This is a genomic window from Anaerostipes faecalis, assembly GCF_018982945.1.
In the GTDB taxonomy this organism is placed as follows: Bacteria; Bacillota; Clostridia; order Lachnospirales; family Lachnospiraceae; genus Anaerostipes; species Anaerostipes faecalis.
Map to the genome: position 1 here is coordinate 115,343 of NZ_JABRXE010000002.1, position 57,671 is coordinate 173,013.

51 protein-coding genes, 1 pseudogene and 1 other annotated feature (2 of these 53 running past the window's edge) are annotated in these 57,671 nt (G+C 35.9%); of the genes and pseudogenes, 4 read left to right on the plus strand and 48 right to left on the minus strand.

Annotated features, from left to right (window positions below):
• The 15 genes from KTB61_RS03540 to KTB61_RS03610 form a co-directional block, all read right to left on the minus strand.
• Positions 1-801, minus strand: partial view of a cation diffusion facilitator family transporter gene (locus tag KTB61_RS03540; RefSeq protein WP_216696814.1) — the 5' portion only. It extends 372 nt beyond the left edge of the window; 801 of the gene's 1,173 nt are visible here — the first part of the coding sequence; the start codon lies at positions 799-801; its stop codon lies beyond the left edge, outside the window.
• 88 nt (positions 802-889) lie between these two features.
• Positions 890-2,131 (minus strand): 3-isopropylmalate dehydratase large subunit, encoded by a 1,242-nt coding sequence (locus KTB61_RS03545; RefSeq protein ID WP_075760381.1) that lies wholly within the window; start codon positions 2,129-2,131, stop codon positions 890-892.
• 5 nt (positions 2,132-2,136) lie between these two features.
• Positions 2,137-2,628, minus strand: a complete 492-nt coding sequence (locus KTB61_RS03550; RefSeq protein ID WP_075760380.1) for a LeuD/DmdB family oxidoreductase small subunit — start codon at positions 2,626-2,628, stop codon at positions 2,137-2,139.
• A gap of 30 nt (positions 2,629-2,658) precedes the next feature.
• Positions 2,659-3,900 carry a 3-isopropylmalate dehydratase large subunit gene (locus KTB61_RS03555; RefSeq protein WP_216696815.1) on the minus strand — a complete coding sequence of 414 codons (1,242 nt, stop codon included), beginning with the start codon at positions 3,898-3,900 and terminating at the stop codon, positions 2,659-2,661.
• Between the two features lie 2 nt (positions 3,901-3,902).
• Positions 3,903-4,379 carry a 3-isopropylmalate dehydratase small subunit gene (locus KTB61_RS03560; RefSeq protein ID WP_075760378.1) on the minus strand — a complete coding sequence of 159 codons (477 nt, stop codon included), beginning with the start codon at positions 4,377-4,379 and terminating at the stop codon, positions 3,903-3,905.
• A 25-nt stretch (positions 4,380-4,404) separates the two neighbouring features.
• Positions 4,405-4,884: a S24/S26 family peptidase gene (locus KTB61_RS03565; RefSeq protein WP_230973597.1), complete on the minus strand. Its 480-nt coding sequence runs from the start codon at positions 4,882-4,884 to the stop codon at positions 4,405-4,407.
• 4 nt (positions 4,885-4,888) lie between these two features.
• The gene (locus KTB61_RS03570; protein ID WP_216696816.1) at positions 4,889-5,155 is read right to left on the minus strand and encodes a PqqD family protein; all 267 of its coding nucleotides are present in this window, start codon (positions 5,153-5,155) and stop codon (positions 4,889-4,891) included.
• 219 nt (positions 5,156-5,374) lie between these two features.
• Positions 5,375-5,977: a manganese catalase family protein gene (locus KTB61_RS03575; RefSeq protein WP_075760376.1), complete on the minus strand. Its 603-nt coding sequence runs from the start codon at positions 5,975-5,977 to the stop codon at positions 5,375-5,377.
• Between the two features lies 1 nt (position 5,978).
• Positions 5,979-6,239, minus strand: coding sequence for a spore coat protein CotJB (locus tag KTB61_RS03580; protein WP_216696817.1), 261 nt, complete (start codon positions 6,237-6,239; stop codon positions 5,979-5,981).
• Positions 6,236-6,496 carry a spore coat associated protein CotJA gene (locus KTB61_RS03585; protein ID WP_287725502.1) on the minus strand — a complete coding sequence of 87 codons (261 nt, stop codon included), beginning with the start codon at positions 6,494-6,496 and terminating at the stop codon, positions 6,236-6,238. Before KTB61_RS03585 ends, KTB61_RS03580 begins: the two co-directional genes overlap by 4 nt.
• Positions 6,497-6,634: 138 nt before the next feature.
• Complete coding sequence (putP, locus tag KTB61_RS03590; protein ID WP_075760374.1) at positions 6,635-8,161, minus strand: sodium/proline symporter PutP; 1,527 nt, start codon at positions 8,159-8,161, stop codon at positions 6,635-6,637.
• Positions 8,162-8,308: 147 nt separating this feature from the next.
• On the minus strand, positions 8,309-9,586 hold the full coding sequence (locus tag KTB61_RS03595) for a glycoside hydrolase family 10 protein (RefSeq protein ID WP_216696818.1): 1,278 nt from the start codon (positions 9,584-9,586) through the stop codon (positions 8,309-8,311).
• Positions 9,587-9,628: 42 nt separating this feature from the next.
• Entirely contained in the window at positions 9,629-10,402 is a 774-nt protein-coding gene (locus KTB61_RS03600; protein ID WP_075760372.1) for an HAD family hydrolase, read from the minus strand.
• A 31-nt stretch (positions 10,403-10,433) separates the two neighbouring features.
• A complete protein-coding gene (aroA, locus tag KTB61_RS03605) occupies positions 10,434-11,714 on the minus strand; it encodes a 3-phosphoshikimate 1-carboxyvinyltransferase (RefSeq protein ID WP_075760371.1) in 1,281 nt (426 codons plus the stop codon).
• A gap of 3 nt (positions 11,715-11,717) precedes the next feature.
• Complete coding sequence (locus KTB61_RS03610; RefSeq protein WP_075760370.1) at positions 11,718-12,827, minus strand: prephenate dehydrogenase/arogenate dehydrogenase family protein; 1,110 nt, start codon at positions 12,825-12,827, stop codon at positions 11,718-11,720.
• A 176-nt stretch (positions 12,828-13,003) separates the two neighbouring features.
• On the opposite strand from KTB61_RS03610, the gene KTB61_RS03615 reads away from it, so the two are divergent.
• The gene (locus tag KTB61_RS03615) at positions 13,004-13,555 is read left to right on the plus strand and encodes an HD domain-containing protein (protein ID WP_216696819.1); all 552 of its coding nucleotides are present in this window, start codon (positions 13,004-13,006) and stop codon (positions 13,553-13,555) included.
• 43 nt (positions 13,556-13,598) lie between these two features.
• Here the strand turns inward: KTB61_RS03615 and phnX are convergent, their stop codons facing one another.
• The 21 genes and pseudogenes from phnX to KTB61_RS03720 form a co-directional block, all read right to left on the minus strand.
• On the minus strand, positions 13,599-14,372 hold the full coding sequence (gene phnX / locus KTB61_RS03620; RefSeq protein WP_216696820.1) for a phosphonoacetaldehyde hydrolase: 774 nt from the start codon (positions 14,370-14,372) through the stop codon (positions 13,599-13,601).
• Positions 14,365-15,461, minus strand: a pseudogene (locus KTB61_RS03625) (2-aminoethylphosphonate--pyruvate transaminase). The gene phnX and the pseudogene KTB61_RS03625 overlap by 8 nt, the downstream one beginning before the upstream one ends.
• Before the next feature lie 3 nt (positions 15,462-15,464).
• Positions 15,465-16,475: an extracellular solute-binding protein gene (locus tag KTB61_RS03630; protein WP_216696821.1), complete on the minus strand. Its 1,011-nt coding sequence runs from the start codon at positions 16,473-16,475 to the stop codon at positions 15,465-15,467.
• The gene (locus KTB61_RS03635) at positions 16,472-18,109 is read right to left on the minus strand and encodes an ABC transporter permease subunit (protein ID WP_075760366.1); all 1,638 of its coding nucleotides are present in this window, start codon (positions 18,107-18,109) and stop codon (positions 16,472-16,474) included. Before KTB61_RS03635 ends, KTB61_RS03630 begins: the two co-directional genes overlap by 4 nt.
• A gap of 33 nt (positions 18,110-18,142) precedes the next feature.
• Entirely contained in the window at positions 18,143-18,922 is a 780-nt protein-coding gene (locus tag KTB61_RS03640; RefSeq protein ID WP_216696868.1) for an ABC transporter ATP-binding protein, read from the minus strand.
• Between the two features lie 179 nt (positions 18,923-19,101).
• A complete protein-coding gene (locus KTB61_RS03645; RefSeq protein ID WP_075760364.1) occupies positions 19,102-19,971 on the minus strand; it encodes a MurR/RpiR family transcriptional regulator in 870 nt (289 codons plus the stop codon).
• Positions 19,972-20,090: 119 nt separating this feature from the next.
• Positions 20,091-20,759 (minus strand): YoaK family protein, encoded by a 669-nt coding sequence (locus KTB61_RS03650; protein WP_075760363.1) that lies wholly within the window; start codon positions 20,757-20,759, stop codon positions 20,091-20,093.
• A complete protein-coding gene (locus KTB61_RS03655) occupies positions 20,759-22,042 on the minus strand; it encodes a M18 family aminopeptidase (protein ID WP_216696822.1) in 1,284 nt (427 codons plus the stop codon). Before KTB61_RS03655 ends, KTB61_RS03650 begins: the two co-directional genes overlap by 1 nt.
• Before the next feature lie 117 nt (positions 22,043-22,159).
• Positions 22,160-22,594, minus strand: coding sequence for a PTS sugar transporter subunit IIA (locus tag KTB61_RS03660; RefSeq protein ID WP_216696823.1), 435 nt, complete (start codon positions 22,592-22,594; stop codon positions 22,160-22,162).
• A gap of 12 nt (positions 22,595-22,606) precedes the next feature.
• A complete protein-coding gene (locus tag KTB61_RS03665) occupies positions 22,607-23,365 on the minus strand; it encodes a DeoR/GlpR family DNA-binding transcription regulator (protein ID WP_075760360.1) in 759 nt (252 codons plus the stop codon).
• A gap of 80 nt (positions 23,366-23,445) precedes the next feature.
• Positions 23,446-24,855, minus strand: coding sequence for a PTS mannitol transporter subunit IICB (locus KTB61_RS03670; RefSeq protein WP_075760359.1), 1,410 nt, complete (start codon positions 24,853-24,855; stop codon positions 23,446-23,448).
• A gap of 12 nt (positions 24,856-24,867) precedes the next feature.
• Entirely contained in the window at positions 24,868-25,884 is a 1,017-nt protein-coding gene (locus tag KTB61_RS03675; protein WP_075760358.1) for a Gfo/Idh/MocA family oxidoreductase, read from the minus strand.
• Between the two features lie 21 nt (positions 25,885-25,905).
• A complete protein-coding gene (gene deoC / locus KTB61_RS03680; protein WP_075760357.1) occupies positions 25,906-26,580 on the minus strand; it encodes a deoxyribose-phosphate aldolase in 675 nt (224 codons plus the stop codon).
• 206 nt (positions 26,581-26,786) lie between these two features.
• Entirely contained in the window at positions 26,787-27,983 is a 1,197-nt protein-coding gene (locus KTB61_RS03685; RefSeq protein WP_075760356.1) for a PucR family transcriptional regulator, read from the minus strand.
• A gap of 18 nt (positions 27,984-28,001) precedes the next feature.
• Positions 28,002-29,249 (minus strand): cytosine deaminase, encoded by a 1,248-nt coding sequence (gene codA / locus KTB61_RS03690; protein WP_216696824.1) that lies wholly within the window; start codon positions 29,247-29,249, stop codon positions 28,002-28,004.
• 265 nt (positions 29,250-29,514) lie between these two features.
• Positions 29,515-30,489, minus strand: a complete 975-nt coding sequence (locus KTB61_RS03695) for a carbohydrate kinase family protein (RefSeq protein ID WP_075760354.1) — start codon at positions 30,487-30,489, stop codon at positions 29,515-29,517.
• Entirely contained in the window at positions 30,482-31,945 is a 1,464-nt protein-coding gene (locus KTB61_RS03700) for a glycoside hydrolase family 32 protein (RefSeq protein WP_216696825.1), read from the minus strand. Before KTB61_RS03700 ends, KTB61_RS03695 begins: the two co-directional genes overlap by 8 nt.
• 18 nt (positions 31,946-31,963) lie before the next feature.
• Positions 31,964-33,877, minus strand: a complete 1,914-nt coding sequence (locus KTB61_RS03705; protein WP_216696826.1) for a sucrose-specific PTS transporter subunit IIBC — start codon at positions 33,875-33,877, stop codon at positions 31,964-31,966.
• 135 nt (positions 33,878-34,012) lie between these two features.
• Entirely contained in the window at positions 34,013-35,008 is a 996-nt protein-coding gene (locus tag KTB61_RS03710) for a LacI family DNA-binding transcriptional regulator (protein WP_216696827.1), read from the minus strand.
• Between the two features lie 13 nt (positions 35,009-35,021).
• Positions 35,022-36,356, minus strand: a complete 1,335-nt coding sequence (locus KTB61_RS03715; RefSeq protein ID WP_216696828.1) for an ATP-binding protein — start codon at positions 36,354-36,356, stop codon at positions 35,022-35,024.
• A 1-nt stretch (position 36,357) separates the two neighbouring features.
• Entirely contained in the window at positions 36,358-37,392 is a 1,035-nt protein-coding gene (locus KTB61_RS03720; protein WP_216696829.1) for a metallophosphoesterase family protein, read from the minus strand.
• A 200-nt stretch (positions 37,393-37,592) separates the two neighbouring features.
• Positions 37,593-37,824: a binding site (T-box leader), on the plus strand.
• A gap of 96 nt (positions 37,825-37,920) precedes the next feature.
• Here KTB61_RS03720 and KTB61_RS03725 point away from each other — a divergent pair.
• Positions 37,921-38,934, plus strand: a complete 1,014-nt coding sequence (locus KTB61_RS03725) for a bile acid:sodium symporter family protein (RefSeq protein WP_216696830.1) — start codon at positions 37,921-37,923, stop codon at positions 38,932-38,934.
• A gap of 74 nt (positions 38,935-39,008) precedes the next feature.
• On the plus strand, positions 39,009-40,025 hold the full coding sequence (ilvC, locus tag KTB61_RS03730; RefSeq protein ID WP_075760347.1) for a ketol-acid reductoisomerase: 1,017 nt from the start codon (positions 39,009-39,011) through the stop codon (positions 40,023-40,025).
• 139 nt (positions 40,026-40,164) lie between these two features.
• Here ilvC and KTB61_RS03735 read toward each other — a convergent pair whose 3' ends face one another.
• The 9 genes from KTB61_RS03735 to KTB61_RS03775 all read right to left on the minus strand — a co-directional run bounded on the left by KTB61_RS03735 (position 40,165) and on the right by KTB61_RS03775 (position 53,947).
• Positions 40,165-41,574: a phospholipase D family protein gene (locus tag KTB61_RS03735; RefSeq protein ID WP_075760346.1), complete on the minus strand. Its 1,410-nt coding sequence runs from the start codon at positions 41,572-41,574 to the stop codon at positions 40,165-40,167.
• A 195-nt stretch (positions 41,575-41,769) separates the two neighbouring features.
• On the minus strand, positions 41,770-44,394 hold the full coding sequence (gene ppdK / locus KTB61_RS03740) for a pyruvate, phosphate dikinase (protein WP_075760345.1): 2,625 nt from the start codon (positions 44,392-44,394) through the stop codon (positions 41,770-41,772).
• A gap of 262 nt (positions 44,395-44,656) precedes the next feature.
• Positions 44,657-45,358, minus strand: coding sequence for a C39 family peptidase (locus KTB61_RS03745; protein ID WP_075760344.1), 702 nt, complete (start codon positions 45,356-45,358; stop codon positions 44,657-44,659).
• 108 nt (positions 45,359-45,466) lie between these two features.
• On the minus strand, positions 45,467-46,723 hold the full coding sequence (locus tag KTB61_RS03750) for a DNA polymerase Y family protein (RefSeq protein ID WP_330390950.1): 1,257 nt from the start codon (positions 46,721-46,723) through the stop codon (positions 45,467-45,469).
• Between the two features lie 78 nt (positions 46,724-46,801).
• On the minus strand, positions 46,802-47,665 hold the full coding sequence (locus tag KTB61_RS03755; RefSeq protein WP_075760342.1) for a phosphatidylserine decarboxylase: 864 nt from the start codon (positions 47,663-47,665) through the stop codon (positions 46,802-46,804).
• 11 nt (positions 47,666-47,676) lie between these two features.
• Positions 47,677-48,294, minus strand: coding sequence for a CDP-alcohol phosphatidyltransferase family protein (locus KTB61_RS03760; protein ID WP_075760341.1), 618 nt, complete (start codon positions 48,292-48,294; stop codon positions 47,677-47,679).
• Between the two features lie 12 nt (positions 48,295-48,306).
• Positions 48,307-49,338, minus strand: coding sequence for a lysylphosphatidylglycerol synthase transmembrane domain-containing protein (locus KTB61_RS03765; protein WP_075760340.1), 1,032 nt, complete (start codon positions 49,336-49,338; stop codon positions 48,307-48,309).
• A gap of 5 nt (positions 49,339-49,343) precedes the next feature.
• Positions 49,344-50,069, minus strand: a complete 726-nt coding sequence (locus KTB61_RS03770; protein WP_216696831.1) for a phosphatase PAP2 family protein — start codon at positions 50,067-50,069, stop codon at positions 49,344-49,346.
• 188 nt (positions 50,070-50,257) lie between these two features.
• Positions 50,258-53,947: an efflux RND transporter permease subunit gene (locus KTB61_RS03775; RefSeq protein ID WP_216696832.1), complete on the minus strand. Its 3,690-nt coding sequence runs from the start codon at positions 53,945-53,947 to the stop codon at positions 50,258-50,260.
• Between the two features lie 197 nt (positions 53,948-54,144).
• Here KTB61_RS03775 and KTB61_RS03780 point away from each other — a divergent pair, with 197 nt between their 5' ends.
• Complete coding sequence (locus KTB61_RS03780; protein ID WP_075760337.1) at positions 54,145-54,768, plus strand: superoxide dismutase; 624 nt, start codon at positions 54,145-54,147, stop codon at positions 54,766-54,768.
• A 114-nt stretch (positions 54,769-54,882) separates the two neighbouring features.
• On the opposite strand, the gene guaB is transcribed toward KTB61_RS03780, so the two are convergent.
• The 3 genes from guaB to gltA form a co-directional block, all read right to left on the minus strand.
• Positions 54,883-56,334, minus strand: a complete 1,452-nt coding sequence (gene guaB / locus KTB61_RS03785) for an IMP dehydrogenase (RefSeq protein WP_075760336.1) — start codon at positions 56,332-56,334, stop codon at positions 54,883-54,885.
• Positions 56,335-56,555: 221 nt separating this feature from the next.
• Positions 56,556-56,921 carry a PTS glucitol/sorbitol transporter subunit IIA gene (locus KTB61_RS03790; RefSeq protein ID WP_075760335.1) on the minus strand — a complete coding sequence of 122 codons (366 nt, stop codon included), beginning with the start codon at positions 56,919-56,921 and terminating at the stop codon, positions 56,556-56,558.
• A 21-nt stretch (positions 56,922-56,942) separates the two neighbouring features.
• On the minus strand, positions 56,943-57,671 hold the 3' portion of the coding sequence (gltA, locus tag KTB61_RS03795) for an NADPH-dependent glutamate synthase (RefSeq protein ID WP_216696833.1). Its footprint extends 663 nt past the window's final position; only the last 729 of its 1,392 coding nucleotides appear in the window; its start codon lies off the right edge, out of view; the stop codon is at positions 56,943-56,945.

Here is a 57,671-nt window from a genome sequence, read left to right on the forward strand (position 1 = left end):
TGCATGAAGAGATACAATTCTCCGACCCGGGCCATAATCATGGACTATCATATCATGAATTCCAATAATCATATCATGACGCATAACCATATCTTCAATATTCTCAACCAGCTCTGGATCCGGTGTTTCACCTAAAAGAGGATCTAGCGTGTCTCTGACTGCACCATAGCCACCCCAAAGGACAAAACATGCTACAAAAATTCCTATATATCCATCCAGATTATATCCCATAAAATGGAAGATAAGCATTCCACCAAGAACAGCAGCTGTGGAAATACAGTCATTCAGACTATCCATTGCGGTAGCTTTCATTGTCTCTGACTGAATTTTATCCCCTATTTTATTATTAAATACAGACATCCAGAATTTTACAAGAATTGATAATACTAAAATTATAATTGATACTGCCTGAAAGGTTATTTCTTCTGGATTCACAATCTTAGATACTGCAGTCTTAAATAATTCTACACCCATCATCAAAATTGCCAATGCAACAATAAGTCCTGAAATATACTCCATTCTTCCATGTCCGAATGGATGATCCTCATCTGCAGGCTTCCCCGCCATATGAAAACCAATTAACGTGATAATGGAAGAAGCCGCATCCGCAAGATTATTAAATGCATCTGCCGTAATAGAAATTGCTCCGGTAATAATTCCTGCAAAAAACTTACAGATAAATAACATAATATTACAGCCAATTCCTACGATTCCTCCAAGCACGCCATATGCGTTTCGTACCTTTGCATCCTTTACATTATCCTTATCTTTAATAAAAAAAGAAATTAATAAATTCGTCATCTTATTTTCTGTCCTATTCTTTCATATATATTTGTTATCCCCCGCTTATAGCTTTACGCACATAAAACGGGGAACATCTATTTAAACATTATGCTTCTACAATTTTCCCTGCAACAGCAGAAGCTGCTGCTGTTTTTGGTGATCCAAGATATATTTCAACCTTAGATGTTCCCATTCTTCCAAGGAAATTTCGATTATTTGTTGCCAGAATTTTTTCTCCGTCAGTAAGAATTCCTCCCGCACGTCCGCAGCAAAGTCCACATCCCGGCTGTGTAATAATGGCTCCAGCCTTGGCTAAAATGGTTAAATAACCTGCCTTTGCAGCTTCTTTGTAAATTTTTCTGCTGGCTGGAGTTACAATGAGTTTTACATAATCTGCAACCTTCTTTCCATCTAAAATCTCTGCAGCTGCTTTCAAATCTTCCAGACGTCCATTGGTACAAGATCCAATAAAGACCTGATCAAGTTCTGTACCTTCAACTTCTTTGACATTACGAATCTTATCCACCTGAGATGGACAGGCAACCACTGGTACCAGATCTTCCGCATTATATGTAATCGTCTGACAATACTGGGCATCTTCATCCCCGTAAATCCAATCCACATCAGATAGTTCAACATTAGAATATTCGGCTGTCTTCTCATCTGGTGCAAACAAAGCACATTTTGCACCAGCTTCAATCGCCATATTAGACATACTCATTCTGGATGCAACACTCATTTCATCAATAGTGCTTCCTGAAAATTCTAATGCTTTATACGTTGCTCCGTCAGCTCTCAAATCACCAATCAGTCTTAAAATAATATCTTTTGCACTGACATTTTCCGGTAATTTTCCATTTACCACAACTTTAATGGTTTCAGGAACTCTTACCCACAATTCCCCTGTACCAAGAATAGATGCCATTTCTGTATATCCGATACCTGAAGAGAAACATCCGACACATCCATAAGTTGTTGTGTGTGAATCTGTTCCAAACACAATATTTCCTGGTTTTGCATAACCGCATTCTGTCATTAGCTGATGGCAGATTCCATCACTTCTGTGAACATGGGTCATTCCGTATTTTTCAGCAAATGCATCTCCAATTTTGAAATGACGAATATCATCCACAGTACTTGCCGGTACCATGTGATCATAAATCAAAACAACTTTGTCAGGATCCCATAACTTTGTAAATCCCATTTCTTCAAATTTATCTGCAACAAAAGGGATAAAAATATCATGTATCATAACACGATCCACATTTACCGTAACAATTTGTCCTGGTTTAACTGACTCAGCTCCAATATTTCTGCTGATAATCTTTTCAATCATTGTACTTCCCATGATACTTATTTCACCCCGTTTCTTTTTTTCATTGCTTCCACTAATCCACCGGCATTGATGATTTCCATCAGATTATCCGGAAGAGAATGAATCTCATATGTTTCACCGTTATGTACAATTTTTTCTCCAAGGGTTACATCAATGGTATCTCCCTCTTTTACTGCATCCTGAATCTTGTCATTTTCAATTAAAAGCAACCCGTTATTAATGGAATTGCGGAAAAAGATTCTGGCAAATGACTTTGCAATGACACATTTAATTTTCAGTGCCTTGATGATTTCTGGTGCCTGTTCTCTGGAAGATCCGCATCCAAAGTTTTTCCCTGCAACAATAATGTCTCCTTCACCAATCTGTCCTGCAAGTTCCGGACGAAGTGGTGAAAATCCATACTGTTTCATATCTTCTACTGTCGGAAGTGCCAGATATTCTGTAGGAATAATAATATCCGTATCAATATCATCACCCAGCACCCAGACTTTACCTGTAAACTGTTCCATATTAAACTTCCTTTTCTATATAAAATATTCCTATGCGCCTACAATAGTTCCTGCAATTGCTGACGCTGTTACTGTTGCTGCTGATCCAAGATATACAAAGGAATCCGGATGTCCTGCACGTCCTTTAAAGTTTCTGGTTCCGGTAGATATTAATACTTCTCCTTCTCCAATAACCCCCTGACAGCTTCCCCAGCAGACACTGCAGTTACAGTTCATCACCATAGCTCCTGACTCCATGAAAATATCAATGAGTCCTTCTTCTAATGCCTGTAAATATACTTCATTTGATGCCGGTGCAATAATAAATCTTACATGGTCATTAACTTTTTTACCTTTTAAGATTTCTGCGGCAACACGCAGTTCTTCAATTCGCCCATTGTTACATGAACCTAAAAATGCCTCATCGATTTTGACATCCTGCACTTCACCAACAGGAACTACATCATCAATCTGATGAGGTCTTGCAACTACCGGTTCAATCTCATCAAGATTAATATGATATACTTTTTCAAATTCCGCATCATCATCACTGACAAACAGATTATCTGCTTTTCGTCCGCGACTTTCAATATACTCCACTACTTTTTCATCTGGCTCTACAATACCGGTTTTTGCTCCTGCTTCCACTGCCAGATTACAAAGTACCAGACGTTCATCAATATCAAGATTATGAGCACCTTCACCTGCAAACTCCATAACTTTATAGTTGCAGCCATTTGCTCCAACCATTCCGATAATGGAAAGCATCAGATCGCGGGCATACACTCCCTCTTTTAATTTACCTGTCAATTCAAAACGAATGGTTTCAGGCACCAGTACCCAGGATTGTCCTGTTACCATGGCATACAGGAAATCTGTACATCCAATTCCAGTTCCAAAAGCTCCCAGTGCTCCATATGTACATGTATGGGAATCGGCACCCATAATAAATTCTCCAGGACATACATGGTTTTCCAACATGATCTGATGACAGACACCTTTTCCTTCATACAGCTTAATATCATGTTCTTTGGCAAAATTACGCATTTTACGATGAGCTGCTGCTGTCTTTGGATTCTCAGCCGGTACATTATGGTCCATAATAAACACCAGTTTATCTTTATCCGCAATACGAGGATTTTTCAGCTGATTATGATACATATCAATGGTCAGATGTGTTGTTCCGTCATTACTCATAAGACGATCCACTTCAATGGTATGAATTTCTCCTGCTTTCACCTGATCAACCTTTGCAGCACGTGCAATAATTTTTTCTCCAATGGTCATTCCCATATTTATGCTTCCTCCTTATTCAAAAAACTGATCAATCCACCATTATCTAAAATATTCTGCATATATGGTGGTAATTTTGTACAAGGAAGTGTCTCCTTATCCAGTTCTATTAATCCTTTAGTCAAGTCAATTTCTATCTGGTCCTGATCTTCCACTTTATCATACAGATCTTTGCTTATAATGACCGGCAGCCCGATATTAATTGAATTTCTATAAAAAATTCGTGCAAAAGATTTAGCAACAACTGCTTTCACACCCAGTGCTTTTAATACACTTGGTGCCTGTTCTCTGGAAGAACCACATCCAAAATTCTCTCCTGCAACAACAATATCCCCTTCCTTCACTTTTTTTGCAAAATCTTTGTCAATTGATTCAAAAGTATACACTTTCATTTCTTCAATATTTGGCAAAAGTAAATACTGGGATGCAATAATCTGGTCAGTATCTACATCATTATGAAACTTAAAAACCTGTCCCATAACATTTCCTCCTTTTAAAGTCTTATTATTTTTTATCTTCTACAGATACGGCTGAACGTATTCTGTATATTATTCCATATAGTTTTGTACAAAGATGACGTACTGGTATCATATGAACCCATATATGTTCAAAAAACTCCCACCAGAAATCTCCTGGTTCTATCCATTTTCCTTTTCTCTTTACTTTCGTGACGATTCCAAATACACAGTTCTGATCCACAGGTCCTTCTATCTGTGTTTGTGCATCACCAATTATAAACAGATTACCCTTCTTATCAATATGATGGATTCTATGCATCACATATGCGCCGTTAGGTCTCTGATAAAAAACCATATTACCTCTCTTTAATGGCTTTTCTGGCTTTTCAAATATAATATAATCCCTGTGATGAATCAAAAAGGGACTCATACTGCTGCCACTAATCAGTAGATTTACAGATTTTCCTTGCTGTATCAATTCCCTTAATACCGGAATCAGTTTCTCATTATCAACTATTTTCATCATTCAATTACTCAACTATCATATCATGTTCTTTTAAAGCATTTATAAATCCATCAACATCAGCCTCTGCTGTCTTCTGATCAACTTCAAATTCATCCAGGATCATTTTAACCAGCTGTTCTCTGGTTCCTGCTTCGTCCAGATTTTTCCAGATAAAGGCTGCGACTTCATTTAATGTGATCAGCCCATTAAATTGCTGGGTTGCCTGACCGGTTGGTACCAAAACAACTTCACCTGCAATATTTCTAAGCATAAAATCAGAATTTCGTTTCATTTTTTCCTCCTAAAATACCCTTATTTAAATACACCTCATTCTATTCTACTCTAAAATCAACAGAAAAGGAAGAAGTATTTCTCTTCCTCCTTTTTCTCTATCTCTTATTTCTTTTTCTGAATCATAACTGTGTTGTCCTTATCTTATCATACCTTATGTTAAAACACAAAAAGAGCCACGATAAAATGGCTCTTCTTTGCAAAAAATTTACTCTTCACCTTATGACTTACAGTCAAATGCCGGGTTAAAGGCATAGAAGTTTTTAGAATCCAAATGTTCCTGAACTCTGCGAAGTGCTTCACCAAAACGCTGGAAATGCACAACCTCCCGCTGTCTTAAAAAGGCAATAGGATCTCTCACATCAGGATCTTTAATCAGGCGAAGCAGATTGTCATACGTTGTCCGTGCCTTTTGTTCCGCAGCAAGATCTTCACTTAAGTCTGTAATCGGATCACCAACAGACTGAAACATAGAAGCACTAAACGGCTCTCCACTGGCTGCCTGAGGCCATACTCCTGTAGTATGATCCACATAATACTGGTCAAATCCTCCTGCAACAATTTGCTCTGGTGTTAAATCGCTGGTCAGCTGATGGACGATGGTAGAAACAATTTCCAGATGTGCCAGTTCTTCTGTTCCAATATCAGTAAGGACTCCACAAACCTCTTTATACGGCATAGCAAAACGCTGTGATAAATATCTCATAGAGGCTCCCAGTTCTCCATTAGGGCCTCCATACTGAGTAATGATAACTTTTGCCAGCTGTGGATTGTTCTGTTTAATATTTACCGGATACTCCAGTCTTTTCTCATAATTCCACATCTCAACATCCCTCCTTCATCCATGGCCATTTTGTCGTTGCCCAGGTAAACGTATCCGTAATTTCTGCTGAATCAACGGTTAAAGGTTCAAAATATTGGGAATACTCTTTTAAAGCCTTATTTCTTGCACTTTGATACTTTTGAAACTGAAGGATTGCTTCCTGATCATCCGGATGAGTATCTAAATACATGGTAGTATCAATAAGAGCGAAGCTAACTGCATCAATATAATCCAGTAATTTTTTCTGATCATATTTATTCATCGACGACAGGCTCCTTTCCCATAAAATGGCTTATTCAGTTCAGGAAAAATGGTTCCATATCGTAATCCTTCTTCCGGACAATAAATCTGGTTCCAATGTTGCCACGGAACATACTGCATTGCAACGACCATAGAATCAACACCGGCATGCCGATGACTCCATCTTCCGTGGTTTCTCATAGGTGTATCATATTCACATCTTGGTTCCATAGAACGCTCTCTCTGACAAGAACAGTTCTGCCCCATATATTTTTCCACAAACATTCTCCTTTCTTCTCTGTACTAACAGTTTATGTGAACAATAACAGAATGTGCAGATTCCAATAAGAAGATACTATGGAAAAAAAGACAAGTTTTTCAAAAAAAGAGGACGAATTTTTTCGTCCTCAGTATTATTTATTCATTTTTACTTAATTGTTTTGCTTCCTCAAATTCTTTCTGTATGACTTCATCCGGTTCTTCTGTACAAAGACTTACCACAATAATAAAGATTGATGAAACTATAAACGCAGGAAGCAGACAATAAATTTCAAAAATACCGCCCAGTTTTGCAAAGGTCATTGGCCAGATAAATGCCAGAATACCTCCGCTGAGCATTCCTGCAACAGCACCTTTCAGATTGGTACGTTTCCAGAATAATGAAAATAAAACCAGTGGTCCAAAGGCACCACCAAAACCTGCCCATGCATTTTCCACCAGTCCGAATACAGAACTGTTTTCATCCATAGCAATGATAACACCAACAATAGCAATGACAATTGTCGTGATTCTTGACACAACTAAAATATGTTTTTCTGTAGCATTATTTTTGAAACGTCCCTGGAATAAATCCTTTGATACACAGGAAGATGCAATCAGCAGCTGTGAATCTGATGTACTCATAGTTGCTGCAAGAATTCCTGATAAAATAATACCAGCTAAAAACAATGGAAGCAGTCCTTTAAATAAATGTGTTGTCATATAAATAAAGATTCTCTGATTTCCAGAACCAGCCAGTTCTTCTACATTAGGATATAATGCAGCTCCTGTAAATCCGATGCATACTGCAACTGTCAGAGAAATGACAACCCATGTCATTGCAATATTTCTTGATTTCTTCATCTCTTCAGGATTACGGATTGCCATAAATCTTACAAGAACATGTGGAACTCCAAAATATCCAAGTCCCCATGCCAATCCGGAAAGAATAGGAATAACTCCCTGTGATACTGCATGTCCAGTGGCCGGATCATGATATTTCATCACATCAAAAAATCCTTCCAGCCCTTTTCCATATTCAATAACATGTCCTACACCGCCGACCGCTGAAACACCAACAGCCAAAACAATTACAATTGCAAAAGACATTAATAATCCCTGAATAAAGTCCGTTGTACTGGCTGCTAAAAATCCTCCCAGTGATGTATAAAGGACAATAACAATAGCACAAACAATCATACTTGCCTGATAATTCAATCCAAATACAGAGTTAAATAATGTACCGCATGCTGCAAATCCTGATGCTGTATATACAGTGAAAAATACCAGAATCATAATAGCCGCAATACTGCTTAAGATCTTTTTGTCATCCTTAAAACGATTACTGAAAAAATCCGGTAATGTGATGGAATTCTCAGAAACTTCTGTATAATGGCGAAGACGTTTTGCTACAATCTTCCAGTTTAAATAAGTTCCCAGAATCAGTCCAATAGCAGTCCATCCGGCCTGACTGAATCCTGTTGCATAAGCAAGTCCAGGAAGTCCCATCAAAAGCCAGCTGCTCATATCAGATGCCTCTGCACTCATGGCTGTTACCCACGGTCCCAGACCTCTTCCTCCCAGGAAATAATCCTCTGATGTCTTATTTTTCTTACTAAATACAACACCAATTCCTACAACTAGTGCCATATATAATATCATGGCAATTAAAATAGGTATTTTCATAGTCTCTCTCCTCTTCTGTCTATTATTTTATATGTAAGAAACCAAGTCATCTCTGACTTGGTTAAAATAATGATATCAATTATAGCACAATAAAGTGTAAAAGTGCAAGATTATTCCAATTGTATGGAATACCGAATTTATAAATTATTATAAAACTGTTTTTAATTTTGCTACTGCCTTCCTGCTCCTTTTACTATTTAAATCCCGATAGTCAAAGAATAAAAATCCATCTGCACCTTTTCCGCGTCCGTATAATACCTGCTTCTTCAAAACACTGGTATCATATCTCCATTCTTTTTTTTCTCTTGGATTTTCTCCTGTGTAATACCCCGCTCGATATACGGCAATTCCAATGTAAAGTTTTACCTTTTTACTTTTTGCCGCATTAATCCATTGATCGGTCATTTTATCAAATTTTGCTGTTGGATGTTTAAATCCCCAGTAAATCTGCGGACATATATAGTCTACATACTTTGTAGAATTCAACCAGCGATAGATATCAACATAATAGGAATACTTGCTGGTCAGATTATCGATATTTCCTGCAGGACTGATGCCATAAGTCACATTCGGATTAATTTTTTTGATAGCAGCTTTCATCTGACTGACCAGACTATTTACCTGTGCACGACGATATGCATAGATACTTTTTCCACTCTTCTTATAAGAAGATTCTTCGTATTCTTTTGCATCAAATGCAGTTTTAACGTTTTGTTTGGTAAAAAACGGATAAAAGTAATCATCCATATGAATACCATCAACATCATAGTTCTGTACGATTTCCTTTACTCCGTTAATAATCAGGTCCTTTACTGCTTTTTTGGAAGGATTATAATAAAGACTTCCTCCGTATGAAAGAACATTTCTCTTTGTTGATTTCTCAGCATGCCATATCCTTGCCGGATTATTTTTTGATAATCTTTTGTAATTTGTGGAATCATTTGTCACACGATATGGATTCACCCATGCCTCAATCTTCATATCATTTTGATGAGCCACTGATACCATAATCTTTAGTGGATCAAATCCCGGACTTTTCCCTTGTTTCCCGGATATATATTTTGACCATGGAAAATATTCTGACTTATAGATAGCATCTCCAAAAGGTCTCACCTGAACAATAATATGATTCATTCCAAGATTTTTCCCTTTTTTTACCACTCCAGTAAAATAAGATCGAAAGTTTGATGCTGTGCATTTTTTATATTTTGCACGATAAGCATCGTAATCATAAAAAGAAAACCAAAATCCTTTATATTCTTCATAAGCTACAGTTGTTTCTACAGGCGCAGCTGTTGTAGTTGTTTCTACAGCCGTTGTTTCCTCTGTACCAGCTGCTTCAATTACTGTCTGGCTACAAAGATCTACAAACAGAGCACTGACTAACAGCAATACTGTCAAACGGATTTTCCCTATTCTCATCATATAACCCCTCTATATTTAATTAAATCTTTGAAACTATAATGTCTAAATCCAATGGAAATGCTCACATGCTTTCTTTATTCCATCATTTACATTGGTATCTGTCACATAACTTGCAACATCTTTCAGATCCTGACATCCATTTCCCATAGCAATAGAAAACCATTCCGGACAAAACATATCCATATCATTGTAATCATCGCCAAATACCACAACATCTTTAATATCTGCATTTAGATGTTTCATCATATTGATAATTCCCCCCCTTTTATTATCCGGCTGAAACATCAGATATTCTGGTTCAAATCGAAGATGTCCTACTAACTCTTTTGTTGTAAGTTTTTCTTCTTCCTCTTTTGGAATTGCCACATATACTTTGAAATATTTTTCTACAGCTTCCAGATCAAGCTGATCATCAATAATATATCTAGTTGGTTCTTTTCTTTTCCCAACCTGACGAAGAAACAAATCATCTTTCATATATACATCTCTGGTATCATCTGAAACAATACACCATCCATATCCTAGTTCTTCTGCCTGATTAGCAATCTTTATACACCCTTCCTTATCCAGAGGAATGTTTTCAACAAATTCATTGTCAATTACATAGCCGTTTCCACCATTACAAACCATATTTTTAAATCCATAGGCCTTAGTGAATTTTTCTGCTTTATAATGAGCTCGTCCTGTGGCAATAGCAACAAAATGCCCATTTGCTTCAAGTTTTCTTAAAGTTTCCAGTGCACTTGGTACAACCTCATTGGTTGACCTGTCAGTTAAAGTTCCATCGATGTCAAAAAAGAAATATTTTTTTTCCATAATGTGTCCCTTTCTTGATAATGAATATATTTTATTTGATTTGCAAACTATTTAACTGGTCATAAAATGTAGGATAAGATACATCTACACATTCTGCATCTTCAATAATTGTTTCTCCATCTGCATTTATTCCTGCTATGGAAAATGTCATAGCAATTCTGTGATCATATTTACAATGGATGCTTGCACCATGAAGTTTATTTCCTCCACGAATAATCATTCCGTCATCCGTTGCTGTTGCATCAACACCCATTTTTACAAGATTATCTACAGTTAATGCAATTCTGTCAGACTCTTTTACTTTTAATTCAGCAGCATCCTTAATGACAGTTTCTCCATCCGCAAAAGCTGCCAGCAATGCAATAACCGGAATCTCATCGATTAAAGTAGGGATTACTTCCCCGCCAATAACTGTTCCTTTCAGATGACTGGTTTTTACAATAATATCTGCCGTTGGTTCTCCACCATTGTCCACAATGTTCTCCAATGTGATATCTGCTCCCATATCTCTGCATACACGAAGAATACCATCTCTAGTCGGATTAATTCCAACATTTTTTAAGCATATATGTGAATTTGGAGTAATCAGTCCGGCAACAATAAAAAATGTTGCGGATGAAATATCCCCTGGAACAGTAATATCCGTAGCATACATTTCATCTGGAGGTGTAATGGTTGCCGTTGTACCCTCTGAATCTACCTGAACTCCAAAAGAACGAAGCATTAATTCTGTATGATTTCTTGAAAGTACCGGTTCTGTCACACTTGTCTTTCCATCTGCATAAAGTCCTGCTAATAATGCACAGGACTTTACCTGTGCTGAAGCAACTGGCGATTCATAATGAATTCCTTTTAATTTTCCACCACAGATATGCAATGGAGCACATCCATTTCCATTAACGCTTTCAATATCTGCTCCCATCATTTTCAGCGGATTCATGATTCGCTTCATTGGCCGTTTATTTAATGATGCGTCTCCAGACAGTGTTACCTGGAAATCCTGTCCGGCAAGAATCCCGGAAATCAGGCGAGTGGTTGTTCCACTGTTCCCTACATCTAAAATTTCCTCTGGCTGTTTTAACCCATGAAGCCCATTACCATAAACTGTTACATCAGTTCCATTCTGCTCAATCTCTACTCCCATTTTTCTAAAGCAGTCGATGGTTGCCAGACAATCAGCGCCTGACAAAAAATTACTGATATGGGTTGTTCCTTTTGCAAGGGATCCAAACATAACCGCACGGTGACTAATCGACTTATCTCCTGGAATTGATAATTCTCCCTGAAGTCCGTTTACTCTTGTAAGTTTCATCTGTTATTTCCTCTCATATACTATATAATTTTTGTCTCTTAAAATTTCTTTTGCTCTTTTTGCTGATTTATCATCATACAGCATAATTTTCAGAACACCTTCTTCAAATTCTCTGTTATGGATAATACCAATATTTTTTATACTGATATTATTCAGCGCAAGTAATGTAGTCGTAGTAGATAATGTTCCCGGTTCATCTGGAATATCAACAAAGATTTCATATGATTTTTCCATAAGACCTACTGCACTATCCGGTACAGAATCCCGATATTCCCCTGCCTCTTTAAAATATGTATTTAAATAGTCATGATTTTCTTCATCTAATGCCTCAATTATCTCCTCCAGATGATCTTTGGCCTGAAGAAGTAACATTTTGATATTTTTCTTATTTGAAAGGGAAATCTGTTCCCAAACCACCGGAGAAGAAGATGCTATACGAGTAATATCTTTAAATCCTCCAGCTGCCAGCTGCTTTAATATTCCATTATCTGTATCCATATTCTTTACAAGATGAACCAGTTCAGCTGCAATTATATGAGGTACATGACTGATTGCAGCAGTAAATGCATCATGCTGATTATAATCAAGTAAAATCGTAAGTGCGCCTAACTCCTCAATAAAACTGGTAAATTCTTTAACTTTTTCTTCATTTACTTTTTTTGTTGGAGTTATAAAATAATATGCGTTCTCCACCAAACGGTCTGAGCTGAAAGAAAAGCCTGCTTTTTCTGATCCCACCATAGGATGACCTCCAATAAAGCATTCTTCCATCTGAAGTTCTTCAACCTTTTTATGTATTTCTCCTTTTACACTTCCCACATCTGTAATAATACAATTACTTGAAATGGCATTCTTCAGTCCCTGTAAATACATTATATTATATTGTACCGGAGCGCACAAAAAAACATAATTACAATCCTTAAAATCATTTTCATTTCCATCCGATATCTGATCAACAATACCGTCCTTCAATGCTTCTTTTAAAGTTTCTTTATCTTCATCGAATCCTATAATCTTATAATTAGGAAAGACTCGTTTTATTCCTTTGGCTATTGAGCCTCCAATCAAGCCCAGACCAATAAAACCAATCGTAAAATTATTGTCTGTTTTCATCATTTTTCTCCTTAAACTCTTCTTTTCATTTTACCGTTACATATTTGAAAAGTCAACAATTTCCCACTTTAAAGCAGAAAAGTAAAAAATCAAAAAAAATTGTATTGAATGGAGTCAAAAAATGATTTATGATAAATATGGATTATACTTAATTAGATTATATAAAGGAGCATGTCATGTTTGAGAAAGCCGTTATTTTTGCTACAGATGCCCATACTGGACAAAAAAGAAAAGGAACTCATCTTCCTTTTATCATCCATCCTTTGGAAGTAGCCTCAATCGTTGCCACAATGACAAAGGATGAAGATATGATGTGTGCCGCTGTTCTCCACGATGTTGTAGAAGATTGTGAAGACGTATCAATAGAAGATATCCGAAAAGAATTCGGAGACAAAATTGCTTCTTATGTTGAGCAGGAAAGTGAAGATAAAAGTAAAACATGGGTAGAACGCAAAGGTCGAACCATTGAATTTCTAAAAAATGAAGCTTCTTTAAATTCCAAAATTCTGGCCATGGGGGATAAGCTTGCTAATATCCGTGCAATTTCCCGTGATTACAAATCTATAGGAGAAGAACTTTGGCAACGATTTAATATGAAAGACAAGGACATGCAAGGATGGTACTATAAAAGTTTAATTGACGGCTTTGAGGATTTAAAAGAATTTCATCAATATACTGAATATTGTTACCTTGTAGAACAGGTTTTTGGAAAAAAAAGGACTGATTAAACCATATCAGCCCTTTCTTTTTTCATTTCTTTCATCAATCATTCTATAAAACCAATGATGGCAATTCTGACATATTGTTAATTACATAATCTGCTCCTGCTTTAAGGAAAGAATCTTTTACCTTCTGACAAAGATTATTTTTTTCATCTTCTGACAGATTATTATATTCTTCTTCAGAGAGACCCATTTCTGAACTTCCCTCAATCACACCTACTGATATAACTCCTGCATTAATTCCTTCTTTTATATCTGAAATCGTATCTCCTACTTTAACAACATTTTTTACAGAAGTAACATCTAAAGCTTCCATATTTTTGAAAATCATATATGGATAAGGACGTCCTTTTGAATCTACAGAATCCGGACTGAACCATGCATCCGGCTCATAGCCATTGGCTTTTGCGGTCTTTGTCACAATTTCCATCATCTCGTCTGTATAACCGGTAGTAGACCCGATTTTTATCCCATTGGCACGAAGTTCTCTTACTGCTTCCAGTACATAAGGTTTAACATCTACAAACAGATTCAGTACTCCAAATAACTTTTCCTCATAAACTTTGTACATGGCCTGTACATCATCTTCATTTGACGGTCGACCATATCTCTCCTGCCATAAATTCTGTATACGTTCCATTTTGAGCATTGTTCGAATATGTTCAATTTTTAACATTCCCATAGGTTCTCGGACTTCTTCCATAGTTGGTTTCACTCCGAATTCCTCAAACACTTCTGAAAAAGCCTGTACAGGTGCAAAACATCCATAATCGACAGTTGTTCCTGCCCAGTCAAATATTACTGCTTCTATTTTATTATCCATTCTTCTTATCCTCCAGAAATTCTTTCATAATGTCACAAAGAGCATCCACATCTTCTTTATATATTTCTCCAATATTTCCTATACGAAATGTTGCTGCTTCTGTAACCTTTCCAGGATAAATGGCATATCCTCTTTTCTTGATATAATCATACATTTCTTCAAACGTAAAATCAGCATTTTCAGGAAACAAAAATGTTGTTATGATCGGACCTTGTTGTTCTTCTTTGATATAGGTTTCCAGGCCCATTTCTTTAAATCTACGAATGATTTCCCGGTTATTATCATAATAACGTTTGGAACGTGCTGCGATTCCCCCCTCCTGTTCCAGTTCCTCCATTGCTTTTGCAAATGCAAGCACTGTATGCGTAGGAGATGTAAATCTCCATTTTCCATCCTTATCCATAGTTTCCCACTGGTCATACAAATCTAAAGAAAGACTTCTTGCCTGCCCTTTGGTTTTCATCAAAGCATTTTTCCTGGCGATAATAAATGAAAATCCCGGAACTCCCTGGATACATTTGTTAGCACTGCTGATCAGAAAATCAATTCCAAGATCCTGCACTTTAATGTCAACACCGGCAAAACTACTCATGGCATCAATAATCATGGTACGGTTTTTCTGTTTTACGACTCTTGTTACTTCCCCAATATTATTTAAAATACCAGATGTTGTTTCACTATGTACCATGGATACATGGGTGATGGACATATCCTGATCAAGAATTCTCCCAATTTCTTCAGCATCAGGCACCTTATCATAATCCTGATGATAAATAACATAAGATAATCCTGCATGCTTTGCAATATCCTCCATACGCTCTCCGTATGCTCCATTTGCAACAATCAGAAGTTTATCCTCCAAACCTACTGCACTTGTTAACACAGACTCCACGCCAAAAGTTCCACTTCCCTGCATAAGAATCACGGTATAATCATCTTCATTTGCATGGCAAGCTTTAAAAGTCCGCTCCGGATATTCAAAGTGATTTTTTTATAATCATCATCCCATGTGCAATGATCAAACATCATTTCTTTTTTCACAGTATCCGTTGTGGTTAACGGACCTGGTGTTAATAATTTATAATTCATACTTTATTTCCCCATTGCTTTTTCTGATAACTGCTGATGCTGTTTCAATAAATCTAATGTTAATTTTTCTTTGAATTCTTTTGGATTACCTGATTTCTGTTCTGTATCTTCTTTTTCTCCATTGTATAATGGCACCGGATAGTATTTAATAAGTTCTGATCTGCCGTTTTTAATAATACATTCTGCCATTTCCATTGCAAGTTTACTCTTATTATTATCGTCTTTATCAACGACTGCTACAGATTCTGTTAATGTAAAGTTTCCTTCTGTTGGATCAACATAATCAATTGGAAGTCCATCTTTTTTGTCCGCAACTGCCTGCTGTCTTAATCCAAATTCAATTGCCACTTCTCCGGCTCTTACTTTTTTGATTGGACCGGAACCTGAATCTTCAATATGATCTCCAGCATTCTCATAAATATTCTTTAAAATGTTCTGAGCTTCCTCCTCTCCATATTCAGAAACAAGTCCCTGAATCAGCAGCCATGCTGTAGAAGATGCTTTTACGTCTGTCACAGAAATAAATCCTTTATAGACAGGCTTTGCCAGATCTTTGATAGATTTTGGTGCTGGAAGTTTATTTTCTTTCATAACTTCTGTATTCAGTATTAAAGTTCCTTCCTGTGCAGTAATTGGAGATTCGTACTTTTCAAATTTATTTTCATTCTGAAGATTTCTGTCAAAAGAAAGATCTTTAAACATTTTATTTTTATCCTGTGCACTTTCTACATAAAAAGTACTCATAGTAATCATATCCGCTTCTATCTTTTTCCCCTCTGCAATTAGTTTTCCTCCAAGTTCTGATGTACCAAAGGTCTGGAATACATATTTCCCTTTATATCCGTTTCCATCCAGCGCTTTTTTCATTGATTCCACAGCTTCGTCATCTGCATTTGAGTAAATAACTACTTTTTCATCTGCCTTTTTTGAACTGCATCCGGTCACTGCCAGACCAGTTGTAGCCATCAATCCTGCCATTAGGGCAATAGACACTTTTTTCATAAATTTTCTCATTTTTCTTCTCCTTTATAATTTGTTTTTTTATTTGCCAACCATTGGAATAAATATTTCGCAATGATATTGGTTATCAGAATTAATATAGATAAAACAAAGACTTCATTAAATTTGTTATAATACTGCAGCTCTTTGATTTTTGTTGTAATTACCATAGTATGTGCTCCTGCAAGAAAGATAACTGCACTGATGGTTACCATGGCATTTACAAAGTAATAACTAAACACTTCAAGAATAGTTCCAAAAGCATTTGGCGTTACAATACGAATGACGGTTTTCAGCCATGTATCACCCATAAGCATTGCCGTTGTTTCCCATGATGCATTCATTTTTGATAAAGAATTCTTTACCATCAGATATGGTGTTGAAAAATAATGAACCACATTACACACAATTAAAATAATGAATGTTCCCTGAAGATTTGTTCCGCTAAACGTCAATAAAAATGCAATACCAAGAACCATTCCAGGAATCGTATTAATTACCAGAGCTATTGCTTCTATAACACTCTTTAATTTATCATTTAATGTACTTCTTGCTGTAATCAAAGCAGCTCCATAGCTTAAAAGAACTCCCACAACCGCTGTGGCTGCTGCCACAAATAAAGAATTTGTATATACTCCAATTAAGTTAGGATCCTCAAATACAGCTGTTACATGCTCCATACTGAAACTTAATCGATACGGCCATTCCTCAACAAATGGAATCACAAATATAACTGCAAAAACAGATAATATAGCAAGCATAATACATGCACTGATTACTCCAAATATTCCATCACGCATCAGATTCTTCTTAATCTCTACAGAAGAAATTTTATTGTAACGAATGTTATATTTCTCCAGCCATTTTAAAATAAGAATACTTATCACTGATGGCATCAGCATAACAATTGCCACCACTGCTCCACGATTAAAATCCGGAATACTTCCAAGCATCTCCTGATAAAGAATACCTGCAATAGTATCCACCTTTCCTCCAACAGAAGCCGGAATACCAAAATCTGTAAAACTTAAAAAGAACGACTGTATCATTGAAGTTGCCAAAGTTCCAAGCAACGGCCTTAGTACAGAAATATTGAAATTTGCTATCGCGCTATCTCCCATTAGTCTGGATACCACACTGAACTTTTTATCAATATATCCCATAGTGTTATAAATCAGCATAAATGCTGTCGGAATCGTATAGATTACGTAACCGAGAGTCAATCCCGGAAATCCATACATATAAATTTCATGTCCAAAGATTTTTGTCAGAAGACCTTGTTTTCCAAAAGAATAAATAATGGCAAATCCATAGGTAATCGTTGGAAGCAGCATGGGAAGTAATGCTATCCAGTGAACGATTTTTTTCCAAAATCCCGGCACTCTCGTATAATAAATGGTATATGCCAGTATAAAAGCCAGAATCGTTGTAATAAGAGAGCTTAGTAATGATACCGTCAGACTGTTTCTCAAGGCCCTTATAAAACCTGTTCCGCTAAGAATATCTTTAAAATATTTAAGCGTAAAAGAACCTTCTCCTAAAAAAGCCTGATTTAAAAGTTTAAAGAACGGCACTGCCAGAAACATAAGGAAAACCAGCATTATAATGGTATATATCAGCTTAATCTCTATATTTTTTCTATTTTTCATCCTTCTATCCTAATCAATATTTCATCTCTTTTATCAAGAAACTAGAATATCCCTTTCCATCTTGCCTTCATTTCCACCAAACAAATTAAAGATATTATTTTTCTTTATTCTCAACTGATTTAAAATAAATTTTTCCACAAATTCATTTTCAGGTTCATTTATAATTTTCTCCGGCTCTCCAAATTGAGCAATTTTTCCTTCATTTACTATCAATACACGGTCAGATAATGTCAACGCTTCTTCCGGATCATGTGTAACAATGATAGTTGTCAGATGATATTCTTTCGCTATTGTCTTGATACGATCTTTTATAGACTCTTTAATAACACCATCCAACGCACTCAATGGTTCATCCAGCAAAAGAATTTTAGGTTTCATAACCATTGTTCTTGCAAGTGCAACTCTCTGTTTCTGTCCTCCAGAAAGCTGTTCTATTTTCTTTGATAAATGTTCTCTTAATCCAAGCAGGTTTATTAAATCCTCTACTTCCTCTTTTGTTGAAATATCAGGTTTATTTCTCAATCCATAAGTAATATTCTTATAAACATTCAGATTAGGAAATAATGCATAATCCTGAAATACAATATTAAATCCTCTCTTCTCCATTGGAAGATTTGTCATATCTTCACCGTTATAAATGATTTTTCCACTGTCTGCATCTGTTATCCCGAGAATCAGATTTAATAACGTTGTTTTTCCACATCCAGATGGACCTAATATAGAGACAATCTCTCCATCCTGGATTTCCAGATTAATCCCATCTAATACTACTGTCTGGTCATATGATTTTTTTATATTCTCCAGTTTTAACATAAAATGAAACTCATTTTTTTGATCAATCAGATTTAACCTTCTGGTTTTGTCTTGAAACATGGATGATTATAGCAACCGATTTTCCCTTAAACTATCATAAAAAAATAAAAACCATGTAAAGAGAATGTAAATCTTTACATGGTTTTTACTCTGCTAAATTGTAGTAAAATTACAAAATTCTAATGTTCTAAATAAGCTTTATCGCTTATTATCTTACTGCTTCTGTCAAGTTTCTGTGAATAAGTTTCATAACGTGATATCAACAATCCCATATAAATCATATCAACCAGTAAAAGCTGGCTTGTTCTCGAAAAAATAGCATCTCCATAGAACATTTGATCCTGACTGGTACAAATCAGAAGATCTGCATATTTACTAATTGCAGAATCTTTAAAATTAGTTATTACAATAGTTGTTGCTCCACTCTTTTTAGCAATCTTCATAACCTCAATAGTGTCCGCAGAACAGCCGGAATAAGAAATTCCAATAGCCACATCTTCCTTTGTCAGATTGCTGGCACAAATTCTCTGATGATAGTCATCATCCATATGTCTGCAGTTTAATCCAAGATATAATAATTTTGTCAGCAAATCTCGTGCTGTCACATTGGAATTTTCCACACCATAAATATCAATGATTCTTGCCTCATTCAAAACTTCTATAACTTTTTTATAAGTTTTTATAGATATATTTTTTAAGTTTTCTTCCATCATATTTGTTGTTGTCATGAAAATCTTTCTTGGAATATCTTCCAGTCGGTCATCTGGATTTAATGAATATCCATACATGGGCTGAGGTAGCTTCGGCTCCTGTTTTCGAGCTGTTTCTACAGTCAACGCATGGCGAAATTCTTTAAATCCCTGAAATCCAAGGGCTTTAAGCAGCCTTAAAATAGTTGGCTGACTCACATTGCATTCTTTCGCCAGTTTATGTAAGGATTGACCAGGAATTTCATCTATATTTTCCAGAATATAATCTGCCGCCTTTTGTTCTGATGCCCTCAAGTCTCCATATTTCGTTTCTATCAATATCTTAATACTGATTTCCATTATATTTCTCCTGTAATTTTTCTACAAAAAATTAAAATATTTTTTTAATAATACCGCGTTTTTATTTTAGCATATACAGTAATATTCCTAACGGACAACTATGTTAAATGTTTGTAAAACTATATTCTATACTCTTTTATCATGATCACCATTGCTATTAGAAGTAATATGCTACATAAAAAAACAGATGTATTCCCTATTACTCCAGTCATATATCCTCCAATGGCAGCACCTAAAATAAAAAATACAATAATTCCATAGTACCGATATCCCTTTATCAGATAATCTTTATTTTTTGTTTCCAGGTATTGGAACAGAGATTCTGTTCCACTTCTAAGATTCCCTGTACACATGGTACTGGCAAAGGGATGTCCGTGTACTCTACGAAAAGTTTCAACTTGCATTGAGCATACAAAAGAAATTAATACATTGGCAATAACGTTCAATTTCCCCAAAGGTATAAAACCTACCAGCGTTATCAATATGATTTCCAGCAAAATAATTCTTTGTCTCCAATGTATTTTATGTTCTTCTTTAAACAGTTTTTTTACTATTTCTACCAGAATAACGCCAAATGCAAATGCAAGGATTGGAATAAAATAATAAAAAGCCTTTTGCAGATTTCCTTTTTGTAGATATACACCGAACAATACAATGTTCCCTGTCTGGGCATTGGCAAAAACATTTCCTCGAAGCAGGTAACTGTATGCATCTAAAAATCCACCTACGATTGCCAATAAGGCTGTCAGAAGAAAACTTTCCGACATCTGGAGTCGTTGTTCCTCCATTAGAAATTCACTTCCCTTCCTGACAAATAAAATGCTGTCATAAGACGTATCATATCATCTAAGTCTTTACTTCCTGCCATCTCATATGCCGAATGCATCGCCAGCTGCGGCAGTCCAATATCTGCTGAACGCATAGATACCTGTCCAGTTGAAATATTTCCAAGAGTTGAACCTCCCGGCATATCTGAACGGTTAAAAAATGTCTGATATGGAATATTTTCCTTTTGACAAAGATATTTTACTACTGCAGCAGACTGTCCATCTGTTGTGTATTTCTGAGCAGCATTGAATTTTAATAAGATTCCTTCATTTAAATACGGGCGATTGGAAGGATCTGTCTTATTTGTATAATTAGGATGAACTGCATGTCCATTATCTGCAGATAACATAAAACTGTCTGCAATTGCCATTAAATATTCTTCCTGATCTTTTCCTGTCGCATAACATATTCTTTGAAGAACTTCCGGTAGAAATGTAGAACCTGCTCCCTGTTTTGTACCACTTCCTACTTCTTCATTATCAAAAATACAGCACATGGTTACATAATCTTCTGATTTAGACTCAAGAAATGCCTGAAGGGATGCAAATGCACATTCCAAATCATCCAGTTTCGGAGATGCAATAAACTCTTCATCAGCTCCAAGAACAGTCCCACTCATACGATTATATAAAAATAAATCATAAGACAAAATATCATCTCTTGAAACATCTGTATTTTCTGCAATTAATTTCAGCAGTGTCCCCTCTTCCAAATTTCCTCCAAATAAAGGCAGTAAATCCACCTGTGGATTTAATTCTTTTTTATCTATGCCTCTCATCATATGAATTGCCAGATGTGGGATCATCAATAAATCCCGGTCAATATTTACCAAATGACTTTTCAATTTCCCGTTCTCGTTGACGATGATACGGCCTGCTACAGATAACGGTCTGTCAAACCATGTATCTAAAAGCATCCCACCATATTTTTCTGTATTTAACTTTGTATAGTGTTTTTCTACTTTTATCTCAGCATTTTCTTTGATCCGAAAAGTCGGAGCATCACTGTGACTGGCAATCAAGTGAAATCCGGAAAAATTCTTTTTGGGAATCCTGAAAGCAAGAATGGAACTGTCATTTCTCGTAACAAAATACCTGTTTCCCTCCTGAAGATTCCAATGATCTTTTTCTGATAATTCCTCAAAGCCTTGTGCACATAGTTGTTTCTTTACATTTTCTATTACATGAAAACAGCTGGGGCTTTTTCTGATAAATTCAAGCAGACAATCTACATTATGATTCATAAAAACACCTCCCATTATCGTCTTTCTATCAAGAATAACACAATCCTTCAAGACTTTCAAAAAATCCTGAGAATATTTTTCTACATATTCTCAGGATTTTTCCTATACATTTTTATTTTACATATCAATTAACTTTAATATTTCTTCCTTAGAAACTGCCATACGAATTTTTTCAACCTTTTCTATATCAGAACAGGTAATTGCAAGTTTTGCTAAAATGTCTAAATGTTCTCCATCAACTCCTGCAATTCCTATAATAACATAAGCTGTTTTATTTTTTCCAAAGGATACTCCATCTGGGACTTGAATCAATGCAATTCCTGATGATTTTATATACTTCTCAGAACCTCCAACCCCATGCGGAATAGCCACTCCATTTCCGATATATACGGAAAATTTTTCTTCTCTCTCCAACATGGCATCTATATATTCTGGTTGAATATGTCCTCGATTCAAAAGCAGTTTCCCTGTTTCTTCAATAACTTCTTTTTTATCGCTGAATTTTGCACCTAACACGATACTATCTTTATCAAAAATATTGCTCACAGCCATTCCTTTCTGAACTTACCGAACCAAAGCTCCCTGTTCTTCCATTACTTTCTTCATATCCTGCGAAATATGATTATCTGTAATAATCACATCAAATTCAGAAATTTTAGCAAAAGAACATACGGTTTTTGTCCCAATTTTACTGCTATCACATAACAAATATTTTCGGTTACCAATTTTCATCATTTCCCGCTTTATTTCAGCATTATCAAGATTCGGAGTAGTTGCCCCTTTTGCAACGGATAACGCATTGGTCGTCATAAAAACTTTATCCACGGAAAAATCTTGCAATGCTCGTATTCCCATTCCGCCAACTGTACATTCAAAAGAAGTTCGAACTCGTCCTCCTAAAAGAATCAAATGTATTTCTGGAAATTTCTGAAGCTTTAAAGCAACCTGAAGGTCATTGGTAATAACCGTTAAATTTCTCACATCACTTAATAATGCTGCCAGCTCTAAAACTGTAGTCCCACTGTCTAGTAATATGGTATCTCCATCCTGGATTTCCTCACGGGCCTTCTTTGCAATCTGTTCTTTTTCGCTTTTATTTTTCTCCTTTCGAGAAGAAATGGAGTCTTCTCCAAAAACAGGATCTTCTCTTACAATCGCTCCACCATGAGTTCTGGAAAGTAACCCTTTCTGCTCAAGCTCTGTCAGGTCAATCCGAATCGTTGTTCCACTGACTCCAAATTCCTGTATCAATTCTGTATTGCTAACCCGTCGGTTTTTTTTCAACAATTCTAAGATTTTTTCCTGTCTTTCTTCCGCAAACATCGCATTTTCTCCTTTAAAAGATATCTTTAAAAAAAATTATATCTCATTCCTGAATTTCTGTAAATGAATGCGATTAAATTTTATTTTCTAGCTGCCTTTATTTTCTCAATAATCACATCATACTGTTCTCCTGCAAGGAAGTTATCTACAGAGAAATGTACAGCATTTGGTCTTACATCTTTTGCTCTTTGAGTTAATGATTCATGAGTTACTACAATATCTACATCTTCCGGCAAATCAGGAATAGCTACATTTTTCACCTCAATATCATCAAATCCTGCTTCCTTTATTTTATTTTTGAGAATAGATGCTCCCATGGCACTAGAACCCATTCCCGCATCACATGCAACGAATACTTTTTTGATTACCTTATTTTTCAAATCAACTGCTGTTTCTACTACTTTACTTGTTCCTTCTTCTTTCATAGAATCTTTCTTATCCACTGCATCATCATAGTCATCTCCACCTTTGGAAACCTTTAGAATAAGAGATCCTACAACAAATGATACTGCCGTAGATAACAACATACCTGCGATGATTGGAATATAATCAGATTTTGGAGCAACTGCTAATACTGAAAAATAACTTCCTGGAGATGCTGTTGCAACCAATCCACAGTTAAATGTCTGGAATACGAAGTTACCAGATACTGCACCACAGATGGATGCGAGAATCATCTGAGGTTTCATTAAGATAAATGGAAAATATGGCTCATGAATTCCACCAAATGCATGGATAATTGCTACACCTGGTGCTGTTCTCTTAGCTGTTCCTGTTCCAAAGAAGCTATATGCCAACAGTACACCAACACCTGGACCTGGATTTGGTTCTAAAATGAACAAAATAGATTTTCCAGCTTTGGCTGCTTGTGTAATACCAATCGGTGATAAAATCCCATGATTAATTGCATTATTTAAAAACAATACTTTTGCCGGCTCAATAAATACATTTGCAAACGGTGTTAAACCTTTTGCAATAATCCAGTTTACACCTCCAGATAGAACCGCATTTAATGCCTGTACCAATGGTCCAATTCCAAAATATGCGGCTAATACCAAGAAAATTCCAAGAATTCCACAGGAAAAATTATTTACAATCATTTCAAATCCTGGCTTAATTCTTCCCTCAAATAGTTTATCCACCTGCTTCATACACAATGCTGCAACTGGACCCATAATCATAGCACCCATAAACATTGGGATATCTGAGCCTACAATGACACCCATAGTAGCTGCTGCACCAATGACTCCTCCACGATCACCGTAGAAATTCTTTCCTCCCGTATATCCAATTAAAATCGGTAGTAAATAAGTTAACATTGGTGAAATTAATTTAGCAATTTTTGCATTTGGTGCCCATCCTGTCTCTAAGAAAATTGCTGTAATTAATCCCCATGTGATAAATGCGCCAATATTTGGCATTACCATGCCGCTTAGCACACCTCCAAATTTTTGGATTTTTGCACGAAATCCTGTACTACTGTTTCCCATAGTTATCCTCCTTTATAATATTTTAATTGCTTTCTCTTTCAGTGATTCATTTCCGATTTTTACGATCCGTACTGCCATTTTCCCATCATGCCCGGTTGCCAAAACCTCAGTATCATCAAGAATTGCATCAACAAAAGCTGTATCCTCTGCCACATATGCATCTTTGAACAAATAGGTCCAGCTATGCATCGTCGGACGTTTTATATCATGATTCTTTGTACAAGTCATAACTTTCTTCTCATGAATATCGCCTAACGAAATTACTCCTTCTGTTCCAAGTATTTCTACTCTTGCATCATATCCATACTGAACATACTGAGCACCTTCTACAATTCCCTGCATTCCATTTTCAAATTCCACATTCATAATCACATTATCGTAAAAATCAGGATATTTCTCTGCAACTTCTTTGTTTCGATAATTACCGCCTACAGCATATAAACTGCTGATTTCACTTCCTGTAAACCATCGGACTGTGTCAATGTCATGACTGCATACCTCTCCAAGAGGCCCATTACTGATAGAAATATCATACATCCATTCTTTTGGTTTACTTGGTCCTCTCGTATGAGATTTTACGGAAACAACTTCTCCAATTTCTCCTGATTCAATTAATTTTTTCGCTTCCTGAAAACTTTCATCAAAGCGACGCATAAACCCAATCTGAAGTTTGACTCCATTTTTTTCGGCTGCTGCGATCATTTCATCACATTCATTTTCATCCATTGCCATTGGTTTTTCACAGAAAATGTGCTTTCCTGCTTCAGCTGCTGCAATTGTAATTTCTTTATGAAATTTAGTCGGACAGGCAATCACAACTGCATCAATATCTGGGTTTTTCATTACATCGTTATAATCTTTATAAGACAATTCAATTCCTAACTCTTTTGCTGCTTCTTCTGCCACATTCCCAACAGGATCACAAACAGCAACGATTTTACCTCTTGGAACTCGTCCAACAAAATTATGTCCATGAATCATTCCGGCTCTTCCAGAACCAATCAGACAAATCTTTACTTCCTGTTTCATTTCGGTTTCATTCCTTTCTAATTACTTCTGTTTTTTGTATTCTTCTATGATTGCTACTCCTGCACTTGTTCCAAGTCTTTCTGCTCCAGCTTCTACCATAGCCAAAGCTGTTTTTAAATCACGAATTCCACCAGCAGCTTTTACTTTTACTTCATTTCCAACAACAGATTTCATCAATGCTACATCTTCTACCGTTGCTCCACCAGTTCCAAATCCAGTGGATGTTTTAATAAAATCAGGTTTTACTTCTTTGGCAATTTCTGCAACTTTTTTCTTTTCATCATCTGTCAAATAACAGTTTTCAAAAATAACTTTAGAAATTACATTGGCATCTCTGCATATCTTCACGATTTCTTCCATCTCTTTTTTAATATAATCATAATTGTTATTTTTCAGTTCTGCGATATTAATCACATAATCAATTTCATCGGCACCTTTCTCTATAGCATCTTTTGTCTCAAAGACTTTACATTCTAAAGTTGTCTGTCCGAGAGGAAATCCAATTGCTGCCCCTACATGTACCGGGCATCCTGCCAACTTTTCTTTACATCTTTCTGTCTGTGCCGGATTAATTGCTACCATTTTAAAATTATATTCTCTTGCCTCATCACATAACTTCTGAAATGCTGCATCATCTGCAAATGCCTTTAAATTTGTATGATCCACCATATTTGCCAATTGTTCTACTGATACCATTTTGTAACCTCAACTTTCTTTATTTTCTTTTGTTTTGTTTTATTATTCTTTGTTTGTATCTTTATATTACATCGTTTCCGTTTATTTGTCAACATTTAAATTGTATAATTCAAAACATAATGAAATTAAATAAAGATTATTATTAAAAAAGAGACTTTCATAATTACTTATGAAAGTCTCTTTTTTAAGATTACATATGTTTTAACTTACTCATGATACATGGTATAAATAATCACTGCATTATGCAGTTCCAATATTTCAAATGCATCATGGAAGGATTTTCCTGTTAACTGTTCAATTCGCTGCAATCTATATTTGATTGTGTTTCTATGAATAAACATCTTTTCTGATGTGTTTTGAAGGTTACAGTTTTGCAGAAAATATTCTTTTAAAGTTTCCACTAACTCAGTATGATTTTCCTCATCATACTGAATCAATCCACCTATTACTTCTTCACAATAACTCTCTAATAATTCTTGGTTTTCAAAAGACATCAATAATCGGTAAAAACCAAGTTTGTCATACCACAGAACCTCCTGATGTCTATGAAGTTTTTCTGCCAAAGTAATACATTTGGATGCGTCCTGAAAACTTTTCTGCAAATCTGCCAAATGCTCATAACTTTTCCCAACTCCGATTGCAAAGCTCCATTCCTTCTTTTCATCTGCTAAATATTGGCATATTTCTTCATAAGCAGACTCTGCTTTTTCTCTTTTCTTTTCTTCCGCCTGCATCATTCCTACCAGATTATTGCTATAGCAGGATGCAAGAACCTGATAACCATTTTCTTTAAAAACAGCAATAATTTTTTGAATAATTTCCTGTTTTTCCATATTTTCCATAGCAGGAAAAGCATCTTTTCCTTTTTCCTTAAAAAAGTGAATCACAAAAATTTGCTGTGGCGGCGTTATATCATAACCAATCATTTGACTTTTTAGTTCTAATGTATGAATATTGATATTATTCCCAAAAATAATACTTGCCAATAAATCTTCCCCATCATTTTCCATATTTTCATGATAGGAAATTGCATGCCCCATTTCCTCAAAAATATTGACCAACGGAACATTCCACGGTATCACCATCAGAGGAAAATCATTTCGATTGGAAATTTCCATCACTTCTTTTGAAATTGCCGCTACATACTTTTCACCTATTAAAAGCAATGCTCCAGACATCCGGTTTTCAATGGCTTCCTGTATCAATGCAAACAAATCAAAATCTGCTTTTTGAATTACCGGTGCACTGATAATCAAGAGTTCCTGCCCGTGAATCCATTGAGAAAAATCCATGGTTTCTGCTTTATAAGCCCATCGTATTCCACGATTCATTCCTCCCTTACCTGAAATCACTCTGGCTTTTGCCATACTTGGCAAGGCCAATAAATCTTTGCATTGAAACATTGCTAATCTTCCCTTCTTCTACTTCTGAAGTAACGTTACTGCCTGCTGAATCTTCTCGGGTTCTTTCTTGAATAGATACTCTCCATTTCGGACAGATGCCAGAACTCCTGCTCTTTCACAGATAGCGTCAAATTCGTTTTTGGCATCCAGCACAATAAAATTGGCAGGTTTTCCCTCTTCAATACCATAATGATCCATGAGATTCATAGTCTTTGCACCATTTATCGTCACAAGATTCAGATCATTTTGAATTTCTTCCGGAGACATCATCTGTGCAATATGAATTCCATGATCTAAAATATTCATCATATTTCCATTTCCCAATGGATACCAAGGGTCTGACATAGAATCCTGTGCGAAACAAACATTGATTCCATTATCATTTAATTCTTTTACCCTTGTGAGCCCTCGACGTTTTGGATATGTATCCTGACGACCCTGAAGATAAATATTTTCTGTCGGACAGGAAATAAAGTTTATTCCAGACTGCTTTAACAGTTTCATCATTCGAAAAGCATAACTGTTGTCTGCAGAGCCGAAAGAACATGTATGACTGGCAGCTGTCTTTGTTCCAATACCTTCTATAAGGACCAGTGCATTTAACAATTCCAGAAACCGACTCTGGACATCATCCGTTTCATCACAATGAACATCAATCAGTTTATCATATTTTACAGCAAGTTCTACAATTTTATGAATGGATTTCTCTCCAAATTCTCTTGCAAGTTCATAATGAGGAATCCCACCTACACAGTCAGCACCCATTTTCAATGCTTCTTCTACCAGTTCATCTCCACCTTTATATGCATACATTCCTTCCTGTGGGAATGCTACGATCTGTAAGTCTACAAGGTCTTTCACTGTCTCTTTTACTTCCAATAAAGCTTTCAATGAAGTCTGATTTGGATCCGTCACATCCACATGGGTTCTCATGCACTGAACACCTTGCAGCATTTCTTTTTGAATTCCTTTGATAGCACGTTCTTTTACTTCTTCAACCGTTTGCTGTTCTTTAAATTCACTCCATCTTTGGATTCCTTCAAATAACGTACCCGTTCCGTTGGTTTCTCCAATACTGGCTGTAAAAACATAATCTAAATGGATATGTGGATCTACATATGGTGGAATTACCAGATTTCCCTGTAAATCAATAGTTTCACATTCTGCAGGAATTTCCTTTTCAATCTGCTGAATCATTCCATCCCATACCAAAAACTGTACCAGTTCTTTTTTCCCTTTTAATCTTGCATTTATATATTTTTTCATATTGACTTCCTGCCTTTGTTTATTCTTAAATTTATTTTTCATAATAATATAGAAAAAGTTTTCTAAACAACAAAAGGAGCTGAAGTCTTATACTCCAGCTCCTTTGCCGTAATCTTTTATTTTTCTATGGATGAAGAATATCACTATTCCTGCTGATTCGTCAATACAATTGTTTAAAAAAAGAAATATTTATCTCTGAATAACAAAAAAACTGTCTTTTCTTTGTCTTATTGAAACAAAAGAATATTTATTATCAGATCTTTAATTATTTTTTCAATTGTTTCATCCAGTCAATCATTTCTTCACCGGTTGCCATTGCTGCTAATGCACCTTCCTTTGTTGTTGTATAAGCTGCATATGCATTGGCAAAATCAAGATATTCATATAATTTTTCTTCTGATACTGAATCCAGATTCTTTACCTGATCTCTTAAAATACAGAATAAGAAAGCACCAATAAAAGAATCTCCTGCTCCTGTTGTATCACGTACTTCAATAGTATATCCCGGAGCTTCTACCATACCATTTTGGGTGTAGATTTCTGCACCATCTTTTCCTTTCGTGTAAATCACATATTTTCCACGACCGGAAAGCAATTCAGGTACTGCATCTTTGATATCTGAATACCCTGTAATAAATTCCAGTTCTTCATCAGAAATCTTAATAATATCAGCGTACGGCAGAAAATCATTAACCGTCTTTTTTAACTGATCCAGATCATCCCATAGTGAAAAACGTAAATTAGGATCAAAAGATACCATAACATCCTGCTCAATTGCCATCTCGATCAGCTTCTTATGAGCTTCTTTCATAGGAGAATCCACCAAATCTACACTACAAAAATGAATCATTCCACAATCATTGAGAATATCTTCTGGGATATCTTCCACACTGTAACGTAAATCTGCACTGTTTTTTCTATAAAATTTAAAATCACGATTTCCATCTGCTGCCAGGGAAACAAATGCAAGTGCAGTTTCACCTTCCTGATCTCTGGCAATATTAGATGTATCAATTCCTGCTTCATCCAAAACTTCTACAATATAATCACCAAATGGATCATCTCCAAGTTTTGTTAAAAATTTAGATGGGATTCCAAGTTTTGTGACTGCTCCTACTACATTTGCAGGTGCTCCACCTGCCACCCTTGTAAAAGATGGTACATCCTTCAGTCTTTGACCTTTTAACTCTGGAATAAAATCAATAAGAGCTTCTCCAATTCCACATAATCTGTTATTCATTACATCCTCCTTCTATAGAAAATGACTTTAATGGATAAACTGTCATTATGCCTTCACATTGTCCCAAAATTGAAATTCTTCCTTCCATACTGTAAATCCTTGATGTAAAAACTTCCTCTCCATGATTTACGAAAATTTCCAAAGATGTCGTATCAGCAAAAATCTGAAGATGCTTCAGGGATCTTACATGAACCTTTCTGGTCTCCCTTCCTGATCCAAATGCACCTAAATCTAATGTAAGGATTTCATTTTCATAAAACAGTGTAATGCCTTCTCTTAATGTCATTTTCATGTTAATGCATTTATTATACTCCACATTAGCCTCATAAACAACATTCCCTAAAATAATTTCCTGTCCATCATAAAAAGAACAAACGGATTTATCATGGCTTCGAAGATTATGAAGTTCTTCGATCGGTTCCTGAATCAATCGATCATTCTTTATTGAAAGTTTCCTTGGAATGGTCAGAGCATGCTGCCATCCATCCTCTGTAGTTGGATTTGTATAATCAGCATCTGGAATTCCCATCCAGCCTATCAGTATTCTTCTTCCCTGCTCATCTTCAAATGTCTGTGGTGCATAAAAATCAAATCCGCGATCCAATAGTTTAATATCTGTAATGTCATATTCATCTGTATCAAAATCGTAAGAAAGTTTCATAACTGTTGTCTGATGAACATTTTCAAAGTCAATTCCCTTCTGCTCTACTCCCTGAGGACAGCAAATAATAAACAGCTGTCCATCCAGTTCAAATACATCCGGACATTCCCACATATATCCAAACTTTTCTCTGGTAGTAATACGATTTTTATATTTCCAGTTTTTCATATCATCTGACACATACATCAGAATCATTCCGACTCCACTTTGATCTCTTGCACCAAGAAACATATAGTACTTATCACCACGCTGATAAATCTTAGGATCACGGATATGATTACTCATATCCTTTGGATAATCATCCGTTGTCATCAATAATTCTTTTTCTGAAAATTCAAATCCATCTTTACTGGTCACTAAAATCGTATTACTTCCACGTCCGGAATTAATATAGTCATAATCATCACGGTCAAAATACTTAATATTTCCCGTATAGAAGAAATATATAGTATCATCTTTAATAAACGCTGAACCTGAGTATACTCCATGTCTGTCTATATCTGAATCCGGAAATAATGCCGGTTCATGTCTTTGATATTGAATAAAATCTTTGGTTGTATAATGTCCCCATAATTTCAGCTCGCCAGTTGGTTCAAAAGGTGTATATTGATAAAAAATGTGATAAGTTCCTTTAAACTGGCATAATCCATTGGGATCGTTCAGCCATCCTGTCTCCGGCATCAAATGAAATTTTAATCGTTTGGGATCTTTTGCAACTTTTTGTCTATATTCTTCATTTTCTTTATACCATATTTCATAATCATGTTTTAGAACTTTTTCATATTTTTTCAACATCTTTTTCCCTTTCTGGATCTATTTTATCAACATAACTTCTGTATCATTATCTGCCACACCATTCGGTTTCAAGATAACTTCTTTTCCATTATCTTCTGCAACTACAAGCATTGTCTGTGCCTTATATCCTTTTTTTACAACTAGATCCGCATCAAAAGTTATAAGTTTATCTCCCTTTTTCACTCTTTGTCCGGCTTCCACATATGCTTCAAAACTTTCACCTTCCATTTTTACAGTATCAATTCCGGCATGAATAAGAATTTCAGCTCCATTATTCAGTGTCATTCCTATAGCATGCTTTGTTGGAAATACAAGACTGATTCTTCCATCTGCAGGTGCATAAACAACTCCTTCCTCTGGATTGATTGCAACACCATCTCCCATTGTCTTAGATGAAAATACCGGATCTTCAGACTGATCTATAGGCACTACTTCTCCCTTCATTGGAGAATATAAAGTAACTTCGCTTTCTAAAACTACTTCTTCTGTTTCTACAGTTTCTTTTGTTTCAATTGTTTTTGTTTCCTGTTCTTCTCCTTCAATATTAAATTTCTTCCAGAAAATCATAGTCAATACTGCTGAAACTGCCATGGAAATTACCAGACCAAGTCCAAAGTTCAAATATGCCTCCGGTTTCATTGAAATAAATCCAGGAATACCTGCTGCTCCTAATGCCTGTGCCAGAACTTTTGTCGCTGCACAATATGCACTTCCCGCTGCAGACCCGATAATTGCTGCATAGAATGGATATTTTAATTTCAGAGTTACACCAAACATAGCTGGTTCTGTAATTCCAAGCAATGCAGAAACACCAGATGCAGAACAAATAGATTTCATTTTTTCATTTTTTGTTAAGAATAATACTGCAAGAACTGCTGCTCCCTGTGCCACATTATTCATACTGGCTGTTGTAAAGATAAAACTTCCTCCTGTATGAGCAACATCTGCAATCAGCTGTGTTTCAATTGCAATAAAGCTGTGATGCATACCTGTCAGACAGATTGGTGCATAAGCAAGTCCAAATAATCCGCCTCCAATAAACCCTAATGTATTGTATACCCATGTAATTCCAGCTGCCAGAAGATTTCCTGCTTCTCTTAATACTGGTCCTACACAGATAAATGTTAAAAAGGATGTAATCATAATGGATAACAACGGTGTTGTTAAATTATCCAGCCAAGTAGGTGTTACTTTATGTAATTTTTTTTCTATTGTTGCAAGAATAAATGCTACTGCAAGTACAGGAAGTACTGTTCCCTGATATCCAATAGCTGCAATCTTAAATCCAAAAATATCCCATACAGGTGCTTCGGCTACCCCGATACTGTAGGCATTCAGCAAATCCGGATGCACCATGATCATTCCCATTGCAGCACCAAGATATGGATTTCCACCAAATTTTTTGGTTGCACTAAATCCAATTAATACAGGTAAAAATGTAAATGGTGCATTTGCAAAGGTATTAATTGCCGTTGCAAGCCCTTTCCACTGCGGATATAAATCAATAACTGATTTTCCGTCAAATAGTCCTGAAGTCAGAATGTTATTTAATCCCATTAAAAGACCGCCTGCAACAATTGCCGGGATAATCGGAACAAAAATATCACTGAGCATTTTCACAAAACGCTGTAAAGGATTTCCTTTTTTTTCTTCCTCTTCATCGGCTGATTCAGTTTCAACCAGATTACCCAATTGTTTCTGCACTTCATCACAAACAAGATTTACAAGTCCAGACCCAAAAATAATCTGGAACTGTGACTGTGTAAGGAATACTCCTTTTACTCCCTCCACATCGCTGATTGCATCTTCATTTCTCAGATCATTATTTTTAAGCTGTAAACGTAATCTAGTTGCACAATGCTGAACACTTTTAATATTTTCTTTTCCGCCGACATTTTCAATTACCTGACTGGCAATTTTTGCGTAATCCATATCTTCTCTCCTTTAAAAAATTATTTCGTATTTTTATGGTATCGGTTCCATATTTGTATTATATATTTCTTTTTCTTTTTTGTCAATTCTTTTATGGTATCGGTTCCATATAATTTTAAAAAAAAGAAGAAATCATTATTTCTTCTTTTTTACGCTTGTCCCTTCAATGAATTCGTATTCTACAATCTGTTTTTTAGATACCGGTTCTCCTTTAATCATTTTTAAAACAGTTTCCGCTCCCAGATATCCCATCCCGTAGGAATCAAATTTCAATGTGGTAAGCTCTGGTGTAAGTAAGCTGCTTTCATCATATCCTCCAAAACCTGTTACCGAAACATCTTCCGGAATTTTTTTCCCTTTCTTCTGGAGAATCTTATATGCTCCAAAAGCCAATCTGTCTGTTGCACAAATAATAGCATCTACATCTTCAACCGCTTCTAAAATTTCCCTGGTGACTTTCTGTCCTCCAATAAAACTGTAATCACTTTTCCCCACGATAATATCTGTAATACCATATTCCGCAAGTCCATCCATAACGCCTTGCTTTCTCCTGATTCCTACAGCTTCATCTGTCTCATATACTCCGATATATGCAACTTTTTTATGACCGTTTTTCCCAATATATCGACCCATATATCTTCCTGCGTTATAATCATCATCAACAATAGAAATACCTTCTTCGTAATCCTGTGCAAGAACAACGATTGGAATCTGTGCTTCTTCAAATATTTTTTTATGTTCCTTGGTAATAGATATAGAACTGATTAAAATCCCATCCACATTCAGATTAATAAGACGCTGAATATTCTGAAGTTCCAAATCGATATCATGATCAGAATTTTTTATTAATGTTGTATACTCTTTATCTCTTAGATAACGATCAATACTGGTAATAACCCGGCTTGTGATTTTTGAATTTAGTGTGGGAACAACAACTCCTATCACATTGCTCTTTTTTGCCTTTAATCTGGCAAAAGCATTTGGTTCATAGTTATACTCTTCAATAACCTTTTGTATTTTTTCTTTGGTGGCCTGTTTTACATATCCGCCATTAAAATAGCGAGATACAGTACTTTTTCCTACTCCGGATAATTCTGCGATATCCGCCATAGTCATTTTTTGCTTTGCCATAATATCTCCTTTACTACAAACAAATCAAATGATAGTCTATCTCTGCATTTTCAAGAAGCTTTAACATCTCCTGACGGCACGTAAAGAAAATAACCTGCCTTTTTTGCTGTCTGTCTAGAAATGCCAAAGTTCTCTCTATTCTTTCCTCATCGTAATTTCCAAACACATCATCTAAAAGTAATGGAAATCCATCCTTTTCATATAATAAATCTGCCGTTGCTATTCGAAGAGCAAAATAAAGCTGTTCCACTGTACCATTGCTCAGGTATTTCATATCTATATAGTCAAAATCTCTTTTTACCATAATATTCATAGATGTATCCATAACGACTTTTTCATAGTAATTTCCTGTCATCTGAGAAAAAGTTTCCGAAATTTTTTCATTCAGATCATCTCCAAAAGTTCTCTGAACATTTCCAGCAGCCTCTTGAATGGCATGAATGGCAGTTTCTATTCTATGGATTTCCTGCTCCAACCGATTTCTCTGTTGGAGACTTTGATTATATTGCTGTTCCAACTGTTCTTTTCGCTTTTTCTCTTCCAGCAGATGTTTCTTTTTCAACTGAAGGATTTCCAAATCATGAAAAATTTCTTTTTTTCGCAAAGCTTCCTCATCAATTCCAAATAACCTTTTTATAAATAATAGAAATTTCCCCAAAATAGAAATTTTCCGTTTCTGGTATAGTTTCCGTTGAAGTTTTTCTTCCTCTTTTTCATATTCCTGCAGCCTGGACTCTTGAAATGGATGTTCTTTTAACCTTTGACGGTATTCTATCACCTGTGCAAATACTACATTCTTTTTTATTTCTCTTCGCTTTTCTTTTAAATAATTGACTGCTTTTCCAATATCCAGTTTTACATTCTGGCTCCTGCTTAGATTTGCCATAGAATTCTGAAGAATCTGCTGCATCTCTTTCCCTGTTCTTATATCTGACTGAGTCATAGATACAGTGTTCAAAAAGGCTTCTTTTGAACTTTCAAATAGAACATCCTTCAGTTCCTTTCCCTGTAAAGGTATCTCCTCCATGGTATCTTCATAAAACAGACGCAGTTCCTGCTGACCAGTTTCCATATTTCTCCAGATGCGATAACGCTGTCCATCATGAGAGATCACCATGCTTCCACCGTACAATCCCCCTTTCAAAGGACGGTATTTTGAATAATCATCGTTTCTCGCTGCCAGACCTCTCCCTTTTTCCAATCCAAACAACATAGCAATGATAAACTTACGTAATGTGGTTTTTCCCGCCTCGTTTTTTCCATAAATCACCTGAATTCCATCAGAAAAAAGAACGTGATAATTACAAAATTTTCCAAATCCACTGATGTTTATTTCCTTTATCTCCATTTTAATTCTCCCTGGATACAGATAAAGCTTCCATAGCATATTCTAATGCTTCCGGTTCATTTTTCAGTAATTCTGCAATATTTTGTATCAAAAGATTGTCCTCCTTAGATAACACCTCATAATCCCATTGACTATCCACATGAAATTGTATCTGTAAAATATAATATTTCTCCATCAGGCATTCAAAATCCAGCTGAACCATGGGATCCTTTGTGCCATAGAAAAAAATCTGATAAATATTATCTTCTCCATAATTCCTGATTTCTGTTTCTACTAAATCAAGAATTTCTTCACCACTCATATCCTCTGAAATATTAATTTCCAAATCTTCATATCTCCGTCTGGCAAACGGCACAAATCTAATAATCTGCTTTTCTTCTGTGATTTCACCTTCAATAAAACCATGTCTTCCTGTTTCTGTCTTTTCTATTGGTTCCAGAGAACCAGCATATGCCATAAGATCTTCAAAGATAATCTCCGGTTTATGGATATGGCCCAAAGCAATATAGTCAAATCCAGACCATTTCAGTTTTTCCCTGGAAATAGGAATATGAGTCTGATCTCCTCCGTGTGCAAGCAAAATATGAATACCATCTTTTTGGGTTGGATGTATATCATCATATAGCGGTTTTGCAATCTGATCCGTCCAATAACTAAAACCATAGACTGTTGTCTCTAAATCCTTAAAATAAACCTTTTCCATAGAAGGACCTTTTAATAATACTGTGTCTGACTGAAAAAGATAATTACTTAACGAATTGTTTTCTGTTAAATGGTCATGGTTTCCTGCAATCCACACCGTCTTTGTATTCAAAAGTTTTGAAAGAAGATAATCCACTTCTCGGACTTCCTGATAAGATGGCAGCTGATGAAAAAAATCTCCAGAAATCAAAAGTAAATCTATCTGATGCTCATTTGCATAGTCTATCACTCTTTGAAAAGTTTCTTTTATTTCTTTTTCCCTTATTATTCCCCATGACTTATCTCGATCCGGCCTTGCACCCCAGTGAATATCCGCAATATGAAGAAATTTCAAAATACCACCTGCCTTTTCTAATCTGTTTTGTTTTCTATTATATCCTAACAAAACTTAAGGGACAAGTCTTCAGATTTTCAGATATTTTTGACATACTCTATCAAAATCTCCATGTTCTTTTTTTTAAAATGAAAAAAATTTATCTTGACATTTATTTTTGTAAGACTATAATAAGTGATAGCAAATCGAAGAAAGTTCACCGAAATTCGTTGAAGAGAACAAAGCTGTTTTTATGCAGATATTCAGAGAGCCTGTGGATGGTGAAAACAGGTATATCGGTAAGGACAGATATCATCTCTAAGAAGCTGGCTGAAATATAAGTAGGTCACGCCGGAATCCTCCGTTACAAGGACGACGTATACTGGTACGTTTAGAGTGCTGCAGAATATTTTGCAGAAACAGGGTGGTAACGCGGATTATTTCGTCCCTTTCAGTTTATATCTGAAAGGGATTTTTTTGATTGAAATGGACTTTTCACCTTTGCGTTTTAAATTACTTTTTAGTTTATATATATCAGGAGGATTATTTATGAAAACATTACAGAAATTCAGCAAATTACTATCTGATTACACTTCCATAGTCGTAATCGCTATTGCAATTGTTACCTTTTTTGTCCCAACACTTATGGGATGGGTCAATTATCAGTTATTTTTGGATCCGGTTTCCAACAAATTTACCAGTCAGTCAATTATCCTTGGTATCATCATGTTTAGTATGGGACTGACTTTAACAACTGAGGATTTTAAAATACTTGCAAAACGTCCTTTTGACATATGTATCGGTGCGGTAGCGCAGTACCTGATCATGCCATTTCTGGCATTTACCGTATCCAAAGCTTTGCACCTTCCAGACGGTATTGCCCTTGGTCTTATTTTAGTAGGATGTTGTCCTGGAGGTGTATCTTCCAACATTATGTCTTATCTTTGTGGTGGAGATGTGGCTTTTTCTGTTGGAATGACTACTGTATCTACTATTTTATCACCAGTTATGACACCGCTTATGGTTTCTTTCCTTGCAAGTGGTACAAAAATATCTATTCAGGGATTTCCAATGTTGGTTTCAATTATCGAAACAGTTATTATACCTGTTGCTATTGGATTTGTTATCAACTATCTTTACGGAAACAAACAATGGTTCCAGGAAATACAAAAGGTTATGCCTGGTGTTGCAGTTATAGGTCTCGCCTGTGTTGTCGGTGGAGTTATTTCTTCTCAGGGATCAAACTTCTTCCAGTCAGGTGTAGTAGTGTTCATCGCAGTACTGCTTCATAACAGCTTAGGATATCTTCTTGGATATACTGCCGGAAAACTTACCGGTATGAATACCGCAAAGAAACGTACTATTTCCATTGAAGTAGGTATGCAAAATGCAGGTCTTGCAACAAACCTTGCAACAACAACCGCCCAATTTGCATCTACACCAGAATCTGCAATTATTTGTGCAGTTTCCTGTGTATGGCATTCAATTTCCGGTACTCTACTGGCTGGATTTTTTTCATGGACAGACAAAGAAAAAGTTTCCGCAAAACACGTATTAAACTAATATTTTATGCACGTAACGGGATTATCCCTTTACTATATAAACTTATATAAATTTTTTAAATGGAGGAATGCAAAATGGCAAAGATTTATTATCAAGAAGACTGTAACTTATCACTTTTAGATGGAAAAACCATCGCTATCATCGGTTATGGAAGTCAGGGACATGCACATGCCCTTAACTTAAGAGAATCTGGATGTAACGTTATCATTGGTCTGTATGAAGGAAGCAGATCCTGGGAAAAAGCTGAAAAACAGGGATTTAAAGTTTATACTTCTGCAGAAGCTGCTAAAAAAGCTGATATTATCATGATCCTGATCAATGATGAAAAACAGGCAAAATTATACAAAGAATCCATCGAACCAAATCTTGAAGCTGGAAACATGTTAATGTTCGCTCACGGTTTCAACATTCACTTTGGATGTATCACACCTCCAAAAGATGTTGACGTAACAATGATCGCTCCGAAGGCACCAGGACATACTGTAAGAAGTGAGTATCAGGCAGGAAAAGGAACTCCTTGTTTAGTAGCTGTTGAACAGGATGCTACAGGAAAAGCTTTAGACTTAGCTCTTGCGTACGGACTTGGAATTGGTGGAGCTAGAGCCGGTGTTCTTGAAACAACTTTCAGAACAGAAACAGAAACAGACCTTTTCGGAGAACAGGCAGTACTTTGTGGTGGAGTTTGCGCATTAATGCAGGCAGGTTTCGAAACATTAGTAGAAGCTGGATATGATCCAAGAAATGCATACTTTGAATGTATCCATGAAATGAAACTGATCGTTGACCTGATTTACCAGTCAGGATTTGCAGGAATGAGATACTCTATTTCCAACACAGCAGAATATGGTGACTACATTACAGGATCAAAGATCATTACAGAAGATACTAAGAAAGCAATGAAACAGATTCTTACTGATATCCAGGATGGAACATTTGCAAAAGACTTCTTATTAGACATGTCTGATGCCGGATCACAGGTACACTTTAAAGCTATGAGAAAATTAGCTGCAGAACATCCATCAGAAGTAGTTGGAGAAGAAGTACGTAAATTATACAGCTGGAGCAATGAAGACAAATTAATCAACAACTAATCTTTCCTTACATAAATTAAGAACAAAGCAAAAACTTTTTACCATCAGCAGGCAGCAGTTGCAGTATCCAACTGCTGCCTGTTCATTTCTTTTATGATACGAATTACTCCTTTTATGTAAAATCTAGGCCTGTCTAATCTTATATTAAATATCGAAATCCCTGTACTATATAGGATAAAAAAGTAATTAATCGTTCTTTTTTACCATCACCCATACGTTCTTCAACAGCATTATTCTTTTTATAATTTTCATTTTCGTCAACTTCCAGGGAACCATCTTTTAACAGATTGAGATTCTGCTCCAACTGTTTTGTAATCTCTTTACCATGAACCACAAGCATAGTTTCTGTATCCACATAAGTACTTCTGCAATCAAAATTATATGATCCTACAACTGCAATATCATCATCGATAATTAGAGACTTTCCATGCGTAGAATGTTTCCCCATATACTCATAAACTTTTACGCCTGTACCCACAATGTTTTTCCTGTTTTTTTTGTAATCTGCTGAAGCACAAATATTATCTCCTGAGGCAATGGAATTCAGAATTATAGTTGTGTCAGGAACTTTTCTTTTAATTTCTTTCATTCCCTTGTACATTTCCTTTGAAAAAACAGCGTATGGTGTATGAATCAATATACGCTGATCGGCTGATATCATCAGCTGCTTCAAAGTTTCCCACACATATGGTTCTTTTCCATAAATATGAGTTGGATTTGTTACCAATGTTGCTTTCTCTATAGATATCGTCTCTTTTTCATAATCATATCCTATATTGTGTATTTTCTCTGCATGCTTTTTCAACTTTTGAATTTGAGATGTTCTTTTTTCTTTTGACCACTTATTAAATTTTGTTTTACAGACATTAAGATTCCATACTTTTCTAAAATAATTTTTCACCTGATTAACAGAACTATCTTTTTCTGACCCTTTATTATATATTAATATTTCCCTATCCAAGCCTAGCGATTTTCCTTTTCTCTGTTCTCCAAGAAAATAATCGAAATTGTTTCTTCCACCCATTAAAAGGTACTGCTGATCTACCACAAGATACTTATCATGAAGGCAACCATGCACTGTCCATGGTTTTAAAAGATTCGGTGTATTATAGAATCGTATCTCCACATTAGGATGACTGCCAAATGCTTTGAAAATATCTCGTCCCTCCATATGAAGAGTTCCATAAAGTCCATCTACCAGAATTTTAACTTTTACTCCACGGTCTGCTGCCTCTGTCATTACTGAAAACATATCTGTTGTGCTATTTCCTTCTCTTATATCAAAAGTCGATAAAATGATTTCCTCTTTAGCTCGTTTTATCATATCAAGTCGCACATCCAGTGCCTCCTTATTGGATTCAATGATTTTGGCATATTCATGACTGCTCCTATTATTCTGATTATAAAATGATGTAACATCTATTTCTTTTTTATAATCTGAACTAACAGATTTCATCTGAATAAATGGTGCAAGCATCCCTATAACAAAGTAAACAACATATGCCAGTAAAGAGAAAACAATTATCTTTAAGACTTTTTTTCTATTCATTCTGTCACCTCCGTCTTCATTCATGGATGATATTTACTACAATTAAAGTAATTTTTTTCATTTTAGATACATTATATCATAAAATCAATTCTTCTTTTGTCTTCAGACTATCTAATTGAAATAAAAACCCGCTATCAAATAAATTTGACAACGGGTTTTTATCTTATATAAATTTTATAGAGGTCTATTTAAGACTTATTTGTCATTTAATACTGCCTGTGCAGCTGCAAGTCTTGCAATTGGTACACGGAATGGTGAGCAGGATACATAGTCTAATCCAGCTCTGTAGCAGAACTCTACAGAAGATGGATCTCCACCATGTTCTCCACAGATTCCAAGATGAATATCCGGACGAGTTGCTTTACCCTTCTTAGCAGCCATTTCAACTAACTGACCAACACCCTTCTGATCTAATCTTGCAAATGGATCAGATTCATAAATCTTATTCTCATAATAAGACTCAAGGAATTTACCAGCATCATCTCGAGAGAATCCAAATGTCATCTGAGTTAAGTCATTTGTTCCAAATGAGAAGAATTCAGCTTCTTCTGCAATTTCATCTGCAAGCAATGCAGCACGAGGAATCTCGATCATTGTACCAACTTTGTATTCAATATCTGATTCATAGTAAGCTTTCACTTTTTCAGCTGTTTCTACAACCACATTTTTAACATATGCAAGTTCTTTCTTTTCTCCTACTAATGGAATCATGATTTCAGGAACGATGTTATATCCTTTTTCCTGTTTTACTTCAATTGCAGCTTCCATAACAGCTCTCGTCTGCATTTTTGCAATTTCCGGATAAGTAACAGCAAGACGGCATCCACGATGACCCATCATTGGATTAAATTCATGGAGAGACGCACGTCTCATATTGATTTCTTCTACTGTTACATTCATATCTTTTGCAAGTGCAGTAATTTCTTCCAGTGTATTTGGAAGGAATTCATGAAGAGGTGGATCTAAGAAACGGATTGTTACCGGTCTACCTTCCATTACTTCATATAATTCTTTGAAGTCTTTCTTCTGATAAGGAATTAACTGATTCAGAGCAATTTCTCTTGCTTCTTTTGTTGTTGAAAGAATCATACGACGAATCTTTGGAATTCTTTCTGCATCAAAGAACATATGCTCTGTACGGCAAAGTCCAATACCTTCTGCTCCAAATTTAACTGCATTAAGAGCATCTGCAGGTGTATCTGCGTTTGTTCTTACCTGAAGTGTACGGATTTCATCTGCCCATGTCATAATACGGTCAAAGTTTCCGCTAATGCTTGCAGGAACTGTACGGATTTCTCCAAGGTAAATCTTACCTGTGGAACCATCAATAGAGATATAATCTCCTTCTTTTATTGTTTTTCCACCTAATGTAAACTCTGTGTTATCATCATTAAATTTAATTTCTCCACATCCGGCTACACATGCTGTACCCATTCCACGAGCAACTACAGCTGCATGAGATGTCATACCACCACGAGCTGTCAGAATACCTTCTGCTGCATGCATTCCTTCAATATCTTCTGGAGATGTTTCCAAACGAACTAATACAACTTTTTCTCCTGCTTCATGATGAAGTTTTGCTGCATCAGCTGTAAAATATACTTTACCTGCTGCTGCTCCTGGAGATGCTGGAAGTGCTGTTCCAATAGGAATCGCTACTTTAATTGCTTCTGGATCAAAATTTGGATGTAATAACTGATCCAGTGCTTTAGCTTCAATTCTTGATACAGCTTCTTCTTTAGAAATCATACCTTCGTCTACTAATTCACATGCAATACGAAGTGCTGCAGGAGCTGTTCTCTTACCATTTCTTGTCTGTAAGAAATACAGTTTTCCTTCCTGGATTGTAAATTCCATATCCTGCATGTCACGATAGTGATCTTCCAGTGTATGAGCAATATTCATGAACTGTTCATAACACTCTGGCAGATCTTCTGCTAATTTGCTGATTGGCTGTGGTGTACGAACACCGGCAACTACGTCTTCACCCTGTGCATTGATGAGGTATTCACCATAAATCTGCTTTTCACCTGTGGATGGGTTTCTTGTGAATGCAACACCTGTTCCTGATGTATCTCCCATGTTACCAAATACCATTGTCTGAACGTTAACAGCTGTTCCCCAGTCTCCAGGGATATCGTTCATTCGACGATAATAGATTGCACGAGGATTATCCCAGGAACGGAATACTGCTTTGATTGCTTCAAACAGCTGATCTTTTGGATCCTGTGGGAAATCTTCTCCCAAAGCTTTTTTATAAATCTTTTTATATCGAGCAATAACTTCTTTTAAGTCATCTGCATCTAAATCCGTATCAAATTTTACACCCTTGTCCTCTTTCATATCATCCAGGACTTCTTCAAATTTAGCTTTGTCCACTTCTTTTACAACATCAGCAAACATCTGAATGAAACGACGATAAGAATCATATGCAAAACGTGGATTTCCTGTTTTCTTTGCAAATCCTTCTACAGCAACATCATTCAGACCTAAGTTAAGAATTGTATCCATCATACCCGGCATAGATACTCTTGCTCCGGAACGAACAGATACTAAAAGAGGATCTTCCAGATCTCCGAACTTTTTACCCTGGATCTCTTCAAGAGCTGCCATAGCATCATAAACCTGACCTGCTACTTCGTCACTGATTTTCCCGCCGCAGTCATAGTAGTTTGTACAAGCTTCTGTTGTTACAGTGAAACCTTGAGGGATTGGAAGACCCAGTCCTGTCATTTCTGCCAGATTGGCTCCCTTTCCACCAAGCAGGTTACGCATTTCAGCATTTCCTTCACTAAATTGATAAACCCATTTTGTTGACATGTCTCTACCTCCTAAATTTTAAGTTGTCATATCATATGTCATTGGTCTAATTGTAACACAAAACTTATGATTTGGGAAATATTTTTATGCGTTTTTCACAATAAATTTTATTTTTATTTTTTTTTCTTATTTATTTTGCATATTTCGCGCTTTTTTCTAAATAAAATTTACTAAATTCTATACAATTATCTGTTTTCTTTAATTTGCAGAAGAAATTTTCTAATAAAAAGAAGCAGATAATTTTATCTGCTTCCTGATTTATTTATTGAATTGCTTTCTTGATTGCCAGCGGAACCGCATCTAATCGGCTGTGACTCTTTCTGACTTCTTCTTTATAATTAATTTTCTTTTCCTTTTTACTGATTTCCCAGAAAGGTCCTCCGGCATCTGCTCCTTCTTTTCCCTGTCTGATAATCTTTTTTAAAGACCATGTTTTATAAGTATTGGCACGGCTTCCAACATCTGCAACTTTTACCTGATCTTTCCCTACCATCCTGGTCAGAACAACAAAATGCCCTTTATTTGTAAAATCACCCGGTCCCATTAAAGCTACAACAGGATGTCCTGCCAACAGTGCTTTCTTTACTGCTTTATAACTATATCCCAAACCATCACAATTTAGCCCATACATTTTAGAAAGTCCCGGAACCACATCATGAGTACATCCTTGTCCAGTATAATACCATCCATTTTCATAAGCCTGTTTGCACATTTTAGGTACACTGACTTTTTTCCCTGTTAAGGAGCTATAACAAACCGCAACAGATGTGGGACCACATCCTGCAGCCTGAATTGTACTTCCACCAATTTTCTCTCCTGGATAATCAGCCTGATTATAATATACAACCTTCAATGAAGAAGTATATTGATTCTGTCCTGCCATAACGCCTGTTGTCTGTGATGCCATAAGTATTGTAAAACTAAATGCAGCTAACAATCTGCCTGCTTTTTTCAGGATTCTCATAAAAACCTCCGGTAGAACCTGTAATTCGACATTTTTTCCTTTTAAACAGAATTATACCAAGATTAATTATGTTAATCAAGTGTTTCAAATATTAAATTTGTATGAATTTTATTGATTTTTTCCTTTTTCGAATTTTGCTCCACTTCTATGACCACCTGTCATATGATCTATTTCTCCATCTAGAAAACTGGCTCTTTGAATAGAATCTCTACCATATTTAAGACGAATCCGATCAATGGAAGCATCTAATTTTCGAAGTTTTTCTCTTTTTTCCTGTTGAAATAAATTTATCTGGGCAAACTCTTCTCTGGTAATATCCGTGACACGTAGTCCAAGAAGCCTTACAGAAATTCCACTATAGCTTTCCCTATAAAGCTCTCTTGCAATTTTATAAATCTCATTGGTAATATCTGTTGGTACATCCAGTTTTCTCTGATGACTGCTTCGCCGAAATTCAGTATCTTTAATCTCCACACATATACAGGAACTTCTCACATGATCTGCCCGCAGTCTGGATGCAACCATCTCTGCCAATGATAACAGCACATGCTCAGCATCTTTAATATCTGATATATCCTTTGCCAAAGTAATACTATTGCCATATCCTTTATTTAAACCTTCTTCACTTTCCACAGGTGAAGAATCAATACCTTTGGCATAATTATAGAGGGTCTGCCCATGTTTGTTTCCCACATGATCCTGTAGGAGTTTTAAATCCACAGAAGCCAATTCTCCTATAGTCCGTATTCCCAGTAATTCCAGTTTTTTTTGAGTTGCTTTCCCTACCAAAAATAAATCTCTAACCGGTAAAGGCCACATTTTTTCCGGAATTTCTTCTGGAAACAAAGTGTGCACTTTATCGGGTTTTTCAAAATCTGATGCCATTTTTGCAAGAAGTTTATTCGGTGCAACTCCAACATTGACAGTAAATCCCAGTTTTTTGCCAATAGTATCCTTTAATAAACAGGCCGCCATATAAGGACTCTCATAACGATGAATCGTTTCTGTCATATCAAGAAAAACTTCATCAATACTATATTGTTCCAGTACCGGAGAAAATTTTAAAGCTTCATTCACAAATCTTTGTGAATAACGACTATATAGACCATAACGGGATGGACATATTTTTACTTCCGGACATTTTATTATTGCTTCCCGAATAGTTTCTGCCGTCCTGATTCCATACTTTTTTGCCGGAAGGGATGCCGCCAGCACAATTCCATGACGTTTCTTTTCATCCCCTCCTATAATTGCCGGAATTTTCCTTAAATCTTCATCCTCACCCAGTTCTTTCATTCTATATACAGCTTCCCAGCTTAAGAATGCAGAATTAACATCAATATGAAATATTACTCTCCGATCCATCTGCATCCCCTTTCTCTAAATTTTAGCTTAAGACTCTCTCGGGAGTCATCTTATATCTGATATGAAACAATTCAGTGGTTAAATGGCTCTCCCTAAAGGTTCTCCCTGACGGATCTTGGTTTCACAGCACTGCTTTGTCCTTTCCAGTAATTCTTCTCTTATGATTACTTTATTTTTTTCTATAAGAAGGACAATCGTTGAACCTCCAAATTCAAAGTATCCCTTTTCTTGTCCTCTTTTCATAGTACCGTATCCATGATGGTTAACAATTCGTCCCACCATTAAAGCTCCAACTTCCATCTGAATCATATTGCCAAAATGTCTGGTTTTCATCATTGTAAATTCCCGGGCATTTTCTTTATAAATAGGAACAAAATCATTTGCCACCGGATTTACAGTGTGATATACCCCTGGAATAAAATAATTTTCACTTTTTATTCCATCATCAACATAACAATAACGGTGATAATCATCTACAGTCAGACGCAAAATGACTGCATAGCCTCCATCAAAATAGCTGGCAATCTTATCATTCCTAAGTAATGATTCAACAGAATATTCTGTATCCTTTACAACGAATGTGGTGTCTTTTTCAATGGGATATACACTGACTTTACTATCGCAAGGGCTGAACAAAACATCCTGATCATCTGGAAGCGGACGTTTTCCCTCTTTTATCTTCCTGGTAAAAAAATCATTATATGACCGATACTTTTTCTTCTGATATTGACTCATATCAATATGATTTTTTTCAATGAAACTTTGTATCATACATTTAGAAAAAGGAGAACTTAAAAAAGCTCCCCCTATTTTTGATACCCATGGCCTGGTTAGTATTTTTAATTTTAACCTTCCTGTAAATGTAGAATACAAAAGTTTCAGAAATCGATCCTGGAAATTTTCTTCTTCATAAATTTTCCCATCCATATCTGCATACTTCATATGTATTCCTCCTAAATCTTAAACAGAAACATTTTTGCTGCAACAATTGCACCTATAATTACAAAAGTAAGCATAGATTTCTTTCCTGGTTTAAAAACTTTAAAATCAATAACAAACAGCAGCGAAATCACAAAAATCATAAAAACATATATGTATGGAAACTGTTCAGGAAAAAATCGTCTCAACTGATATACAATAGGTATAATCAGTGCAACCGAAGTAACAGGAAGTCCCTGATAATGTTTTCTTCGTTCAGTGGTTGCAGCCTGCCGCTGTTCCTCTGTAACATTAAAATATGCCAGTCGAATCACAGCTCCTAAAATATACATCATATATGCAATTTTTGCATACCATGTATCCATTCCCAATGCATATCCGATTACCACCGGAAAAGCTCCAAAACAAACTAAATCACATAAAGAATCAATTTCGATTCCAAATTTCTTGGCATCATCACTTCTTTTAATCATTTTTGCAATGGTACCATCATACATATCTGTTAATCCTGATATCATCAGACACAAAACCGCTATTTTAAAATTCCCATCAAAAGCCGCTGACATGCCAAAAACAGCACTGACAACCCCCAGATATGTTAAAATCACTGAAACGTTATAAAATCCTATCATAATTAATACCCTCTATTCTTTACCCTTATCCTTTATTGTGACATGTGCAACACAAGTCATTAGTGCACTGATCAGTACCAATGCATAATAGCTGATTCCACGACTTAAAAGCATCGCAGGATATAAAAGACTACCAGAAAAAATCTTACAGAAGATTTTCAAAAACAGACCTTCGCTGATTCCCATTCCTCCCGGAAGAGGTAGCATATCCACTGAAATAGAAATTACACACTGAAGCGCTACAACATCCACAAATCCCAGATGTGTCAGTCCAAACGCCTTATATACCAGATATGTAATAGAAAAATGAATAATGCGCTGGACCAATGTTACAAGAAACATCTGAAACATTAATCCCCGATGTTCCTGGATGACGGCTGCTGCCTTATGATATTTTGCCATGGAATTCTGCAGCTTCGTCATTCTATCATCTTTTTTTCGAAGAATGTGCATCCTCTCTAACAAATGCATAAATGTCAAAAGCAATCTGGAAGCTAATGTAGGCTCAAAAACCAAAATAAGCATAAATGTAACACAAAAAATATTCAAAGCCATTCCAAGATAAAAGAAAAAAGAAACTTTCCAAATATATTCTGTTATTAAAAAATGTCTAAACAAAAATATTAATACACCTAGAAAAACCAAAACAAATTTATATAAAATTGTTATGATCATTAATATGACAGTTCCCACCGAAACGTCAACCTGATCTCTATTCATATAATACAGCTGTGCCGGTTGTCCTCCTGTTGCGGAAGGGGTAATACAGCTGAAGAAAAACCCAACAAATGAATATTTGATACAATTTCTTCCTGGTACCTGATCATACTTTAAAACTCTAAGCATTCTGTATATTATGTATGATTCACAGCATACAAATACTATAATGAACACAAATCCTGCAATATAGTAAATCGGCGAAACCGAATGGATAACATTCAGTAATTCTGGCAGTTCTTTTCCCCTCAATACAGCATATGCTGTTAATCCAAATAGAGCAATAAAAAATACTGCATTGCCTATAATACTTTTTTTATTTTTCATGGAACCTACCCTTTTAATTCTGATAATTCTCCAGATTCATCCTCATTGCTTTCAAAACCAAAAAATTGATTTACTTTCGTAAAAAATTTCCATAAGCCCTGATACCAGTCTGTTTTCTGACCAATTGCAAAACACAATTCTGCCAGAAAAATTCCACCGATCAGATCAATAATATAGTGCTGTTTAATGACCTGAGTAGAAACACAAACCAGAATTGCAAAAAAGGCAGAAAACTTTCTGTACCATTTAGGAATCTCCTTCTGATTCCTGATTCCTACATAGCAGAACCAACTCACCAGACAATGAATTGATGGAAATAAATTAGCAGACTGATCTACTTTATATACAAATCTTAATACATAATCCCAAAATCCTGTCCCTGTTACTTCTGGTCTGACCAATGTAGTGGGAAGAAAGACAAAAAAAAGTCCACATATAAATCTTGAAATAAAATCTCCCACCAAAAAGCGATACATATGCTCTTTGCCAATACGTCCTATTAATATATAGTTAATCACCCAGAAAATGTAGCATATTAAATATATACTGGTAAATTCCGGTATCAATGGCACCATACGATCAAACCCGGTCGTAAAATCATGGTGATAAAAACCAGAGCAAAGCTTCATTGTTCCACTGTATACCAATGTATTAAATACAAAAGATGAAATCAGCGGAATAACAGCATATTTAGGAATAAAACCAATAATAGTGTTTTTTCCATCTTTCATTATCTATGCCTCTTCTCCTTTTTTTATTAAAATGCCCTCATGGCATGTGGTTCTGGTATTCAGTTATAAAAGACCTTCTATACTACAAGAATCATGCCAACATCTGACATGATCCTTGTAATATTATATCTTTGTTATGTTTAAAAGTAAAGGAAAGCCCTTATATTTAATATTTTTGTAAGATTCTTCTATTCAACCTCTTGAATTTCTAATCTTTTATTCTTTTTTCTGTTAAACAGAGCATAGATACATGGTACTACAATTAAAGTGAGAAGCGTGCCGTAAATCAGTCCTCCAATGGTGACAATTGCCATAGGCTGCATCATTTCCGCTCCCTGTCCAAAACCGATGGCCATTGTTGATAATCCAAGAATCGTAGTCAATGCAGTCATTAAAATCGGGCGAAGTCGCAGTGTTCCTGCAGTCACGATGGCATCTTGCAATTCATATCCCTGTTCTCTCAGCTGATTGATCATATCTACCAGAACAATACCGTTATTTACAATAATTCCTGCCAGCATTACAAATCCGATCATTGCAATGACACTTAAATCTTTTCCTGTAATCAATAGTGCCAAAAATCCTCCGGTAAATGCCATTGGAATTGTAAACAAAATAATAAATGGAAATTTCAGTGACTGGAACTGTGCAACCATAATCAAATACATGAATGCGATTGCCAGCAGAAGCATCAGTCCAATCTGTCCTGTTGTTTCCTCTATAGATTCCATTTCACCTTTCATAGTATATGAATAACCTTTTGGTGCTTTATATGATTTTAATTTCTTTTGTACCTGCTGGCTGACTTTTCCTATGTTATAGCCATCTTTTAATTCAGCTGTCACAGTAATAGTTCTTTCCTGCTGGTTTCTGTTAATAGAAGAAAGACTATCACTGTTTTTAAATGATGCAATGGATGATAATGATATCTCTTTACTTGTTCCATTTTTTGTTCCACTTAACTTCAAATTCCTCAAATCACTTCTTGTCAACGTATTTTTAGTACTGTTGCCAACCTTCACATTCATTTCCTTGTCGTCAATAACTATTGTTGTTGCCTGAGATGCTTCAGAAAGCTTCTGGTTCAATTGCTGATAAACACTGGCAACTGTTAATCCATACTGAGCAGCCTTTTTCTTATTGACAGTGATATGTATATCTGGTGTAGTTTCCTCAGAACCATCCATAACATTCATTGTTCCTTTAACTTTTTTCACCTTTTGGGCTATCTCTTCTGCTGTGGCACGAAGTGTATCTAAATCCCTTCCTTTAACCTGAATCGAAATACCACTTCCTCCAAGGGCACTCATATCCATATTAGATTCCATTACTTCAATTTCACAGTCAAACTTCTTTGTTTTTTTCAAGATTTCCTTTTTTATTTCTTTGTTTGTTTTCTTTTTATTTTCCTTTAACAAAATGTACATACTGGAACGATCTGTATTACTTTTTCCAGATGACATTCCCATACCAGTTGAATCTGTTGTAATCATAGCTGCCACACTATCCACATCTTTTATTTTTTTAATCTTTTCCATTACTGTATCAGACATTGCAGCTGTATCTTCCATGGATGATCCTTCTGGCATCTGTATAGTCAGTGACATCTGTGTACTATCCATATTTGGCATAAGTGAACTGCCGATTTGCGTTGCTCCATATATACTTCCTGCAAATAATACCAATGTAATCAAGATAACTGCAATTTTACGATTCAATATTTTTTCCATGAATCCCTGATATGCACCCTGCAGACGATCAATTAATTTACTGTCCTTTTCTGTTACTTTATGAAGAACTCCAGCAGACATCATTGGTACAAATGTTACTGCTACAATCAGACTGGCCAGCAAAGAATACCCAATAGTCAATCCCATATCCACAAACAGCTTCTTTGTAATACCTGTTGTAAACACAATTGGTAAGAAAACAGATACTGTTGTAAGAGTGGACGAGGTAATGGCACCTGCAACCCCTTTTGCTCCAGTAATTGCAGCTTCTTTTACCGGTACTCCATCTTTTCTCAGACGATAGATATTTTCTATAACTACAATAGAATTATCTACCAGCATACCTACCCCCAGTGCCAGACCTGAAAGTGATATTACATTTAATGTAATTCCGCTAAAATACATTAAAACCACTGCTAAAATAACACTAAGAGGAATAGAGCATGCAATAACAAGTGTCGGCTTTATATCCTTCAAAAACAGAAGAAGAATAATAACTGCCAGACCTGCACCCATCAGAAGATTTTTCATTACAGATCCTGTAACCAGATCAATGTAGATACCCTGATCCATAATATTAATATAATGTAAATCCTTATTCTCTTTCTTCAGTTCTTGCAATTTATCTGCAATCCGGTCTGATACATCAGCTGTTGAATAATTATTTTGTTTCTGTATTGTCATAATAACTCCGTTATATCCATTGACACGACAATACATGTCACTTTGATTATTCACGACAGCTACATCAGCCACATCACTTAATTTTACCGTTGGAATACCTTCTATTCCAAGATCCATCAATTCCATATTTTCCAAATCTTTCTGGCTTTCGGCTTTATCTCCAACCCTAACCAGATATTGGACATTATTTTCTGTAATATATCCTGCAGGCATTTCAAAATTCTGTGCTACCAGCAATGCTTTTACATTTTCTACAGTTAATTTATCTTTCACATTTGCTGAGGCTTCTGCCTGAGCTTTAGCTTCATCCAGTTTTTGCTGACCTGTGGTAATCTGTGTCTCCCCTTGGGCAATTCCAATCTCCGCTGTTGTCATTTGCTGACCGGCAGATGCAGATTGAATATTAAACTGGGTAATCTTCGCGCTGATTTCTTTTTTCCCTTCCTGAATCTGCTTTAATGCCTTATTTAATGATTTAATATTTTTATCAATTGTTTTTATTGATTCAGATGCTGTACTTTTTTGTTTCTTTAATTCTGTAAGCTGTGCCACCAGCTGAACTTTCTGTGCCCCATCTGGAAGTTTTTTTACCTGGTCTTCCCATTTTCCAATCTGAACGGAAAGCTCTTTGACCGTCATCTGCAGTGTTGTCTTCTGATTTTTTAAATTGGTAATGGCACTGGTTACCTGTACTTCTTTTTGCGCAAGGGAAATCTGTCCGTCTGATAATGCCGTCTGAGCTTTAGCCAGTTGCTTGTTTGCCTGATTTCGTTTGGCATTCAGTGTATTTTTTCCTGTTTCCAACTGATTTTTTGCCTGGTCCAATTTGTTCTGTTGTTCATCAAACTGTCCATTCAAAGCATCTTTAATCTTATTGTTCAGTTTTTCTATTTTCTGTTCATTTATAATAACATTGATATTTTCTTCAACTAATCCAGTAGTATTAACTGAAGCGACTCCATCCACAGCCTCAACAGACGGAGCTATCTTTTTTTCCACTAATTCTGATAGTTCTGCTGTATCCAGCTTTTTAGCATCCATCGCTGTTACCATAACAGGCATCATATCAGGGTTAAGTTTCATTATCGTCGGATTTCCAACTTTATCTGTCCAATACCCTGTCAGCATATCCAGCTTCTCTCTCATATCAAGAGATACAGCATCCATATTAGTGTCACCTTCAAATTCCAGGATAACCATAGATAAATTTTCACTGGATATGGAATTTACTTCCTTAATGTTTGAAATAGTAGCCATAGACTGTTCAACAGGCTTTGTTACTGTTGTCTCTACTTCCTCTGGAGATGCTCCCTGATATGTAGTCATAACAATAGCATATGGAAGTTCCATGCTCGGAAGCAAATCTGTTGTCATTTTTGTAAAAGAAACAATTCCTAAAATAAGAATTAATGCAACTCCTACAATTACTGTATAAGGCTTTCTTACACTAAATTTTGAAATCATAATCTTCACCTTTCCTGTTATGAAACAACAATTCAACTCTGCTCCATTTTTCTCTCATGAAAGCAAAAAGTTCATTCTGCTTTTAAATACTATCCAAATATACTTATGCTATCTCAGTAAAAAAAAGAAGTCAACCATTTTTGAATAATATCTATGTGATTCACGTACAATAAAAAGAAAACAAGGAGATCTTAATTATGAATGAAACTTACCCTTTTTCTTTGGAACCTCTTCCATATGACTATCACACTCTAGAACCTGTCATCAGTGCTGAAACTCTTCATTTTCATCACGACAAGCATCTTGCTACTTATGTAGAAAAACTAAATCACGCTTTGCAGCCTCATGAGGAACTTCATAACATGACTCTGGAACAGCTCCTTACAGAGCCTCTGACAGTTTCAGATTCTGTTAAAACCGAGATTAAAAATAATGGCGGGGGTGTTTATAACCATCAGTTATATTTCAAGTGTATGAAGCCGGCAGAAGAGATGACGCCTCCAAAAGGACAGTTATTAGATAAAATTAAAACATCTTTTGGATCACTTGATACTTTTATACAAAATTTAACAAATGAAGCCTTATGTTTATTTGGTTCAGGCTATGCATGGCTGATTATGAATAACGGCAATCTGGAAATTACTACTACGCCAAATCAAAACACACCATTAACCAGCTCTGTCTATCCACTTCTTCCTATTGATGTCTGGGAACATGCATATTATCTCCAGTATCAGAATCGTCGCATGGATTATGTTAACAACTGGTTTTCAATCATTAACTGGGATTATGTTGAAGAACGTTTCGCCCATCAGTTGTAATTTGAATACTATATTTACAAAACAAAAAAAGTTTTGGAATCTCTTCCAAAACTTTTTTGTTTTTAATAGAAAAAGCTTCTTAAGTAAAGCTGCCTTATCTACTTTGCTTTTTTACTATTCTACACTATAGTTTGGTGCTTCTTTTGTAATATGAATGTCATGTGGATGACTTTCTTTCAATGAAGCAGCAGTAATCTTAACGAATTCTCCTGTTTCCTGTAAAGTCTTAATGTCTTTTGCTCCACAGTAACCCATTCCAGAACGTAATCCACCTAACAGCTGGAATACAGTATCTTCAACTGTTCCTTTATAAGCTACACGTCCTTCTACACCCTCTGGTACAAGTTTCTTTGCGTTTGTCTGGAAATAACGGTCTTTACTTCCATTTTCCATAGCTGCCAAAGATCCCATTCCACGATATACTTTATATTTTCTTCCCTGATATAATTCAAATTCTCCAGGACTTTCATCACAACCTGCCAGCATACTTCCAAGCATACATACATCTGCTCCAGCTGCAATTGCCTTTGTGATTTCTCCTGAGTATTTAATACCTCCATCAGCGATAATTGGAATGCCTGCTTTCTTAGCTTCTTCATAAGCACTCATAATAGCTGTTACCTGAGGTACACCAATACCAGCTACAACACGGGTTGTACAAATAGATCCTGGTCCGATACCAATCTTAACACAATCAGCTCCAGCTTCAATTAACGCTTTTGCACCTGCTCCTGTTGCAACATTACCTGCAATAACCTGAAGATCCGGGAATTTTTCTTTTACCATTCTGATAACTCTTAATACGTTTGCAGAATGTCCATGTGCTGAATCCACTACAATAACATCTACATGCACATCAACCAGTGCCTGTACTCTATCCAGAACATCTGCTGTAATTCCTACACCTGCACCACAAAGGAGTCTTCCCTGATCATCTTTTGCTGCATTTGGATATTTAATCTGTTTTTCAATATCTTTAATAGTAATTAATCCTTTTAAGTTGAAATCATCATCAACAATTGGAAGTTTTTCTTTTCTTGCTTTTCCAAGAATCTTTTTTGCTTCCTCTAAAGTAATACCTTCTTTTGCTGTTACCAGTCCTTCAGAAGTCATAGACTCTTTAATCTTTTTAGAAAAATCTGTTTCAAATTTCAAGTCACGATTTGTAATAATACCAACTAATTTTGTACCTTCTGTAATTGGCACACCTGAAATGCGGAATTTTGCCATTAAATCATCGGCATCTTGAATGGTATGTTCTGGTGATAAGGAGAACGGATCCGTAATAACTCCATTTTCTGAACGTTTTACTTTATCTACTTCTTCTGCCTGCTGTTCAATAGTCATATTCTTATGAATAATCCCAATTCCACCCTGTCTTGCCATGGCAATCGCCATACGGTGTTCTGTTACAGTGTCCATGCTGGCACTCATTAATGGAATATTCAACTTAATTTTATTTGTCAGGCGTGTACATGTATCTACGTCATTTGCAATTACTTCTGAATATGCTGGTACTAAGAGCACATCATCAAATGTAATTCCTTCACCAATTAACTTTCCCATTTTTTTCCTCACTTTCTCTTAAAGATTAGATTATTTCTTTTGTTATTGTTCTGATTATATAGTATGTTATCTTAACAAATATTTTTTTTACTGTCAAGATTGTTTTGGTTAAATGTTTCAACTTACTATTTTTGAAAAAAGGAATTACTGATATTACAGCAACCCCTTTTTTTCTATAATACTGATACTTGCATAAGCATCTCTTCTAAATCAGGCATTAATTATTCTACAACAGCAATCTTACTTCCCAGATTCAGATTAGGCAGAGGTTTTGCTTCTACACAGATACTTCCTGGCAGTCCTGCTTCCTTTGCTCCACTGAATACAACGGTCAAGTGTCCAAGAGTTTCCAGATTTGACTGGGCAATATCTCCTACAGCTGTAATCAGGTATTCTTTCTCATCTATTATCAGCTTGTCACCTGCTTTAATAGTTCCATCAACTTTTTTAACATTAATAAAATAACAAAAATCTTTCAATGTATCCGGAACATTCTCTCCGAACAGAACAAACATTCCTTCGTCAAAAAAAGCTTCTATCTGATCTCCCATTTCAATGATTTCTGTCTGAAATATTACTTTACTCATATGGAATCCTCCTTTTACCCTCTATTTATTCTGTAATTCTTTGTCAATTGCTGCAGCTGCTTTCTTCCCTGCACCCATGGCAAGAATAACTGTAGCTGCACCTGTTACAGTGTCACCTCCAGCGTATACACCATCTTTACTTGTCTTCATTGTGTCTTCATCTACGATAATTCCGCCCCATCTCTGTGTATCCAGACCTGGTGTAGTCTGACGAATCAAAGGATTAGGACTCTGTCCGATTGCAATAATCACTGTATCAACATCCAGATCATAATTTGATCCTTCAATCGGCTGTGGAGAACGTCTTCCAGATGCATCCGGCTCTCCTAATTCCTGCTTGATGATTTCCATCTTATTGACCCATCCATTTTCATCAGCTTTGATGGATGCAGGGTTATTTAAGAATTTGAAAATAATTCCTTCCTCTTTTGCATGATGGAGTTCTTCCAGACGTGCCGGAGCTTCTTCTTCACTACGGCGATATACAATATATACTTCTTCTGCTCCAAGACGTTTTGCTGTTCTTGCTGCATCCATAGCTACGTTACCTGCACCTACAACAGCTACTTTCTTTCCTACTTTTACAGGTGTTGGACATTCTGGGAATTTATAACCTTTCATCAGGTTGACACGAGTTAAAAATTCATTTGCAGAATAAACACCCAGATGGTTTTCTCCTGGAATATTTAAAAATCTTGGAAGTCCGGCTCCACTTCCTACGAATACAGCTTCATATCCTTCTTCCATCAA

What these genes read in the sequence shown, in the direction of transcription:
- KTB61_RS03665 (WP_075760360.1), bottom strand. Translation starts at nt 23,365, where the DNA reads ATGTTTGCGGAAGAAAGACAGGAAAAAATCTTAGAATTGTTGAAAAAA.
- KTB61_RS03770 (WP_216696831.1), bottom strand. Translation starts at nt 50,069, where the DNA reads ATGAAAGATGGAAAAAACACTATTATTGGTTTTATTCCTAAATATGCT.
- KTB61_RS03775 (WP_216696832.1), bottom strand. Translation starts at nt 53,947, where the DNA reads ATGATTTCAAAATTTAGTGTAAGAAAGCCTTATACAGTAATTGTAGGA.
- KTB61_RS03670 (WP_075760359.1), bottom strand. Translation starts at nt 24,855, where the DNA reads ATGGGAAACAGTAGTACAGGATTTCGTGCAAAAATCCAAAAATTTGGA.
- ilvC (WP_075760347.1), top strand. Translation starts at nt 39,009, where the DNA reads ATGGCAAAGATTTATTATCAAGAAGACTGTAACTTATCACTTTTAGAT.
- guaB (WP_075760336.1), bottom strand. Translation starts at nt 56,334, where the DNA reads ATGGGAAAGTTAATTGGTGAAGGAATTACATTTGATGATGTGCTCTTA.
- KTB61_RS03600 (WP_075760372.1), bottom strand. Translation starts at nt 10,402, where the DNA reads ATGGAAAAAAAATATTTCTTTTTTGACATCGATGGAACTTTAACTGAC.
- KTB61_RS03790 (WP_075760335.1), bottom strand. Translation starts at nt 56,921, where the DNA reads ATGAGTAAAGTAATATTTCAGACAGAAATCATTGAAATGGGAGATCAG.
- KTB61_RS03610 (WP_075760370.1), bottom strand. Translation starts at nt 12,827, where the DNA reads ATGAAAACAGACAATAATTTTACGATTGGTTTTATTGGTCTGGGCTTG.
- KTB61_RS03570 (WP_216696816.1), bottom strand. Translation starts at nt 5,155, where the DNA reads ATGAAACGAAATTCTGATTTTATGCTTAGAAATATTGCAGGTGAAGTT.
- ppdK (WP_075760345.1), bottom strand. Translation starts at nt 44,394, where the DNA reads ATGTCAACAAAATGGGTTTATCAATTTAGTGAAGGAAATGCTGAAATG.
- KTB61_RS03695 (WP_075760354.1), bottom strand. Translation starts at nt 30,489, where the DNA reads ATGAATAACAGATTATGTGGAATTGGAGAAGCTCTTATTGATTTTATT.
- KTB61_RS03630 (WP_216696821.1), bottom strand. Translation starts at nt 16,475, where the DNA reads ATGAGAAAATTTATGAAAAAAGTGTCTATTGCCCTAATGGCAGGATTG.
- KTB61_RS03655 (WP_216696822.1), bottom strand. Translation starts at nt 22,042, where the DNA reads ATGAATCATAATGTAGATTGTCTGCTTGAATTTATCAGAAAAAGCCCC.
- KTB61_RS03735 (WP_075760346.1), bottom strand. Translation starts at nt 41,574, where the DNA reads ATGAATAGAAAAAAAGTCTTAAAGATAATTGTTTTCTCTTTACTGGCA.
- KTB61_RS03550 (WP_075760380.1), bottom strand. Translation starts at nt 2,628, where the DNA reads ATGGAACAGTTTACAGGTAAAGTCTGGGTGCTGGGTGATGATATTGAT.
- codA (WP_216696824.1), bottom strand. Translation starts at nt 29,249, where the DNA reads ATGAAAAAATATATAAATGCAAGATTAAAAGGGAAAAAAGAACTGGTA.
- KTB61_RS03675 (WP_075760358.1), bottom strand. Translation starts at nt 25,884, where the DNA reads ATGAAACAGGAAGTAAAGATTTGTCTGATTGGTTCTGGAAGAGCCGGA.
- KTB61_RS03750 (WP_330390950.1), bottom strand. Translation starts at nt 46,723, where the DNA reads ATGGATCGGAGAGTAATATTTCATATTGATGTTAATTCTGCATTCTTA.
- putP (WP_075760374.1), bottom strand. Translation starts at nt 8,161, where the DNA reads ATGAAAATACCTATTTTAATTGCCATGATATTATATATGGCACTAGTT.
- KTB61_RS03635 (WP_075760366.1), bottom strand. Translation starts at nt 18,109, where the DNA reads ATGAAAAATAGAAAAAATATAGAGATTAAGCTGATATATACCATTATA.
- KTB61_RS03650 (WP_075760363.1), bottom strand. Translation starts at nt 20,759, where the DNA reads ATGGAGGAACAACGACTCCAGATGTCGGAAAGTTTTCTTCTGACAGCC.
- aroA (WP_075760371.1), bottom strand. Translation starts at nt 11,714, where the DNA reads ATGAAACTTACAAGAGTAAACGGACTTCAGGGAGAATTATCAATTCCA.
- KTB61_RS03640 (WP_216696868.1), bottom strand. Translation starts at nt 18,922, where the DNA reads ATGTTAAAACTGGAGAATATAAAAAAATCATATGACCAGACAGTAGTA.
- KTB61_RS03705 (WP_216696826.1), bottom strand. Translation starts at nt 33,877, where the DNA reads ATGGATTACGCAAAAATTGCCAGTCAGGTAATTGAAAATGTCGGCGGA.
- KTB61_RS03710 (WP_216696827.1), bottom strand. Translation starts at nt 35,008, where the DNA reads ATGGCAAAGCAAAAAATGACTATGGCGGATATCGCAGAATTATCCGGA.
- deoC (WP_075760357.1), bottom strand. Translation starts at nt 26,580, where the DNA reads ATGGTATCAGTAGAACAATTGGCAAATATGGTGGATCATACAAATTTA.
- KTB61_RS03545 (WP_075760381.1), bottom strand. Translation starts at nt 2,131, where the DNA reads ATGGGAAGTACAATGATTGAAAAGATTATCAGCAGAAATATTGGAGCT.
- KTB61_RS03560 (WP_075760378.1), bottom strand. Translation starts at nt 4,379, where the DNA reads ATGGGACAGGTTTTTAAGTTTCATAATGATGTAGATACTGACCAGATT.
- KTB61_RS03745 (WP_075760344.1), bottom strand. Translation starts at nt 45,358, where the DNA reads ATGAGAATCCTGAAAAAAGCAGGCAGATTGTTAGCTGCATTTAGTTTT.
- KTB61_RS03715 (WP_216696828.1), bottom strand. Translation starts at nt 36,356, where the DNA reads ATGGAGATAAAGGAAATAAACATCAGTGGATTTGGAAAATTTTGTAAT.
- KTB61_RS03725 (WP_216696830.1), top strand. Translation starts at nt 37,921, where the DNA reads ATGAAAACATTACAGAAATTCAGCAAATTACTATCTGATTACACTTCC.
- KTB61_RS03575 (WP_075760376.1), bottom strand. Translation starts at nt 5,977, where the DNA reads ATGTGGAATTATGAGAAAAGACTGGAGTATCCGGTAAATATTAAACAG.
- KTB61_RS03555 (WP_216696815.1), bottom strand. Translation starts at nt 3,900, where the DNA reads ATGGGAATGACCATTGGAGAAAAAATTATTGCACGTGCTGCAAAGGTT.
- KTB61_RS03685 (WP_075760356.1), bottom strand. Translation starts at nt 27,983, where the DNA reads ATGTTTCAATGCAAAGATTTATTGGCCTTGCCAAGTATGGCAAAAGCC.
- KTB61_RS03565 (WP_230973597.1), bottom strand. Translation starts at nt 4,884, where the DNA reads ATGATGAAAATAGTTGATAATGAGAAACTGATTCCGGTATTAAGGGAA.
- KTB61_RS03780 (WP_075760337.1), top strand. Translation starts at nt 54,145, where the DNA reads ATGAATGAAACTTACCCTTTTTCTTTGGAACCTCTTCCATATGACTAT.
- KTB61_RS03660 (WP_216696823.1), bottom strand. Translation starts at nt 22,594, where the DNA reads ATGGCTGTGAGCAATATTTTTGATAAAGATAGTATCGTGTTAGGTGCA.
- KTB61_RS03755 (WP_075760342.1), bottom strand. Translation starts at nt 47,665, where the DNA reads ATGAAGTATGCAGATATGGATGGGAAAATTTATGAAGAAGAAAATTTC.
- KTB61_RS03765 (WP_075760340.1), bottom strand. Translation starts at nt 49,338, where the DNA reads ATGAAAAATAAAAAAAGTATTATAGGCAATGCAGTATTTTTTATTGCT.
- KTB61_RS03700 (WP_216696825.1), bottom strand. Translation starts at nt 31,945, where the DNA reads ATGTTGAAAAAATATGAAAAAGTTCTAAAACATGATTATGAAATATGG.
- KTB61_RS03595 (WP_216696818.1), bottom strand. Translation starts at nt 9,586, where the DNA reads ATGATGAGAATAGGGAAAATCCGTTTGACAGTATTGCTGTTAGTCAGT.
- KTB61_RS03615 (WP_216696819.1), top strand. Translation starts at nt 13,004, where the DNA reads ATGTTTGAGAAAGCCGTTATTTTTGCTACAGATGCCCATACTGGACAA.
- phnX (WP_216696820.1), bottom strand. Translation starts at nt 14,372, where the DNA reads ATGGATAATAAAATAGAAGCAGTAATATTTGACTGGGCAGGAACAACT.
- KTB61_RS03645 (WP_075760364.1), bottom strand. Translation starts at nt 19,971, where the DNA reads ATGGAAATCAGTATTAAGATATTGATAGAAACGAAATATGGAGACTTG.
- KTB61_RS03580 (WP_216696817.1), bottom strand. Translation starts at nt 6,239, where the DNA reads ATGAATAAATATGATCAGAAAAAATTACTGGATTATATTGATGCAGTT.
- KTB61_RS03760 (WP_075760341.1), bottom strand. Translation starts at nt 48,294, where the DNA reads ATGATAGGATTTTATAACGTTTCAGTGATTTTAACATATCTGGGGGTT.